The 57,237-nt window shown below is 51.3% G+C and carries 52 protein-coding genes and 4 tRNA genes (2 of these 56 running past the window's edge); 45 read left to right on the forward strand and 11 right to left on the reverse strand.

What is annotated here, in order from left to right; genetic code table 11:
• Positions 1–419, reverse strand: partial view of a methyltransferase gene (locus tag ACFO3I_RS09175; protein ID WP_377333577.1) — the start only. Its footprint begins 718 nt before the window's first position; only the first 419 of its 1,137 coding nucleotides appear in the window; it begins with the start codon at positions 417–419; the stop codon falls past the left edge of the window.
• A gap of 32 nt (positions 420–451) precedes the next feature.
• Between ACFO3I_RS09175 and ACFO3I_RS09180 the strand changes: the two genes are divergently transcribed.
• The 15 genes from ACFO3I_RS09180 to ACFO3I_RS09250 all read left to right on the forward strand — a co-directional run bounded on the left by ACFO3I_RS09180 (position 452) and on the right by ACFO3I_RS09250 (position 16,589).
• Complete coding sequence (locus tag ACFO3I_RS09180) at positions 452–1,075, forward strand: alpha-ketoglutarate-dependent dioxygenase AlkB family protein (protein WP_377333579.1); 624 nt, start codon at positions 452–454, stop codon at positions 1,073–1,075.
• 112 nt (positions 1,076–1,187) lie between these two features.
• Positions 1,188–1,526 carry a BolA family protein gene (locus ACFO3I_RS09185; RefSeq protein WP_377333581.1) on the forward strand — a complete coding sequence of 113 codons (339 nt, stop codon included), beginning with the start codon at positions 1,188–1,190 and terminating at the stop codon, positions 1,524–1,526.
• A gap of 173 nt (positions 1,527–1,699) precedes the next feature.
• A complete protein-coding gene (gene fabV / locus ACFO3I_RS09190; protein WP_377333583.1) occupies positions 1,700–2,890 on the forward strand; it encodes an enoyl-ACP reductase FabV in 1,191 nt (396 codons plus the stop codon).
• A 357-nt stretch (positions 2,891–3,247) separates the two neighbouring features.
• Complete coding sequence (locus tag ACFO3I_RS09195; protein ID WP_377333585.1) at positions 3,248–4,585, forward strand: Na(+)-translocating NADH-quinone reductase subunit A; 1,338 nt, start codon at positions 3,248–3,250, stop codon at positions 4,583–4,585.
• Positions 4,585–5,790: an NADH:ubiquinone reductase (Na(+)-transporting) subunit B gene (locus tag ACFO3I_RS09200; protein WP_377333587.1), complete on the forward strand. Its 1,206-nt coding sequence runs from the start codon at positions 4,585–4,587 to the stop codon at positions 5,788–5,790. The genes ACFO3I_RS09195 and ACFO3I_RS09200 overlap by 1 nt, the downstream gene beginning before the upstream one ends.
• Positions 5,783–6,568, forward strand: a complete 786-nt coding sequence (locus ACFO3I_RS09205) for a Na(+)-translocating NADH-quinone reductase subunit C (protein WP_377333589.1) — start codon at positions 5,783–5,785, stop codon at positions 6,566–6,568. The genes ACFO3I_RS09200 and ACFO3I_RS09205 overlap by 8 nt, the downstream gene beginning before the upstream one ends.
• Positions 6,561–7,187 carry an NADH:ubiquinone reductase (Na(+)-transporting) subunit D gene (locus ACFO3I_RS09210; protein ID WP_377333591.1) on the forward strand — a complete coding sequence of 209 codons (627 nt, stop codon included), beginning with the start codon at positions 6,561–6,563 and terminating at the stop codon, positions 7,185–7,187. The genes ACFO3I_RS09205 and ACFO3I_RS09210 overlap by 8 nt, the downstream gene beginning before the upstream one ends.
• Before the next feature lie 11 nt (positions 7,188–7,198).
• Positions 7,199–7,807 carry an NADH:ubiquinone reductase (Na(+)-transporting) subunit E gene (nqrE, locus tag ACFO3I_RS09215; protein WP_377333592.1) on the forward strand — a complete coding sequence of 203 codons (609 nt, stop codon included), beginning with the start codon at positions 7,199–7,201 and terminating at the stop codon, positions 7,805–7,807.
• 25 nt (positions 7,808–7,832) lie between these two features.
• A complete protein-coding gene (gene nqrF / locus ACFO3I_RS09220) occupies positions 7,833–9,059 on the forward strand; it encodes an NADH:ubiquinone reductase (Na(+)-transporting) subunit F (protein ID WP_377333594.1) in 1,227 nt (408 codons plus the stop codon).
• A 146-nt stretch (positions 9,060–9,205) separates the two neighbouring features.
• On the forward strand, positions 9,206–9,418 hold the full coding sequence (nqrM, locus tag ACFO3I_RS09225; protein ID WP_377333596.1) for a (Na+)-NQR maturation NqrM: 213 nt from the start codon (positions 9,206–9,208) through the stop codon (positions 9,416–9,418).
• Between the two features lie 92 nt (positions 9,419–9,510).
• Positions 9,511–11,055: a M17 family metallopeptidase gene (locus ACFO3I_RS09230; RefSeq protein WP_377333598.1), complete on the forward strand. Its 1,545-nt coding sequence runs from the start codon at positions 9,511–9,513 to the stop codon at positions 11,053–11,055.
• 109 nt (positions 11,056–11,164) lie between these two features.
• Positions 11,165–12,463 (forward strand): NCS2 family permease, encoded by a 1,299-nt coding sequence (locus ACFO3I_RS09235; RefSeq protein ID WP_377333600.1) that lies wholly within the window; start codon positions 11,165–11,167, stop codon positions 12,461–12,463.
• A gap of 167 nt (positions 12,464–12,630) precedes the next feature.
• Positions 12,631–15,297: a hybrid sensor histidine kinase/response regulator gene (locus ACFO3I_RS09240; RefSeq protein WP_377333602.1), complete on the forward strand. Its 2,667-nt coding sequence runs from the start codon at positions 12,631–12,633 to the stop codon at positions 15,295–15,297.
• Positions 15,290–15,715, forward strand: coding sequence for an HIT domain-containing protein (locus ACFO3I_RS09245; protein ID WP_377333604.1), 426 nt, complete (start codon positions 15,290–15,292; stop codon positions 15,713–15,715). Before ACFO3I_RS09240 ends, ACFO3I_RS09245 begins: the two co-directional genes overlap by 8 nt.
• A 34-nt stretch (positions 15,716–15,749) precedes the next feature.
• Positions 15,750–16,589: an HDOD domain-containing protein gene (locus ACFO3I_RS09250; RefSeq protein WP_377333605.1), complete on the forward strand. Its 840-nt coding sequence runs from the start codon at positions 15,750–15,752 to the stop codon at positions 16,587–16,589.
• Between the two features lie 57 nt (positions 16,590–16,646).
• Here the strand turns inward: ACFO3I_RS09250 and ACFO3I_RS09255 are convergent, their stop codons facing one another.
• Positions 16,647–17,540: a recombination-associated protein RdgC gene (locus ACFO3I_RS09255; protein WP_377333607.1), complete on the reverse strand. Its 894-nt coding sequence runs from the start codon at positions 17,538–17,540 to the stop codon at positions 16,647–16,649.
• Positions 17,541–17,651: 111 nt separating this feature from the next.
• Positions 17,652–19,400 (reverse strand): sensor histidine kinase, encoded by a 1,749-nt coding sequence (locus ACFO3I_RS09260; protein ID WP_377333609.1) that lies wholly within the window; start codon positions 19,398–19,400, stop codon positions 17,652–17,654.
• 272 nt (positions 19,401–19,672) lie between these two features.
• On the opposite strand from ACFO3I_RS09260, the gene ACFO3I_RS09265 reads away from it, so the two are divergent.
• From ACFO3I_RS09265 to ung, 7 genes are all read left to right on the forward strand, one after another.
• A complete protein-coding gene (locus ACFO3I_RS09265; protein WP_377333610.1) occupies positions 19,673–20,038 on the forward strand; it encodes a response regulator in 366 nt (121 codons plus the stop codon).
• Between the two features lie 2 nt (positions 20,039–20,040).
• A complete protein-coding gene (locus ACFO3I_RS09270) occupies positions 20,041–20,643 on the forward strand; it encodes a chemotaxis protein (protein WP_377333611.1) in 603 nt (200 codons plus the stop codon).
• The gene (locus tag ACFO3I_RS09275) at positions 20,643–21,596 is read left to right on the forward strand and encodes a sensor domain-containing diguanylate cyclase (RefSeq protein WP_377333613.1); all 954 of its coding nucleotides are present in this window, start codon (positions 20,643–20,645) and stop codon (positions 21,594–21,596) included. Before ACFO3I_RS09270 ends, ACFO3I_RS09275 begins: the two co-directional genes overlap by 1 nt.
• A 199-nt stretch (positions 21,597–21,795) precedes the next feature.
• The gene (gene thrA, locus ACFO3I_RS09280) at positions 21,796–24,255 is read left to right on the forward strand and encodes a bifunctional aspartate kinase/homoserine dehydrogenase I (RefSeq protein WP_377333615.1); all 2,460 of its coding nucleotides are present in this window, start codon (positions 21,796–21,798) and stop codon (positions 24,253–24,255) included.
• A gap of 1 nt (position 24,256) precedes the next feature.
• Entirely contained in the window at positions 24,257–25,222 is a 966-nt protein-coding gene (thrB, locus tag ACFO3I_RS09285; protein WP_377333617.1) for a homoserine kinase, read from the forward strand.
• On the forward strand, positions 25,213–26,502 hold the full coding sequence (gene thrC, locus ACFO3I_RS09290) for a threonine synthase (RefSeq protein ID WP_377333619.1): 1,290 nt from the start codon (positions 25,213–25,215) through the stop codon (positions 26,500–26,502). Before thrB ends, thrC begins: the two co-directional genes overlap by 10 nt.
• Positions 26,503–26,504: 2 nt before the next feature.
• A complete protein-coding gene (gene ung / locus ACFO3I_RS09295; RefSeq protein ID WP_377333621.1) occupies positions 26,505–27,167 on the forward strand; it encodes a uracil-DNA glycosylase in 663 nt (220 codons plus the stop codon).
• Positions 27,168–27,259: 92 nt separating this feature from the next.
• Here the strand turns inward: ung and ACFO3I_RS09300 are convergent, their stop codons facing one another.
• From ACFO3I_RS09300 to tal, 3 genes are all read right to left on the reverse strand, one after another.
• A complete protein-coding gene (locus ACFO3I_RS09300; protein ID WP_337843246.1) occupies positions 27,260–27,436 on the reverse strand; it encodes a DUF3545 family protein in 177 nt (58 codons plus the stop codon).
• Positions 27,437–27,547: 111 nt separating this feature from the next.
• Entirely contained in the window at positions 27,548–29,173 is a 1,626-nt protein-coding gene (pgi, locus tag ACFO3I_RS09305; protein WP_377333623.1) for a glucose-6-phosphate isomerase, read from the reverse strand.
• Between the two features lie 22 nt (positions 29,174–29,195).
• Positions 29,196–30,152, reverse strand: coding sequence for a transaldolase (gene tal, locus ACFO3I_RS09310; RefSeq protein ID WP_377333624.1), 957 nt, complete (start codon positions 30,150–30,152; stop codon positions 29,196–29,198).
• Positions 30,153–30,464: 312 nt separating this feature from the next.
• On the opposite strand from tal, the gene yaaA reads away from it, so the two are divergent.
• The 3 genes from yaaA (at position 30,465) to ACFO3I_RS09325 (ending at position 35,004) form a co-directional block, all read left to right on the forward strand.
• Complete coding sequence (yaaA, locus tag ACFO3I_RS09315; RefSeq protein ID WP_377333626.1) at positions 30,465–31,244, forward strand: peroxide stress protein YaaA; 780 nt, start codon at positions 30,465–30,467, stop codon at positions 31,242–31,244.
• Positions 31,245–31,348: 104 nt separating this feature from the next.
• Positions 31,349–32,647 (forward strand): inosine/guanosine kinase, encoded by a 1,299-nt coding sequence (locus tag ACFO3I_RS09320; protein WP_377333628.1) that lies wholly within the window; start codon positions 31,349–31,351, stop codon positions 32,645–32,647.
• A gap of 104 nt (positions 32,648–32,751) precedes the next feature.
• Positions 32,752–35,004, forward strand: coding sequence for a carbohydrate binding family 9 domain-containing protein (locus tag ACFO3I_RS09325; RefSeq protein WP_377333630.1), 2,253 nt, complete (start codon positions 32,752–32,754; stop codon positions 35,002–35,004).
• 67 nt (positions 35,005–35,071) lie between these two features.
• On the opposite strand, the gene srmB is transcribed toward ACFO3I_RS09325, so the two are convergent.
• On the reverse strand, positions 35,072–36,331 hold the full coding sequence (gene srmB / locus ACFO3I_RS09330) for an ATP-dependent RNA helicase SrmB (protein ID WP_377333632.1): 1,260 nt from the start codon (positions 36,329–36,331) through the stop codon (positions 35,072–35,074).
• A gap of 84 nt (positions 36,332–36,415) precedes the next feature.
• On the opposite strand from srmB, the gene ACFO3I_RS09335 reads away from it, so the two are divergent.
• Entirely contained in the window at positions 36,416–37,153 is a 738-nt protein-coding gene (locus ACFO3I_RS09335) for a tRNA1(Val) (adenine(37)-N6)-methyltransferase (RefSeq protein WP_377333633.1), read from the forward strand.
• The gene (locus ACFO3I_RS09340; protein ID WP_377333634.1) at positions 37,154–38,335 is read left to right on the forward strand and encodes a winged helix-turn-helix domain-containing protein; all 1,182 of its coding nucleotides are present in this window, start codon (positions 37,154–37,156) and stop codon (positions 38,333–38,335) included.
• A 40-nt stretch (positions 38,336–38,375) separates the two neighbouring features.
• On the opposite strand, the gene ACFO3I_RS09345 is transcribed toward ACFO3I_RS09340, so the two are convergent.
• Positions 38,376–38,885, reverse strand: coding sequence for a TIGR00645 family protein (locus ACFO3I_RS09345; protein ID WP_377333636.1), 510 nt, complete (start codon positions 38,883–38,885; stop codon positions 38,376–38,378).
• 159 nt (positions 38,886–39,044) lie between these two features.
• Between ACFO3I_RS09345 and ACFO3I_RS09350 the strand changes: the two genes are divergently transcribed.
• The 9 genes from ACFO3I_RS09350 to ACFO3I_RS09390 all read left to right on the forward strand — a co-directional run bounded on the left by ACFO3I_RS09350 (position 39,045) and on the right by ACFO3I_RS09390 (position 47,177).
• On the forward strand, positions 39,045–41,201 hold the full coding sequence (locus tag ACFO3I_RS09350; RefSeq protein WP_377333637.1) for a S46 family peptidase: 2,157 nt from the start codon (positions 39,045–39,047) through the stop codon (positions 41,199–41,201).
• A 186-nt stretch (positions 41,202–41,387) separates the two neighbouring features.
• On the forward strand, positions 41,388–42,113 hold the full coding sequence (locus tag ACFO3I_RS09355; protein WP_377333639.1) for a DUF2189 domain-containing protein: 726 nt from the start codon (positions 41,388–41,390) through the stop codon (positions 42,111–42,113).
• Positions 42,114–42,575 (forward strand): regulatory protein RecX, encoded by a 462-nt coding sequence (locus ACFO3I_RS09360; protein WP_377333641.1) that lies wholly within the window; start codon positions 42,114–42,116, stop codon positions 42,573–42,575. It abuts the gene before it with no gap.
• 21 nt (positions 42,576–42,596) lie between these two features.
• A complete protein-coding gene (alaS, locus tag ACFO3I_RS09365; protein WP_377333717.1) occupies positions 42,597–45,215 on the forward strand; it encodes an alanine--tRNA ligase in 2,619 nt (872 codons plus the stop codon).
• Between the two features lie 18 nt (positions 45,216–45,233).
• On the forward strand, positions 45,234–46,418 hold the full coding sequence (locus ACFO3I_RS09370; RefSeq protein ID WP_377333643.1) for an aspartate kinase: 1,185 nt from the start codon (positions 45,234–45,236) through the stop codon (positions 46,416–46,418).
• A gap of 99 nt (positions 46,419–46,517) precedes the next feature.
• Complete coding sequence (gene csrA / locus ACFO3I_RS09375; RefSeq protein ID WP_377333645.1) at positions 46,518–46,721, forward strand: carbon storage regulator CsrA; 204 nt, start codon at positions 46,518–46,520, stop codon at positions 46,719–46,721.
• 158 nt (positions 46,722–46,879) lie between these two features.
• Positions 46,880–46,970 (forward strand) — tRNA-Ser (locus ACFO3I_RS09380).
• 14 nt (positions 46,971–46,984) lie between these two features.
• Positions 46,985–47,061: transfer RNA gene (locus tag ACFO3I_RS09385), tRNA-Arg, on the forward strand.
• Positions 47,062–47,100: 39 nt separating this feature from the next.
• Positions 47,101–47,177: transfer RNA gene (locus tag ACFO3I_RS09390), tRNA-Arg, on the forward strand.
• Between the two features lie 482 nt (positions 47,178–47,659).
• Here ACFO3I_RS09390 and ACFO3I_RS09395 read toward each other — a convergent pair.
• Positions 47,660–48,070: a CBS domain-containing protein gene (locus tag ACFO3I_RS09395; protein WP_377333647.1), complete on the reverse strand. Its 411-nt coding sequence runs from the start codon at positions 48,068–48,070 to the stop codon at positions 47,660–47,662.
• A 216-nt stretch (positions 48,071–48,286) separates the two neighbouring features.
• Between ACFO3I_RS09395 and ACFO3I_RS09400 the strand changes: the two genes are divergently transcribed.
• From ACFO3I_RS09400 to ACFO3I_RS09430, 7 genes are all read left to right on the forward strand, one after another.
• A tRNA-Trp gene (locus ACFO3I_RS09400) sits at positions 48,287–48,363 on the forward strand.
• Positions 48,364–48,382: 19 nt separating this feature from the next.
• Complete coding sequence (locus ACFO3I_RS09405; RefSeq protein WP_377333649.1) at positions 48,383–48,775, forward strand: hypothetical protein; 393 nt, start codon at positions 48,383–48,385, stop codon at positions 48,773–48,775.
• Positions 48,747–49,193, forward strand: a complete 447-nt coding sequence (gene rimI / locus ACFO3I_RS09410) for a ribosomal protein S18-alanine N-acetyltransferase (RefSeq protein ID WP_377333651.1) — start codon at positions 48,747–48,749, stop codon at positions 49,191–49,193. Before ACFO3I_RS09405 ends, rimI begins: the two co-directional genes overlap by 29 nt.
• A gap of 138 nt (positions 49,194–49,331) precedes the next feature.
• Positions 49,332–50,918 (forward strand): peptide chain release factor 3, encoded by a 1,587-nt coding sequence (prfC, locus tag ACFO3I_RS09415; protein ID WP_377333652.1) that lies wholly within the window; start codon positions 49,332–49,334, stop codon positions 50,916–50,918.
• Between the two features lie 24 nt (positions 50,919–50,942).
• Entirely contained in the window at positions 50,943–52,682 is a 1,740-nt protein-coding gene (gene argS / locus ACFO3I_RS09420; protein WP_377333654.1) for an arginine--tRNA ligase, read from the forward strand.
• Positions 52,683–52,736: 54 nt separating this feature from the next.
• Positions 52,737–53,375, forward strand: coding sequence for a pyridoxamine 5'-phosphate oxidase (gene pdxH, locus ACFO3I_RS09425; RefSeq protein ID WP_377333656.1), 639 nt, complete (start codon positions 52,737–52,739; stop codon positions 53,373–53,375).
• Positions 53,366–54,196: a TatD family hydrolase gene (locus ACFO3I_RS09430; protein WP_377333658.1), complete on the forward strand. Its 831-nt coding sequence runs from the start codon at positions 53,366–53,368 to the stop codon at positions 54,194–54,196. Before pdxH ends, ACFO3I_RS09430 begins: the two co-directional genes overlap by 10 nt.
• Here ACFO3I_RS09430 and ACFO3I_RS09435 read toward each other — a convergent pair.
• Positions 54,169–54,783 carry a hypothetical protein gene (locus ACFO3I_RS09435; protein WP_377333660.1) on the reverse strand — a complete coding sequence of 205 codons (615 nt, stop codon included), beginning with the start codon at positions 54,781–54,783 and terminating at the stop codon, positions 54,169–54,171. The genes ACFO3I_RS09430 and ACFO3I_RS09435 overlap by 28 nt on opposite strands.
• Before the next feature lie 83 nt (positions 54,784–54,866).
• Here ACFO3I_RS09435 and serB point away from each other — a divergent pair, with 83 nt between their 5' ends.
• Both serB and ACFO3I_RS09445 read left to right on the forward strand, forming a co-directional pair.
• Complete coding sequence (serB, locus tag ACFO3I_RS09440; protein ID WP_377333661.1) at positions 54,867–55,862, forward strand: phosphoserine phosphatase SerB; 996 nt, start codon at positions 54,867–54,869, stop codon at positions 55,860–55,862.
• 3 nt (positions 55,863–55,865) lie between these two features.
• Positions 55,866–56,753 carry an alpha/beta fold hydrolase gene (locus ACFO3I_RS09445; RefSeq protein ID WP_377333663.1) on the forward strand — a complete coding sequence of 296 codons (888 nt, stop codon included), beginning with the start codon at positions 55,866–55,868 and terminating at the stop codon, positions 56,751–56,753.
• Here ACFO3I_RS09445 and ACFO3I_RS09450 read toward each other — a convergent pair.
• A protein-coding gene (locus tag ACFO3I_RS09450) for a PilZ domain-containing protein (protein ID WP_377333665.1) crosses the window boundary here: on the reverse strand, positions 56,724–57,237 show its 3' portion. 2,012 nt of this gene lie beyond the right edge of the window; the window shows 514 of its 2,526 coding nt (coding positions 2,013–2,526); the start codon falls outside the window, past its right edge; the stop codon is at positions 56,724–56,726. The genes ACFO3I_RS09445 and ACFO3I_RS09450 overlap by 30 nt on opposite strands.

The raw sequence follows: 57,237 nt of genomic DNA on the forward strand, positions 1-57,237 counted from the left end.
GTCTGTGGGTGAATCACCTGGCTGAGTTTCTGTAACAAAAATCGCAGATAACTATGTTGCTGAGGGATTTTCAGCAACACCAGATCCGGCTTGTCCGGCCAGGTCAGCATACTGTCTTGCCACCGCGCAACCTGCGCAGAAAGTTGGTTCTGCGCTCTATTGTAAGCCATTGCCTGCTCACTGATGTAAGAGTCGCCAATGCTGATATGAGACCGCTCTCCCAGTGCACAGGACAAAGCACCAAAAGCATCGTTCAGCACCAGCACTGAGCTGTTGGTTTTTTGCTGCAGTACAGACAGGCCCTGTTCAATCAATAGCTCGTCAGCGGCATCCCAGGCCTGTAAACTGCGGTTCTTTTGTTCCAGAGGCCAGCGTTGCAGCTGAAGCTCGATACCGGCGCAGGAAAAATTTATGGTCATGCTGAATCATTCATAACAAAAGGAGCTCTATTTTGACAGAAGGCCCATGTGCCGACAACGGTCAGTCCTGTCAGGAGTTGGCTTTACCTGATGCTCAACTGCAGTATTGGCCCGAATGGCTGAATGCAAAAGACGCCGCATTTTATTTTCAGCAGTTGCTGGATGAACTGGAGTGGCAACAACCCGAATTGCGTCTTTACGGGCGGTCTGTACCCATTCCCCGACGTCAGGTCTGGATGGGTGATGCTCATTGTAGCTATCGCTATTCTGGAGTGTCATTTGAGCCTGTGCCCTGGCATCCGCTGGTGAAGCAACTGACTGAGAAACTTAACCAGCAAACCGGGCACGAATTTAACGCGGTGCTGCTCAACTGGTATGCCAATGGTGAAGACCATATGGGCTGGCATTCGGATGATGAACCAGAGCTCGGGCAATCTCCTCAAATTGCCTCGGTTAGCCTTGGCGAGGCGCGTTGGTTCGAGCTGCGCCATCAACGGCTAGGGATGCAGCTGAAGCTGATGTTACAGCATGGATCCCTACTGCTGATGGCCGGTGACTGCCAGCACTTTTGGCAGCATAGGGTCGGAAAAATGGCCAAAGCGCAGCATGGACGAATTAATCTGACTTTTCGGAAAATGATAAAAATTGCAAAGTAAATATATTTTCTTAGTCGCAGCATAGGCTTAGCAGTATTTACTGCGGAGCAGAGCTGACAACACAGATGCCCTTAACTAGAGTGAAGAAGAGGAGCAATCAAGGAGACGAGCTATGTTGGTTCATACGTTAATAGAACAGAAGTTATTGCACGCTTTTGATCCTGTGTTCCTGGATGTCGTGAATGAAAGCCATATGCACAGTGTCGGGCCCGGCGCAGAATCTCATTTCAAAGTGGTGATTGTCACCCCTGCGTTTGAAGGTCAGCGGCTGTTGCAGCGGCATCGTGCGGTGAACGCCGTGGTGGCAGAAGAGTTGGCTGAAAAAATCCATGCGTTAGCGCTGCATACCTATACACCCAGTGAGTGGTATGAGTACTACGCAGAGAAACCGCCAGCCTCGCCAAAATGCCTTGGTGGCAGTAAAAGAGACAAGTTACCGGTCACAGACTAGGGCGCCAGCAGGCGCCTTTTTTTCTATCAGCAGCCAGGCATTATTTTCTTCAGCATTTAGCCGTTCACTACTTTATTTGAGGGGAAGCTGCAGGTATCTTCTCTGATCAGACCTGTTTTTCAGGTTAACGGCTTAAACTAGCTGGCAATTTTCAACCACGAATAGGTTTAGTTATGGTTATTCAACCTAAGATCCGCGGCTTTATCTGTACCAATGCTCATCCTGTGGGTTGTGCTGAACACGTCAAAGAACAAATCGACTACGTCAAAAAACAAGGTGTTGTCAGCCAAGGTCCAAAAAATGTGCTGGTGATCGGAGCTTCAACAGGTTACGGCCTTGCTTCCCGCATCAGTGCGGCTTTTGGTTCGGGTGCCGCCACTTTGGGCATCTTTTTTGAAAAAGAGCCAACAGAAGGTAAAACAGCCTCTGCGGGCTGGTACAACACAGTTGCGTTTGAGCAAGCCGCTTCAGAAGCTGGGTTATGGAACAAGCATATCAACGGTGACGCCTTTACTGATGAACTGAAATCTCAGGCCATTGATCTGATCCGTCGTGAGATGGGTAAAATTGATTTAGTGGTGTACAGCCTGGCTGCGCCTCGCCGAAAAGACCCGGTATCAGGTGAAGTTTACAGCTCAGTGTTAAAACCTATTGGTCAGTCGTACACGGCGAAAACCCTTAATACCAGCAAACGCGAAATTGAGGACGTGTCGGTAGAGCCTGCCAATGATCTGGAGATTTTTAACACGGTCAAAGTGATGGGTGGCGAAGACTGGGAGCGTTGGCTGGACCAGCTGCAAGCCGCAGGTGTGCTGGCTGAGGGTTGTCAGACGGTTGCATATACCTACATTGGTAAAGAATTAACCTGGCCAATTTATGGTAAAGCCACGATAGGTCGGGCCAAAGAAGATCTGGACAGAGCGGCCGCGGCTATTACCAGCAAGTTGGACGGACTGAAAGGCCATGCTTATGTTGCTTCGCTAAAAGCGTTGGTCACTCAGGCGAGCTCTGCGATTCCTATTATGCCGCTTTATATTTCATTGCTGTATCGGGTGATGAAAGAGCAGGGCAGCCATGAAGGCTGTATCGAGCAGATTTATGGTTTATTCACTCAGTGCCTGTATAACAGCCAGCGTCAACTGGATGAAGCTGGCCGTTTGCGGATGGACGGCAAAGAGCTGGCGGATGATATTCAGACTGCAGTGAAAAATCTCTGGGGTCAGGTAACTACAGAAAGCATTGATAGCCTGACGGATTACAAAGGCTACCATAATGAGTTCTTGCGGCTGTTTGGCTTTGGTTACAGCCATGTTGACTATAACGCGGACGTGGACGCGTTATTGGCATTGAAGAACTTGGTTTGATAAAAGGCCGCAGTAATGCGGCTTTTTTTTGCGTGTCTGACCTGAGATCTGAGCAAAGATGCCGAGATGTTTTTTGAGCAATGCAGGATTAAAACTAAAGTTGAATTGCATCTTTGGTCGCTTCAGAGGCAAAGCCAATAAAGTTGACTACACTAGGTTTCGGTCGGCCGAAATGCCTGAATAATTTGTTGATTAACATAGATAGACCGCGGCAATAGTGCTAGAATCCGCGACTTTGGTACGTGTGTCCTAATGGTGGGATTGTCGCACAGTCATCACTGTTACAGGATGCGCTGCGAAGGCAAGCAGCCGAAAAACCAGGCCCAGTTTCTTTCCGTTAAAGTAGTGCAAGTACGTATGATAAAAATCAAAAAAGGATTGGACATTCCCCTCGCGGGCAGTCCTAAACAAGAAATCCATGATGGTCCGTCCATCAAACATGTCGCTGTACTTGGCGAAGAGTATGTCGGTATGCGTCCCACAATGCTGGTTGAGGTTGGGGATCGCGTGAAAAAAGGTCAGGCGCTTTTCGAAGACAAGAAAAACCCTGGCGTTTTATTTACCGCAGCTGTCGCCGGTACAGTAAAAGAGATCAACCGTGGTGCCAAACGTGTACTGCAATCGGTGGTGATTGAAGCCGACGGCGATGACGCCATTAGCTTTGACCAATACGATGCAGCTCAGCTGGCTAACCTGACTGCAGAACAGGTTCGTAAGAACTTGCAACAGTCTGGTTTGTGGGCAGCTCTGCGCACCCGTCCTTTCAGCGCTGTCCCAGCGGTTGACAGTGAAGCCCGTGCTATTTTCGTCACTGCGATGGATACCAATCCATTGGCTGCTGATCCGGCACTGATCATTGCCCGCCGTACAGAAGACTTCAGTCGTGGTCTGACTGTGCTGTCAAAACTGAGCAGCAAAGTCTATCTGTGTAAAAAAGCCGGTAGCTCAGTCCCGTCAGTGCCTGCTGTTGACGTGGCCGAATTTGACGGTCCGCATCCAGCTGGTTTAGTCGGTACCCATATTCACTTCCTTGATGCTGCCAGTTACACCAAAGTGGTGTGGCACATCGGCTACCAGGATGTTATTGCGATTGGTCACTTGTTTGCCACTGGTCAGCTGGATAGCAGCCGCGTGGTGTCTTTAGGTGGTCCGGTCGTGAAGAACCCGCGTTTAATCAGCACTGTGCTTGGCGCTTCATTAGCTGAACTGACCCAAGGTGAACTGGCTGAAGGTCAGAACCGTGTGATTTCAGGTTCAGTATTGTCTGGGGCCAAAGCGATGGGCGTGCACGGTTACATTGGCCGTTACCACGTTCAGGTGTCTGTGCTGGCTGAAGGGTATGAAAAAGAATTTATCGGCTGGGCTATGCCTGGTTCAGACAAATTCTCTATTACCCGCGCTTATTTAGCTCATTTAAATCCAAAACGGCTGTTCAACATGACAACCACCACCAACGGCTCAGACCGTGCCATGGTACCAATCGGTAACTATGAGCGTGTGATGCCATTGGATATTCTGCCGACGCTGCTGTTACGCGACCTGCTGGTTGGTGATGTGGACGAGGCAGTCGCCTTGGGTTGTTTGGAACTGGATGAAGAAGACCTGGCTCTGTGCAGCTTCGTCTGCCCTGGCAAATACGACTATGCCACAGCACTGCGTAGCTGCCTGACCAGCATCCAGAAGGAAGGCATATAATGAGTCTGAAGCATTTTTTAGAATCTATTGAGCCGCAGTTTGAAAAAGGCGGCAAATACGAGAAGTGGTATGCCCTGTATGAAGCGGTGGCTACTATTCTGTATACCCCGGGTCTGGTAAACAAAACCGGTACTCACGTACGTGACAGTATCGACCTGAAACGGATCATGATTTTCGTTTGGTTAATGTTATTCCCTGCACTGTTCTTCGGTATGTTCAATATCGGTCATCAGTCCGTTCTGGCACTGCAGGCTGGTTTTGGTATGCCGGATACCTGGCAGGTCGGGTTATTCCAGGCATTCGGTGGGGAACTCTCTGCTGATTCTGGCTGGGGCAGCAAAATGTGGTATGGCGCCTGCTGGTTCCTGCCCATTTATGCCACAGTGTTCCTGGTCGGCGGCTTCTGGGAAGTTCTGTTTGCGTCTATCCGCAAGCACGAAGTAAACGAAGGCTTCTTTGTTACTTCTATTCTGTTTGCACTAATCCTGCCTGCTTCTATTCCGCTTTGGCAAGCTGCTTTAGGTATTACCTTTGGTGTGGTTGTCGCGAAGGAAGTGTTTGGTGGCACTGGTCGTAACTTCTTAAACCCAGCTCTGGCTGGCCGTGCTTTCCTGTTCTTTGCTTACCCGGCTCAGATCTCTGGGGACAAAGTATGGACTGTGGCTGATGGTTATGCAGGTGCAACCTGGTTATCCAACGCGGCCAATGGTCAGGTTTCTGATTGGTCACTGAATGCACAGTGGTGGGACGCTTTCTACGGTTTTATCCCAGGTTCTGTCGGTGAAACCTCTTTCCTGGCACTGATGATTGGTGGCCTGGCGCTTATTTACTTCCGTATTGCTTCATGGCGCATTGTTGCTGGTGTGATGATGGGTACTATCGTCTTTGCAACCATGTTTAACCTGATCGGTTCTGCAACTAACCCGATGTTTGCAATGCCTTGGTACTGGCATATCGTGTTAGGTGGATTCGCCATCGGTATGTTCTTTATGGCAACTGACCCAGTTTCCGCGTCTTTTACCGACAAAGGTAAATGGGCATACGGCATTCTGATTGGCTTTATGGTTGTGATGATCCGTGTGGTGAACCCTGCCTATCCTGAGGGCATGATGTTGGCGATTCTGTTCGCTAACCTGTTTGCTCCTTTATTCGATTACATGGTTGCTCAGGCGAACATCAAACGGAGGCTTGCTCGTAATGTCTAGCAATAACGATTCTATCGGCAAAACCTTTTTTGTTGTGATTGCCCTGTGTCTGGTTTGCGCTATTTTTGTAGCGACTGCAGCTGTACAGCTGCGTCCGAAACAAGCCGAAAATAAGGTACTGGATTCGCAGAAAAACATTCTGGTCGCAACAGGCCTGTTGTCTGGCACTAATGTCAAAGAGCTGTACAGCAAACATATTCAGGAACGTTATGTGGACCTGAATACCGGTGAATTTGTGGAAAAGCCAGCTGGTTATGAATACCGCAAAGCGATGAAAGACCCAGCCAGCAGTGTGAAGCTGGATGGTGCTGATGACCTTGCGTCTATTAAGTCGCGCGCCAATATCGCTCCTGTGTACTTTGCTTATAACAACGGTGTTGAATCGGGCGAACTGTCAGCCATTGTTCTGCCTATCCATGGCTATGGCTTATGGTCAACCATGCATGCGTTTCTGGCGTTAGACAAAGACGGCAATACCATTAAGGGTCTTAACTACTACGAACACGGCGAAACTCCGGGGTTAGGTGGTGAAGTTCAGAATCCAAAATGGGTTGCTCAATTTGTCGGTAAGAAACTGTTAGATGATGCAGGCCAGCCTGCGATCAAAGTACTGAAACCAGGTAATGCAAACCCAGCTTCAGCTTCTGAAGTGGATGGTTTATCTGGTGCCACTCTGACCAGTAACGGCGTGCAACATACTTTTGATTTCTGGACTGGTGCCAAGGGCTTTGCCCCATTCCTGGCGAAAGTTCGTGATGGAGCATTAAACAATGGCTAGTGCAAAAGAAATTAAGACCTTAGTCTTTGGTCCGGTTTTTGCGAACAACCCAATTGCCTTACAGGTTCTCGGTATTTGTTCAGCTCTGGCCGTAACCACTAAATTGGATAAAGCCTTAGTTATGGGTATTGCCCTGACTTTGGTAACAGCTTTCTCCAGCATGTTTATCTCTATGATCCGTAATCACATTCCTTCGAGTGTGCGGATTATCGTGCAGATGACCATTATTGCTTCATTGGTCATTGTTGTTGATCAGGTCCTGAAAGCCTTTGCTTACAACGTGGCGAAAGAGCTGTCAGTTTTCGTTGGTCTGATTATCACCAACTGTATCGTGATGGGCCGTGCCGAAGCTTATGCCATGAAGAGTCCTCCACTGATGAGCTTCCTGGACGGTATAGGTAACGGTTTAGGCTACACAGTGTTATTGCTGATCGTTGCCTTTATTCGTGAACTGTTCGGTTCAGGTACTGTGTTCGGTGTAGAGATCCTGCCTTTGATCAGTGCTGGTGGCTGGTATCAGCCAATGGGTCTGTTGTTGATGCCTCCAAGTGCATTCTTCATCATCGGCCTGTTTATCTGGGTTCTGCGGACATTCCGCCCTGAACAGCAAGAGAAGTAAGAGGGGCTGACATGGAACATTATTTAAGTTTATTCGTTCGCGCTGTCTTCATTGACAACCTGGCGTTATCTTTCTTCTTGGGGATGTGTACCTTTATTGCCGTCTCTAAGCAGATTAAAACGGCTTTCAGCTTAGGTATTGCGGTAACCTTCGTACTGGCACTGTCAGTACCAGTCAACCAACTGGTATATCACAATCTGCTGGCACCTGGTGCTTTAACCTGGGCGGGTTTACCAGAAGCCGATTTAAGCTTCCTTGGTTTCATTACTTATATCGGTGTCATCGCTGCATTAGTACAGATTGTTGAGATGTTCCTCGACAAGTACGTGCCAGCGCTTTACAACGCCTTAGGGATTTTCTTACCACTGATCACAGTAAACTGTGCAATTTTCGGTGCTGTGGCCTTTATGGTTGAGCGTGATTATGCCTTCGGTGAAAGTGTGGTGTTTGGTTTAGGTAGCGGTATTGGCTGGACTATGGCTATTACCCTGATGGCAGCTGTCAGTGAAAAACTGAAGTATGCAGATATCCCTGCGGGTCTGCGTGGTTTGGGTTCACGTTTTATCATGGTAGGCCTGATGGGATTGGGTTTTATGTCCTTCTCTGGCGTATCGCTGTAAGTAATTGCTGTAAAAGGAAAGATCAATGCAAGAGATATATCTTGGCGTTGGAATGTTCACCCTGCTGGTTGTTGCCCTGGTTATCATGATCCTGGCAGCCAAAGCCAAACTGGTTTCTGCAGGTGACATTACCATCAACATTAATGGTGATCCGAGTCTGGCGCTCAAAACCAAAGCCGGCGGCAAATTACTTGGCGCTCTGGCCGACAGAGGTATCTTCCTGTCATCAGCCTGTGGTGGTGGCGGTTCATGCGGTCAATGCCGTGTGCACGTCCATGCTGGCGGTGGCGATGTATTACCTGTTGAAATGGGTCACCTGAACAAAGGCGAACGCCGTGAAGGTTGCCGTCTGGCCTGTCAGGTCAGTGTAAAGACCGACATGGACATCGAAGTGGAACCGGAAATATTCGGTATCAAGAAGTGGGCTTGTACTGTTATTTCTAACGATAACAAAGCCACTTTTATTAAAGAACTGAAGCTGGGTATTCCGGATGGTGAATCGGTTCCGTTCCGTGCTGGTGGCTATATTCAGATCGAGGCCCCTGCTCATCATGTGAAGTATGCGGATTACGATATTCCTGAACAATACCGTGGTGACTGGGAACGCTTTAAATTCTTCACTCTGGAATCGAAAGTGGATGAGCCGACTATTCGTGCTTACTCTATGGCCAACTATCCGGAAGAAGAAGGCATTATCATGCTGAACGTGCGTATTGCTACGCCGCCGCCAAACAACCTGACCCTGCCGTGCGGCAAGATGTCTTCGTACATCTGGAGCTTGAAAGCAGGTGATAAAGTGACTATTTCTGGTCCATTTGGTGAATTCTTCGCCAAAGACACTGAAGCTGAAATGGTGTTTATCGGTGGTGGTGCTGGTATGGCGCCAATGCGTTCACATATTTTCGACCAGCTGCGTCGTCTGAAATCAAAACGTAAGATCACCTTCTGGTACGGTGCCCGTTCCAAACGTGAAATGTTCTACGTGGAAGATTTCGACATGTTGCAAGCTGAAAACGAAAACTTCCAGTGGCATGTGGCCTTGTCCGATCCTCAACCTGAAGATAACTGGACTGGTTACACCGGCTTCATTCACAACGTGATTTATGAGAATTACCTGAAGAACCATAAAGCTCCGGAAGATTGTGAGTTCTATATGTGTGGTCCTCCAATGATGAACAAAGCCGTGATCAATATGCTGAAAGATTTAGGCGTAGAAGACGACAACATTTTGTTGGACGACTTCGGCGGTTAAGCCAAAGCAACTTGCAAAAGCCAGCCTCGAGCTGGCTTTTGTTTTATGTGCCAGAGCTATCACTTTCGATACTGGCAATTGCGGCAGATCAGCAGGCTCAACTGTGCTACACTGCCGCCAGTTATTTAATTCCCTTCAGGTGTGGTATGGAAGTTTATATTCTGACTTTTGTGGTGCTGCTGGTCGTTATCCTTGCGATGGCAGTGGGTTATATACTGCAACAAAAAACCATAGCAGGTAGCTGTGGTGGCTTAGGCGCTTTAGGGATAGAAAAAGCCTGTGACTGTGATACGCCGTGTGAGCGCCGCAAAGAACGCTTACGCAAAGAACAGCAGTGGCAGCAGAATAAAATTATCTGACACTGAGCAGGTTTTCTGGTTTGAACAAAGCCTTCGGTGTTGTTTTAAATGGCCTGCCTTTGCAGGTCTTTTTATTCACAGGGTAAATCAATATGGCATTTCCAATTTCAGTGGCGGTTGCCGATCTGACCGCTGCACTTTCTGACCCGCGTTGGGACGCATTGCTGATCGTGGCTGAAGACTTTACTGCATTGCCTTCAGCTTCGTTACAGGCCGCCGTCTCTCAGTTTCAACAAATTGACCAACGTATTGGCAAAGAAGCTGTGCTCTGCCTGACGGAGGTTGCTCCTGGGCAGCGACTGATCCTCAGTGCGACGGGGCCGTTGAACCGTGACTATGACGATGTCCGTGCTTTTGCCGACGCCGCGAAACAAGGGATCAGCCAGGCGAAATCTGCAGGCGCCCGTTCGCCGTTATTGCTGGTGTTGGCTCCGCAGAGCCCTGTATATCAGCAAGCTAAAGCGGTTGCTTACTTAGGTGCATGTCAGGCGCTGTGGCAGCCTCTGGAAGGTCGTGAAGCCTTGGGTGAAACCAAGGTCGAGCCTGTGCAACAAGTAGGTGTGGTCGGCATTAGTGATGCAGATGCAGACTACCTGAATGCTGTCGAAGCTGGTAAACGTCTGGCCCGTGACTTATGTGGAACCGAACCAGAGCGGATGGCGCCCCGTCGTTTTGCTGACTATTGCACAGAGGCTTTTGCTGGCACTCCGGTCTCTGTCAGTGTGGAACGGGATGTGATGAAGCTGAACCAGGACTACCCGTTACTGATGGCGGTCGCCCGTTGTTCACTGCAGGTTGAGCGGCATAAACCGGCCGTTATCCGGCTGGAATACCAGGGTGATGGCCCGGTGGAGCAAACTTTGCTTTTTGCAGGCAAAGGTCTGGTGTATGACACAGGTGGCGCTGACCTGAAAACAGGTGGCGCTATGGCTGGTATGAGCCGCGACAAAGGCGGTGCCGCTGCTGTAGCTGGTTTCTTAAAAACTGTGGCCTTATTGAAGCCAAAAGGCCTGAAAGTGATCGCGGAAATTGGTGCTGTGCGTAACAGCATCGGTGCGGATGCCTTTGTACCGGATGAAATTATCCAAAGCCATGCCGGTGTGCGGGTACGCATTGGCAACACAGACGCTGAAGGCCGTTTGGTACTGGCCGATTTGTTGTCTCATTTACGTGAGGATGCGAAATCAGCAGTCAATCCGGTGCTGTATTCTATTGCCACCTTAACCGGCCATGCGGCCCGGGCGGTTGGTCCTTACAGTGCTTTGGTTGAAAACGGGGTTGCCCGTCAACAGCAGTTATCTGCACAGTTGGCTGAGCTGGGGGATCTGTGGGCGGATCCAAGTGAAATTTCACGCAGTCGCCGCGAAGACTTCAGCTTTATTAAAGGGCGGAGTTGTGCCGATGACATTTTAAGCTGTAACAATGCGCCGTCTTCTGTGACACCTCGAGGTCATCAGTTCCCGATGGCATTTTTGGTGGCGGCCGCAGGTTTAGACCAGCATGCGCTGGCCAGCGAAACGCCTTTACCCTACTGCCATATTGATATCGCTGGCAGCGGTGTGGATGGTGGTGACTGGCAACACAGCAAACCCTCTGCGGCGCCAGTGCAGGCCCTCGCTGCGTTGTACTGCCGCTAAACACAACCTGCAAAAACCCGGAGCTCAGCTTCGGGTTTTGTCTTTCTGTTACAGCAGCTACTCCGCAGGCTGCTATGCTATAGCCCTCTGAAGATATTGAGAAAGTTAAATGCACACTTTGCTGGATACTTGGTTTCGGATCAGTGAACGCCAAAGCTCTGTGAAAAAGGAGCTGGTAGCGGGACTGACTACCTTTATGGCCATGAGTTACATCCTGTTTGTGAACCCAAGCATGTTGGCACAAACCGGTATGGATGCAGGTGCTGTATTTGTGGCTACGTGCCTGGCAGCCGCATTTGGTTCGGTCTTGATGGGGTTATTGGCAAATCTTCCTGTCGCTTTAGCGCCGGGTATGGGGCTAAATGCATTTTTTACGTACGTGATAGTGCTGGAGCAGGGCTACGCCTGGCAGACGGCATTGGCAGCTGTGTTCTGCTCCGGCGTGTTGTTTTTGTTGCTGAGTATTTTCCGGATCCGTGAATGGATTATTCAAAGCATCCCATTTGCACTGAAGATGGGCATTGCCGCAGGTATTGGCATGTTCCTCGCGCTGATCGCGTTAAAGACAGCGGCAGTGATAGTGGCAAGCCCAGCCACTCTGGTGACATTAGGCGACCTGCATGATCCGAAAGTACTGCTGGCTATCTTGGGCTTTTTTCTGATTTTTGCCTTGGCTCACCGCAAACAACATGCCGCGGTCTTTATCAGTATTGTCCTGATCAGTTTGATTGGTCTGGCTCGCGGTGATACCGAGTTTCATGGAATGCTCTCACTACCACCCAGTCTGGCGCCTACATTGCTTCAACTGGATTTTGCTGCAGCCCTGCAGTGGGCAATGATCCCGGTAATTCTTAGTTTGTTGTTTCTGGACTTGTTTGATACCTCTGGCACCTTGGTGGCTGTCAGCCAAAGAGCTGGCCTGATGAAAGCCAATGGCCAAATTTCTCAGCTGGATAAAGCTTTACTGGCCGACAGCTCGGCTACCATCGCCGGCTCTTTGTTGGGCACCTCAACCACGACCAGCTACGTCGAAAGTACCGCCGGTGTTGCTGCAGGTGGTCGGACCGGCCTGACAGCTGTCGTCACAGGCTTGTGTTTTCTGGCGGCGCTTTGGTTATCGCCGTTAGCGGCTATGGTGCCGCCTTATGCGACAGCCGGCGCTCTGTTTTATGTCGCGACATTAATGCTCAGCAGCCTGCAGCATGTGCACTGGGAGGAGATCACAGAAGCCGTGCCTGTGGTGGTGGTTCTGGTGATGATGCCGCTGACCTTTTCCATTGCCGATGGTATTGGCATGGGCTTTATCAGTTACACAGTGCTTTGTGCCTTAACCGGACGTTGGTCACAAACCAGTATCAGCGTCTGGTTGCTGACCGCCGTTTTTGTCGCAAAATTCGTATTTTCCTAAGGCAAGACTCTTGGGCTGGGTCATATGGAACTGCGAGGCAAAAACAGCCAGGGTTTGTCACCTCAGATGACGACTCTGCAAAGGACTTAATTGCTTGTAGTTCGGTGATGCTCTTTGTATGCTGGTGGTCTTAATTCAGGACAACGGTTGAACAGCCCTAGGTATTCATGAGGTTACGCGAAACATTAGTGGTGTATATGCTGCCAGTGATGGTCGTGCCTTTGTTATTACTTGGGTATTTGTCTTACCACTACAGCAGTCATTACTACGAACAGCAACTCTTTGCTCAAAGCCAAAAACAGCTGAACGCCGCCAGGCAACATTGGTCAGTTGGTTTAAAGCATTATCAGGATGCGCTGGTGTTGTTAAGTCAGCAGCCTGTTGTCAGCCAGTACCTGGCCGGCGATACAAAAAGCGAGCCCGCTGTCATTGACATGTTTGAGCTGTTCCGGGCAATGAATCCCGATATTGCTGGTGTGAAGTTTGTCCGCCTGAATGGGGATTATCAGCTTCGCCTGCCGCTTGATCTGCAACTCAAAGATGCCAACAGGTTACGCAATCAATATTTCTCTTCACTGCAATCGATGATAGGTGACCAAAGCTTTTTCCTGTCGACGGATTATGGCTCGGATCAAATTAATCTGTTTGTTGCGCAAAAGTTGTATCAGAGCCGCTACAGCGGTCATGACATCAAAAAGGTTTGGGGTTACCTGGTTTTGGTGGTCAAACCCAATCTGTTTCGTCAGGTGCTGTTACAGCTGAAATCACCTCATCAGGTGCCGCTCTTTATCAGCAATTCCGCCAATATCGCTTTTGCGGAAAACCCGTTATTGATTGGCAGTGTGTTTGGTCCCGCTAATTTTCAGCAGCTGCAGCAAAGCATAGGCCATTCAGAATATGAACAAAGCCTGCTGCTTGGTCAGCATATGTACGTGACGGGTGTTGGTTTGGATGGTCCTTATCAATTGCTGCTGGGCCTGACTCCAGAGCTGGTGCAGGAGCAGGTGGGTTCAAAGCCGCTGTTGCTGGCCATCTTCAGCCTGTTTTTTATCATCGGGTTGCCGCTGTTTTTCTATTACGTACTGGCCCGGTTTATTTTGACTCCGATACAGCAGCTGACCAATGCGAAAACGACGGTGGGCAGAGGCGATTTAACGGTATTGCTGCCGGTGCAAAAGCAGGATGAGATGGGAGACATGTTTGCGGCTTTTAATGTGATGGTCAGACAGCTGCGGGTGTATCGTGAGCGTGAGCGGGCCTACCAACAGCAGCTGGAAGATAAGGTGATTAGCCGGACCCAGGATTTGGCCAAAGCCAATGTTCAGCTGGAGGAAACCAATCATCAGCTGGTACAAGCCAGGGAAGTCGCAGAACAGGCCAGTCAGCTCAAAAGCGCGTTTTTGGCCAATATGAGCCACGAAATCCGTACCCCGTTGACTGCTATTCTCGGTTTCAGTGAGCAGGCATTGCATGAAGCAGATACACAACGCCAGCGTGACTATCTGCAGCGGGTGCGCAGCAGTGGTGATCATCTGTTGGCGCTTATTAATGATGTGCTGGATCTGTCAAAAATTGAGGCAGATAAGCTGGAGTTACTGACCGAATCCTGTGCGTTAGCCCCTTTGCTGGACGATATTTTCCAGCTGGTTAAGCAACAGGCAGAACAAAAAGGTTTGGAAGCGGAGTTGCAGCTGAACTTCCCGCTGCCTGAACGGCTGAATGTGGATACGCTGAGATTTCGTCAGGTATTGCTGAACCTGACCAGTAATGCCATTAAGTTTACCCGGCAAGGCAAGGTTGTGATGAGTGTCAGTTATTTGTTGCCGCAGGAGCAGCTATCTATCCGGGTGCGGGATACTGGAATAGGCATGACTCAGCAGGAAATGAACCGGCTGTTCCAGCCCTTTGTCCAGGCTGACGCTGCTGTGACCAGGCATTTTGGTGGTAGCGGGCTAGGGCTTTGTATTTCCAAAAGTTTAATGCAACAAATGCATGGTGACATTTTGGTCGAAAGCGTGAAAGGTGTCGGCAGTTGTTTTGAAATACGAATGAACTGCGAGCATATGCATCTGAGTCTGGTGTCTGAGTTCTGTCGGGTCATTGCTGAGGTGCCTGAACCTGAAATTCAGATTGACCTTGGTTCCTTGCGGTTGTTGGTTGCTGAGGATAACCCAGACAATCAGCTGTTGATCCAACTGATGCTACAGAAAATGGGGCTGCAGTGTGAAATCGTTGATAACGGTCATAAAGCGGTAGAGCGCATTTTATCTGAGCATTTCGATTTAGTGTTGATGGATATGCAGATGCCGAAAATGGGCGGCGAAGAAGCTACCATTCTGCTGCGCCATGCGGGCTGCACCATACCGGTGATCGCCCTGACCGCCAATGTGATGGCGGAAGATAAAGCCCGTTATCTGAAGGCAGGCTGTCAGGCAGTATTGGCTAAACCTATTGTGCATCATGACTTTGTCCGGTTGATCCAACAGCTGTCGAACACTACAGTAGTGGATGATTTGCAGCAGTTAAAAAATCAGCTGGAACAAGACCCGGTGATCCTGCAACTCAAACAGCAATTCAGAGAGCAGTTGCCTCAACTGGAACAACAGCTTGAACTATTCTGGACTCAAAAGAATTGGGAACGACTGGAGTACGAAGCGCACAGTATCAAAGGTAGTGCCGGCAGTATGGGTTTCCCTGAACTGACTGAAATAACGGCACAGCTTGAACATGTCTTAAAACAAAAGCAGTTTCAGGAAGCACGTCCATTGCTCGACCTATTACATCATCAGATTGCCAGCATACTGGCGACAACAGGAGCTCCTCAGGATGCCTGACGAATTTATTCTTGCTGCAGAATTGAACAGAGACAGCCTGTGGCTGGCAGACTGGCCTTTGTGCCAGCTCCGGGTGCAGAATGATGTCAATTACCCGTGGTTTGTCCTAGTGCCAAGACAACCGGGGTTAGTCGAAACTATTGATTTATCAGCAGCAGATCAGCAGCAACTTTGGTTCGAAAGTGCACATCTTGCGACGTTTTTACGGGAGCAATTTTCGGCGAAAAAGCTTAATATTGCCGCCCTTGGCAATATGGTTCCTCAACTGCATGTTCACCATATAGTCCGTTATGAAGAGGATCTGGCGTGGCCTGCCCCTGTATGGGGGAAACATCAGGCCAGAGCCTACAATGAAATAGAACTGGCCAGGCTGATGCAGAAACTGGATGGCCTGAATGCACCAGAAAAAAAGTACTGAGTAGTCATCTGAGTCAGTACAGAGGAAATGTGATATGTCGGCTGAAAATGCCCTGCTTACTATTCTGATTGAAAAAATCCGCACGGACTTGTTGGTGTTACCGACCTTACCTGAAATTGCTATACAGGTGCGCCGGACTGCCGATGATGCGCACAGTACGCTGCAAACCATGACGGACGTGATTGGCCAGGATCCGGCACTGGCGGCCCGCATGATCAAAATTGCCAATAGCGCTTTTATGGGACGTTCTATTCGGGTGACGTCACTCAATCAGGCGGTCACCCGCATTGGGTTCAGTCAGGTGAAAAACATTGCTACCGCGATGGCGATGGAGCAACTTTTTATTTCCCAGCATGAACAGATTAAAGAGCGGATGGCTCAGGTATGGAGCGACAGCGTCTATGTCACCAGTGTGGCCATCGCTTGCCTGAAGTTCTATATGGAAAACAACCGCTATTGTGGTTTGAATCTGGATGTGATGACACTGGCTGGCCTGATGCACCAGATTGGCGCTTTGCCTATTCTGACCGAAGCAGAGCGGTATCAGACCGTCTTTGGTGATCCCCGCTTTTTAGATCAGGCATTGGACAGCCTGACGGGGCAAATAGGTGCTGCCATTATGCGGGCCTGGGATTTTGCCGAACCCTATCCGGACATTGTGCAGAATTGGAATAACCCCAGTTATCTGTCGGCAGAAGCCGGTTACATTGATTTTGTCCGCATTGGCGTGATTAGCCGCACTGTGGCTGACGACGGCCAGCGTTTCACGCTGCTGCAGCCTTATGTTGAACGTGGCTTGGTGCCGGATCTGCATTTTATGAAGTTACCGGAAATTGGTGGTGTGTCAGAAGAAATCAAAGCTGTACTCAGCTAAGCGGCACTCATAGTTGAAGTGAATAAAAAAGGAGGCGTGGCCTCCTTTTTTCATGGGTTATTGCTCCAGATTTTTCAGCAGGGGCTCTAAAGCCGCCCGCAACAACTGGTGCATCAGTAACAAATCGGCGTCCAGTCGTGCCGCTAAATCATCCCAGCCCATTTCATCATTCTGCTGACAAACCACTTCATGGAATTTCAGCCGTTTAATGCTGCTGTCTTCACAAACCAGCAAACTGAGTTGCTCTGGCAGATCCAGAGCCAGTCGGGTCACCAGCTTATCTTCCAGATGGCTCTGCACTTCATCAGCGCTCAGCAAGTGATTACTGAAGCGTACTTTGGCACCTTCTTCATCCGGCGCTTTCAGCTCTGCTTCGTTACCGAGTTCGAAGCCAGCGGGCAGCTCTTTGCCTTGCAGCCAGAAATGCAGTTGCTGATTGAGTTTGTGATTATCCAGCAGGGGCAGGGCAGGTAGTGAACCCAGTGCTTTTCGCATTAATGCCAGCACTTCTTCTGCCTTTGAGCTACTGCTGGTGTCGACCAGCAACCACTGTTGTTCCCGGTCATACAAGGCGCGGGTCACACTGGAACGGCTGAAGGCGCGAGGCAGCAGGGCCTGGATCAGCTCTTCTTTTAATGCCTGCTTCTCTTTGCGGCTCAGTGGCCGGCCTTTCTCCTGCTCTGCCGCCGCAATTTTCGGCTCCAGTTCTTCCTGGACGACGGCGCCAGGTAAGACTTTTTCCTGGCGTTTCACGGCCACTAACAATAAGTCGGATGTCAGGTGACAAAAAGATTTGAAACTAGGGTGCAATGGGCTGGTGAAGCCAATTTTCATTGCTTCCTGGGCCATGCATGGACTGAATTTGAATTCGGCAAACTGACGTTCCAGTTGCTCCTGATCGCCACTGATGGCTTCGTTGACTTTGTACAGACGTAAATTCTTAAACCACATAACTTCACTCTGACGCTTTGAACAAAGGCCAGAGTATACATGAGCCAGTCAGGCTTTCAGGGGTATTTTTGCCGTAAAATCGGCAGCCTGACGCTGAGGTTGTCCTCAGTTTCAGGCATTGCGTTTCAGATTTTTCGGAAAGCGGATGTGGTAGCTCAAACCATGACCAGGTTCGCTGCTGACCTGAATACTGCCGCCGAGCGTCTGACGCACCAGGTTGTAGGTAATATGGGTGCCCAAGCCACTGCCACCCTGGTCCCGCTTGGTGGTAAAGAATGGATGAAACAGCTTTTCCAGCTGATCCTGTGTCAGGCCCCGGCCATCATCTGAGTAGGTAATGTCGACCATTGAGCCTTCATCCAGCACAGTAATGCGGATATGACCTTCATCCATCTCTTCAAAACCATGGATCAGTGAATTCATCAACAGGTTGGTGAAAATCTGCGAAATCGCACCGGCCGGGCAGCTCAGGATCATATTCTCCGGGCAATTCACATCGATATGATGTCGGGTCTTTTTGAAGTTTGGCTGCAATGACCGGATCACTTCACTCAGATAGTCGGCCAGATTAATGGTGCGTAGTGCATCGCTGGTCTGGTCCACCGCAATTTGTTTAAAGCTGGCAATCAGTTCAGATGCCCGGGTCAGGTTGGACTGCAATAAAGTACTGCTTTGTTTCGCCTCTTCAATAAAATGCTCCAGCATTTTTGGTGTCAGGGTTTTATCCTTGTATTGGCTTTCCAGTGTTGCCAGTTTTTCGGCAAGGAAACTGGTTGCTGTTACCCCAATACCTACAGGAGTATTTACTTCATGTGTGATACCGGCAACAAAGCCGCCCAGTGCCGCCATCTTTTCCGATTGCACCAAGCGGTCCTGAGCTTGCTTTAAATCGTCAACCGACTTTTCCAGCTCCGCTTGTTTTTGCCGCAAGGCTTCTTCACTGTGGCGGCGACGTTCGATTTCTTCACGCAGCGCCTGCTGTTTCACTTCCAGCTCTTGTTTCTGTTGTTGCAGGTCCATCATGGCCTGGCTCAGGCCAGAGGTTTTACGGGCGACCTCCTGTTCCAATAATAAATTGTGCTGATCGAGTTTTTCATTGGACTGCAGCAATTGTTTTTGTGTGCTTTCAAGCTGAGACTTGTAGTCCTGCACCCGGGCAATCAGGCGATTGAAGGCATCGGCCATCACCGAGAGTTCGTTGCTTTCGTTGTGCTGGATTTCGACGCGGGTTCCTTCCAGGTGGTCCAGTTCCAAATCTTCAATTTGTTGAGTCAGCTCATTCAGCGGCAAGGTCAACTGGCTGCGAAACGCAAGCAAAAACAAGATAATCAAAAAGGTGGTTTTTAGCACCGCATTGCCAACCAGGAAATAGATGCCAATTTTGATCCGGTCCAATACCACGGCACGGCTGGAAAATAAGGTCACGTCACCGACTTGGGTAGCGCGGCCGGAGAATTCAAAAATGAGTGGAAAGGTGTAGCCAAAAAGCCCTGAGTTTTGTTCAGTCAGCCGCACACCTTCCTGTACCAGAGAGTTGCCATAACGTTCACTGATATCGACATACCGACCGAGTTGGGTGATCACAGCTCCGCTGTCATCCCGCACAATGATGCCTTCGATCGCTGGAATGGCCAGCAGGCCGTCAGCAATAATCATGGCCTGCTGAGTGTTCAACTCCCAGATGGCACGGGTCAGACTGCCGGCAAAAGTCTGTTGTAAGGTGGCCAGTTCGCCATTGATATGGTCTTTGGTATTGAAATACTCCGCGACAATCTGACCCAAAGTGACGACAAAAGTCAGAATAAAATACACTGACAGCACTTTGGTCAGCAGCTTGCGGGATAAACTTTTTTGCTGCATCCGGTTACCTTGCACGGAAATACGGTTCAGTCCTCAGTGACTAACTTAAACAAGTTTGTCAAAAATGAAAACACCAGCGCTCAGAAATATCTGTGAGACTAGGCAACTGCGGATCCTTTCGCAACAAAAGTACGGCAATTCACTGAAAAAATTAAATTTTCGCAGTGATCCTGTGGGCAAAATAACCGACTTTCAGTTAAGGTAGGACTGAGTTCATAAAAATGAAAAACAAGTCAGAGAAAATGACAAGAACGAGTATGGAGTAATGCAGTATGGCACTGTCAGTGCTGATTTGTGATGATTCACTTTTGGCAAGAAAACAGGTGAGAAAGTCTCTGCCTGATGATTTGGATGCCGAATTCTTTTCTGCAGCAAATGGCCGCGAAGCGCTTGAAGTTCTGCAACAACAAGAAATAGGTCTGGTGTTTCTGGATCTGACTATGCCGGAGCTTGATGGCATTGGAGTGCTGGAGCAAATCCGTCAGCTTCAGCTGGATTGTTTTGTGGTGGTGGTGTCTGCCGATATTCAGCCAGAAATGCAGCGCAGGGTGAACGAATTAGGCGCCTTGGCTTTTGTGCAAAAGCCGGTCAGCGCTGACAAGTTATCAGGCCTGCTCAAACAATATGGGTTGGTCTGACGATGTTCAGTGCAGAACAAAAGGATTGCCTGCAGGAACTGATGAATGTGGCGATGGGGCTGGCCAGTGACAAACTTGCCCGTTTTCTTGGCACCTTTGTGCATTTACAGGTTCCGGCTATTGAATTTATTCAATCCAGCGAGTTGTCTATTCAGTTTTTCCAGGAAGCTGAACACAAAGCGCTGGCGATAATCAGCCAGGGGTTTCTGGGTACCGAAGGGATCCGTGGCGAAGCGATTTTGCTTTTCCAGCAAGAAAGTGCTCATACCCTCGCTCAGTTGTTTGATTACGAACAAGGCACCAGCTCAGACCTGGAAATGCTGATGGACATCAGTACCATCCTCAACAGCACCTTTCTGAATAGCCTGGCCGGGCAAATTCAGCAGCAATTGTCGTATAGTGCACCACGAACAGTGGCCTCTCCTGTCACAGGGATCAGTGAGTCGTTATTTTATTCTTTACAGAACTGTGAGTTGGCCCTGAAGGTCGATATTCGTTATCAACTGACGGACTACGCTTTTGATTGCGATATGTTGTTATTGATCCCAGGGGAGGCTGTAGGGCGCCTGCAGCAAACCCTGGACCGTATTCTGGAACGGTATTAATGAGTGAATCCTGGTTATTTGGCCCCGTGTTAAGTCAGCTGAACAGCGGGATATTGGTGGTTGATACCGCCTTTCGTCTGGTCTACATCAATCATTTTTTGGAACGGCATGCCAAATTGCAGCTGCTGGACGTCAAAAACAAAGTGTTGTTTGACGTATTTACCGATTTACCCGAAAGTTGGTTGCGACGTAAATTCGAGACGGTCGTCAGTCTGCAAACGCCCGCGTTCAGTAGCTGGGAGCAGCGCCAATACATTCTGAAGCTGCCGCATTTACGTCCCGCCACTGGCAGTAGCCATTACATGGCGCAAAACTGCACTATGCTGCCTTTGTCTGATCCGCAAGGTGGAAAGTACGTCTGTCTGCTGATTGAAGACGCCACAGATGCCTTTGTGTACCAGCAGCACTTGCAACAGACCATGGCGCAACTGGAACAAAGCAACAGGCTTGATGGCTTGACTCAATGTTTGAACCGGCGCTATTGGGAACAGCAACTGAAATTGGAAGTTCAGCGCTCTGAGCGTTATCAGACGCCATTGTCGCTGCTGTTGTTTGACTTAGACCGATTTAAACAGCTCAACGACCGTTATGGCCATCAGGGCGGTGACTTTGTGCTGGTGGAACTGGCCGCTCAGGTCAAGCAGTTGCTGCGTGACAGCGACTGGTTTGGCCGCTACGGTGGCGAGGAGTTTGGCATAGTGCTGACCAATACCGACAAAGCCGGCGCCTTTGAAGTGGCGCAGCGCTTATGCCAGCAAATTGCCAATACCAGCTTTCATTACCAGCAACATAAGATCCAGGTCACTTTGAGCATTGGGGTCGCTGTGTTGCAGAATTTTGACGAACGAGCCGCTGAACAATTGATCTCAGCGGCAGACCAGGCGCTGTACCAGGCGAAACGCTCCGGACGCAACAGGGTTTTATGCTTTGATAGCGGCTTGACCAGTATTTAAACAAAAAGGATCTAAACATTTAGATTGACAGACGTCTAAATGTTCACGCATAGTGGACTTATGAAAATAAAAAATCGCAATACCACCACCATTATTACAACCACCAGCCCCACGGGGTAGGAGGTCGGCGGCGTATTGCATTCAGAAAAGGCCCGAGACCTCCCCGTCTCGGGCCTTTTTGCTTATTAAGGAGTGCAACATGAGGGTACTGAAGTTTGGCGGTTCATCACTGGCCTCTGTGGTCAGGTTTGCCGAAGTCGCCGATATCGTGGCAAACCAAATCGGCACTGAGCCGGTAGGCTTGGTGTTATCTGCGCCACAAGGGGTGACCAATACCCTGGTGGAACTGACTGATCTGGCATTTTTGGGTTCAGATTATCTGCCGCTGTTGCAACAATGGCGTCAGCGTCTGGCGCAGTTGATTGACGACGCCGGCTTGCGGGCGAGTAGCGAGCAACTGCAGGCTGTGCGTGAACTGGCGGCGGTTCAGGACGAGCGCTTGACCGAGCGGCTGCAGGGCATTCGTTTGTTAGGCTATTGCCCGGATCATATCAAAGCGCAAATTCTGGGCATGGGCGAGCAATTCAGTGTGGCTTTGATGACGGCGCTACTGAAAGGAAAACAGCTGCAAACGGTTCTGCTTGATTCAGTCGCGCTGGTAAAAAGCCAGGGCGATTATCTGAATGCGGTAGCCGACATCAGTGCCTCTGAGCAGAGCTTTGCTGCGACGTTATCCAAACAACAGGCTCAGGTTTATGTGATGGCTGGGTTTGTTTCCAGTAACGCCCAAGGCGAGCTTTGCCTGTTGGGCCGCAATGGCTCTGATTATTCAGCGGCCATAGTGGCGGCAGCGGTGAAAGCGTCGGTCTGTGAAATCTGGACTGATGTGGATGGCGTCTACAGTGCCGATCCGCGCCAGGTAAAAAATGCCAAACTGATTTCGCATTTGTCGTACGACGAAGCGATGGAACTGTCCTATTTTGGCGCAAAGGTGCTGCATCCAAAAACCATTGGCCCGTTGGCGCGTTTTCAAATTCCTTGTTACATCAAAAATACCTTAAACCCGTCGGCGCCTGGCTCCTGTATCGACCAGCACAGCAGCGGTGACAGCTTGGTGAAAGGCATTTCCAGCCTGGAGCACTTGGCGCTGATCACTGTGTCTGGCCCAGGTCTGAAAGGGGTGGTCGGCATGGCTTCCCGGGTGTTCGCCACCATGGCCAGAGAGCAAGTGTCGGTCAGCCTGATCACTCAGTCCTCGTCTGAGTTTTCTATCAGTTTCTGTGTGACGCAGTCCGATCTGAAAGTGGCCCAGCAGGCGTTAATGGCGGAGTTTGAACTGGAACTGGCGAATAAACTTTTACGGCCTTTGCATATCCAGTCCGATATGGCGATTGTCAGTCTGGTCGGCGACGGCATGCGTCAGCACCGTGGTGTGGCGGCTAAATTCTTTGCCTCTTTGGCCCAAGCTCGGGTCAACGTGGTGGCTATTGCACAGGATAGCAGCGAACGCTCCATCTCCGCAGTGGTGGAGCAAAAAGCCTGTCAGGACGCGGTCAAAGTCTGCCATGAAAACTTCTTCAGCCATGTGCCAAGCATTGACGTCTTTCTGGTGGGCTGTGGTGTGGTCGGTGGCGAGTTATTGGCGCAGTTTCAGCGTCAGCAAGCCTTTTTGCAGCAGCGTAATGTGCGGCTGACGGTGTATGGCATCGCTAACTCCAAGGCGTTGTTATTGGACCCGAAAGGTATTGAATTGGGCCAGTGGCAGCAGCAGATGCAGGGTGCCAAAACGCAGTTTAGCGTGGCGCAGCTGAGCCAGTTTGTCACCGAGCAGCACCTGACCAACCCAGTGTTAATTGACTGTTCCAGTGCTGAGCCTGTGGCTGGTTTGTATGTGGATTTCCTGAAAGCCGGCTTCCATGTGGTGACACCAAACAAAAAGGCCAACACCGGCTCGCTGGACTATTACCGCCAGCTGCGTCAGGTCGCCCAGCAGCACAGACGGCGTTTCCTGTATGAAACCACAGTAGGCGCGGGTTTGCCGGTGATTGATACGTTACAGGGGTTGTTTAACGCAGGGGATGAACTGCTGGCGTTTGAGGGCATCTTGTCAGGTTCACTGTCGTATATTTTTGGTCTGCTGGAGCAGGGTGTCAGTTTGTCTGACGTGACGCAGAAAGCGCGTGATTTAGGCTTTACAGAGCCAGACCCACGCGACGACTTATCGGGGATGGATGTTGCACGCAAGCTGCTTATCATGGCGCGGGAGTCCGGTCTGATGCTGGACCTGGCCGATGTGGACGTGGAAGGTGTACTGCCAGCTGGTTTTGCTGAAGGCACAGCTGTGCCTGATTTTATGGCCCAACTGCCTCAGCTTGACGCGTTGTTTGCCGACAAAGTGGTCGCCGCCAAAGCCAATGGCCAGGTGCTGCGCTACATAGGTGAAATCCGTGATGGGCGCTGTAAGGTAGCGATTAAAGCGCTTGATTTGGACCATCCGCTGGCCAAAGTGAAAGACGGTGAAAATGCGCTGGCGATCCATACCCGCTATTACCAACCGATCCCGTTCGTTTTACGGGGATATGGGGCTGGTGCCGCAGTGACTGCAGCCGGTGTGTTCAGTGATGTAATGCGGACTTTGTCCTGGCAGCAGGAGATGTGAGATGAGTCGATATTTTGCGCCCGCCTCCACCGGCAATCTGTCGGTTGGTTTTGATTTATTGGGAGCGGCTTTTGAGCCAACAGACGGGCAGGCGCTGGGGGACGAATTAGCGATCCTTGGAGAAGGTGATGCGTTGGAGCTGAGTGTATCAGGGCGTTATGTGCATCAGCTGCCAGCAGATTTGAATGACAACCTCGTCGCCAAGTGCTTTTACGCTTTTGAGCAGGCGGTAGGTCGCACTCTGCCACGCTTGCGACTGGAACTGGTTAAACACTTGCCTGTCGGCAGTGGTTTGGGTTCCAGCGCCTGTTCCATTGTGGTGGCTTTATATGCCTTTAACCAGCACTTTGGCCGGCCGCTGTCGGACCAGGTTTTACTGCAATTGATGGCAGAGCTGGAAGGTGGCGTCAGTGGTTCGGTGCACTACGACAATGTCGCACCGTCCTTTTTTGGTGGTCTGCAGCTGATGCTGCAGGACAGCCCACAGATTTGCCGGTCTTTGCCCTGGTTTGATCACTGGCGTGTGGTGTTGTGTTATCCGGGCACCGTACTGTCAACCAAAGCGGCTCGAGCTGTCTTACCCCAGCAGCTGTCGCTGAAACACAGCATCGCCTTTGCCGGTATGCTCAGCCGTTTTGTGTCGGCCTTATACAGCAGAGACGAACAGGATGCGCTGGCCGCATTGCAGGACCTGGTAGCAGAGCCAGCCCGGCGCAGTTTAATGCCTGAACTGGAACCGTTGCGTGCCGCCTTAATGGCCGAAGGGGTGGGGCATGTCGGGATCTCTGGTGCAGGGCCCACTATTTTCGCTGTCTGCCGCAATGAACAACAAGCACAGTTTGCCGCCAGTTATCTGCAAACACAGTATGCAAAGAATCAGGATGCCATGACGGTGGTTTGCCGTCTGGCGCAACAAGGCGCACGGGCGCTACAGGATCAGGACACAGGATTAAGCAGATGCAATTAAGTAATATTAAAGTTCCTTCGCAACAAGTGAGTTTTCTGCAGGCAGTCCGCATTGGGCTGGGTGAACAGCAAGGTTTGTTCTTCCCGACCCAGTGGCCGCAGCTGGACGTACCGCGTTTGTTGGATATGTCGTTTGTGGAACGCAGCAGCCACATTCTGGCCAGCCTGATTGGGGATGAATTAACAGCAGCAGAAGTACAGCAAATGGTCGAAGCCGCTTTTGCTTTTCCAGCTCCTTTGGCCCCAGTGACTGATGACGTGGCTTGCCTGGAATTGTTCCATGGCCCGACGCTGGCCTTTAAAGACTTCGGTGGTCGTTTTATGGCGCAGGCGCTGGTCAAAGCGCAGCAAGCTGAAAATGTCCGCAAAACCACTATTGTGACCGCGACTTCCGGAGATACCGGCGCTGCGGTAGCTCATGCGTTTTATCAGCAACCTGGGGTCGAAGTGGTGATTCTTTTTCCGGAAGGAAAAATCAGCCCATTGCAGGAAAAATTATTTACCACTCTTGGCAAAAATATCCATACCCTGGCAGTGAACGCCGATTTTGACGCCTGCCAGGCGTTGGTCAAAGAAGTGTTTAATGATAAAGCTTTGGTACAACAGCTGAATATCAATTCAGCGAACTCCATCAATATCAGCCGGTTGTTTGCACAAATCTGCTACTACTTTGAAGCTGTGGCTCAGGTACCAGCCAATCAGCGGGAGCAGGTGGTGATTTCGGTTCCAAGCGGGAACTTTGGTAACCTGACGGCAGGTTTAATTGCCAAAGTATTGGGCCTGCCCATTAAGCGGCTGATTGCGGCGACCAATGCCAATGACACTGTGCCGCGGTACTGGAAAGACGGCCTGTGGGCGCCGAATAAAACCGTCGCGACCTTATCCAATGCGATGGATGTCAGTGCGCCGAATAACTGGCCACGTGTTGAAGCACTGCTGGCACAAGGTCTGGTCGGGCGTGACGAACTGGAAGCTGTGATGGTGGACGAAGAAGACACGCAGTTGTCAATGCGTCAGCTCGCCAGCCTGGGTTATGTCAGTGAGCCTCATGCAGCCGTGGCTTACAAAGCACTGAAGCGCAGCCTGCAGCCGGGTGAATACGGTATCTTCCTTGGCACCGCGCATCCTGCCAAGTTTAAAGAGCAGGTGGAGAACATTCTTGGCAGTCCTATTGCGCTGCCTGCTGAGCTGGCCGCTGTGGCCAGTGAGGCAAGTTTGGCTGTGTCGATGAACGCTGATTATGTACAATTGCGCCAGGCATTACTGGCATTGGACAAATAAGCGTGAGTTTAAGCTGGCAAGACGTGATTGGGGCTGAGAAAAATCAGCCCTATTTTATCAACACCATCAATTATCTGAAGCAGCAACGGGCCGCAGGGCAGGTGATTTATCCGCCAGAAGCCATGGTCTTCAATGCCTTTAAATACACCCCCTTTGACCAGTTAAAAGTGGTGATTATCGGCCAGGATCCTTACCACGGACCGAATCAGGCGCATGGTCTGAGCTTTTCTGTGCCTGAAGGTGTGGCGATCCCTCCTTCTTTACGCAACATCTATAAAGAGCTGCAACTGGAGTATGCGGATTTTCAGTACCCCAACCACGGCTGCCTGGAGAGTTGGGCACAGCAGGGAGTTTTATTACTCAATACGGTATTGACTGTGGTGGCGAATGAAGCCAATTCGCATCGTCAGTTAGGCTGGGAGCAGTTTACCGATCAGGTGATCCGCGCTATCAGCGCCCAAGGCGAAGGCATTGTTTTTTTGCTTTGGGGGAGTCACGCCATTAAAAAGGGCCAACTGGTGGATAAGCAGAAACATCATATTCTGACCGCGCCTCATCCATCTCCACTGTCAGCACATCGTGGCTTTTTAGGTTGCGGTCATTTTGTCCAAGCCAATGACTTGCTGACTCAGCAAGGTAAAACGCCAGTGCGTTGGCAGGTCTAGCAGATGACTAAAACAAACCATCGCCTAAGCGATGGTTTGAGGGCCTGAATTGTGGAATTAAAAAAGCCCCGGCCAGAAGGCCGGGGCTTTTTTTAACTAAATTCCAAATCGTTCAACTCAGGTTCGATGGTCCAGTCAATGTCTTCTAATTCGCGCTTCAGACGTTGACGCTCTTTTACTGCTTCGATTTCACGCCACTTACGTTTCACCGCACGGCTCTTCGTTGCAGGACGCTCCAACAGGTTCAGTAAATCTTCGAAGCTTTCCATTTTTGCCCCTCTGAGTTGTTGTTATTTTCAACAAATTAGTACCACAGTCTGCATGAAAATAAAATAACCTTTTGACACAAAAATGAACGAAAAATGAATGTTTTTTGTCGGTTAGCTGTTCCTGAACTGGTTAAATGTTGCGATAAGTGCTTCTGTAGAGGCGTCAAACCGGCTTTCCTTCTGGCCTGACAGCACCTGGTAAATAGGTGTAGACAGTTGCTTGCCCAGCTCTACGCCCCACTGGTCAAAGGAGTTAATATTCCACAATACGCCCTGACAAAAGACTTTGTGTTCATACAGTGCGATCAGCGCCCCCAGGTAATAAGGGGACAGCTCCGGCAGCAGCAGAGTGTTGCTTGGTTTGTTACCAGGTGACACCTTGTGCGGCGCCAGCGCAATAGCTTCTGCTTCCGGCGCACCAGTAGCCAGTACTTCGGCTTTGGCTTCATCAAAGGTCTTGCCTTGCATCAGCGCCTGCGTTTGCGCGAAGCAATGTGCCGCCAGACGGTGATGATGGTCCGTCAGCTCGTGGCTGACCTTGGCTGGCAGAATAAAGTCGGATGGTACCGCTAAAGCGCTTTGGTGCAATAACTGATGGTACGCATGCTGGCCATTGGTACCGGCATCGCCCCAAATCACGGGCGCTGTGTCCAGTCGCAGTGGCTGGCCGTCGACATCGACACTCTTGCCATTACTTTCCATATCCAGCTGTTGCACATAAGACGGCAGCAGACGCAGGTAATGGCTGTACGGCAATAGAGCCTGAGCCTGACAGCCTTTGGCGTTGATGTACCACACACCTAACAGCGCCAGAATGACGGGCAGGTTTTGTTCAAACGGGGCTGCGTAAAAATGCTGATCCATGGCACGGGCACCGGCCAGGAGCTGTTCAAACTGCGCCATGCCAAGCTGCAGCGCCACAGGGAAGCCGATAGCTGACCACAAAGAGTAACGCCCGCCAACCCAATCCCACATTGGCAGAATATGCTCGGCCACAATTCCGAATTCAGCCGCAGCTTTGATATTGGACGAGGTGGCCCAGAAATGCTGGGCAATAGCGGCTTTGTCTGCGCCGTTATCGGTAAACCACTGACGTACAGCCAGCGCATTCTGTTTGGTCTCTTCGGTGCCAAATGACTTGGAGGCGACAAACACCAGCGTGGTGGCCGGGTTTAAGCCTTTGACCACGTCACTGACCACGGCGCCGTCAATGTTGCCGGCAAAATGAATACGCACCGGGCTTTGGTTGTAAGGCAATAAAGCTTCACAGGCCATTTGCGGGCCTAACAAAGAACCGCCGATGCCAATCCAGATCAGGTCTGTAATAGCCTGTCCTTGATATCCCAGGTACTCGCCTTGGTGCAGTTGAGTGATCAGGCTGGCCATCTGGGACCGGCACTGCGCAATTTCCGGTTCTAAATCAACACCATCGAGCAGCAGAGGCTGACCGGCTTCAGCGCGAAGCGCCATATGCCAGACGGCCCGCTGTTCGGTGTTGTTGATTTTATCGCCTTGCTGCATCTGCTGTGCTTTGCGCTGAATGTCACTTTGCGTTGCCAGTTTCAGCAGGCTTTGCCAGATACTGTCTGTGATCAGGTTTTTCGAAAAATCCAGGTGAATCCCGCAGGCAGTTGCCTGGAATTTCGCTGCCCGTTTCGGGTCCTGTGCAAATTCCTGCCGTAATGAAATGGCTGTACTGGCTTGCTGTTTCAGCGAAGCCCACACCGTAGATGACATTCAGTTTCTCCCCTTAATAACCTCAGGCCTGCAGTTGTGCCTGGATCAATGTTTCTAGTTTGCGCTGGTCCACAGCAAATTTACGGATACCTTCAGCCAGTTTTTCAGTGGCCATCGCATCTTCGTTCAGAGCCCAGCGGAATTCGGTTTCGGTCATGGCTTGCTTGGCACTTTCTGTGACGCCCTGGTCTTGTAAATGCACCTGCAGCTGGCCTTGTGCGTCGCTCAGCTCCTGCAATAAACCCGGGCTGATGGTCAGACGGTCACAACCGGCCAACGCCAATACTTCACCTGTGTTGCGGAAGCTGGCACCCATCACCACGGTTTTGTGGCCATGCGCTTTGAAGTAACGGTAGATTTCACGTACAGACACGACGCCAGGGTCTGTTTCTGAGTCGTAGTCCTGCTTGGTGTTGGCTTTGTACCAGTCGAGAATACGGCCAACAAAAGGGGAGATCAGAAACACGCCAGCTTCAGCACAGGCACGGGCCTGCGCCATATGGAATAACAGCGTCAGGTTACATTGAATGCCTTCTTGCTCCAGTTCACGCGCCGCCTGAATACCTTCCCAGGTGGAGGCAATTTTAATCAGAATACGATCGGTGCCCAGGCCATTTTCTTTGTACAGTGCGACCAGCTGCTTGGCTTTGGCGACAGTGGCAGCTTTGTCGAATGACAAACGGGCATCCACTTCGGTCGAAATACGGCCTGGGATCAGCTGGCTGATTTTGGTACCGATGTCGACAGCAAACTTGTCACCGGCAATGCTGATTTGTTCGGCCAGGTCACTGCTTCGTGCTTTGGCATAAGCGGCGGCGGCGGCCAGTAATGGCTTGGCAAACTCCAGTTGGCTGGCGTTTAGAAGTAACGAGGGGTTGGTGGTGGCGTCTACAGGGCGGAATTGTTCAATGGCACCTAAGTCGCCACTGTCGACCACCACAGTGGTCACTTGTTTTAACTGGTCAAGTAAGCTGCTCATATTGTTTTCTTACCGTTATTTTGATCACATCCGGCTTGGAGGGTGATTAATACTAATAAAATGTAGGAAAATTACAACACAAAACCTATTGATGGGGTGACTTTCCTACCCTGGAATTCAGCTGGGTCTGGCGCCGCTAATTAAGGCCTGACCGCAGAATTCCATGGTACCCATTAGGCCGCTCGATTTAAAGCCATAATCCGCCGCAAACCCGCAATCTGTCTGAACTTTTTGCTATAAAACAGAACCAGTCTGCACAGCGGGCTTCAACTTGGTACACTAGGCGCACTTTTGCAGTACAGGATAGTTGTTATGTTAATGGTGATTTCACCAGCTAAAGACCTGGATTATCAAAGCCCGCTGGCCGTGACTGAGTACAGCCAGCCTCAATTATTAGCACAGGCAGAAGCCCTGATGCCGGTTTGCCGCGATTTAACGCCGCAACAGCTGAGCAGCCTGATGGGGATTAGCGACAAGCTGGCCGGGCTGAATGCGGCACGATTTGCCGAGTGGTCTACGCCTTTTACACCGGACAATGCCCGCCAGGCGCTGTTTGCCTTTAATGGTGATGTGTATCAGGGCTTGCAGGCACAAAGCCTGACGCCCGAAGATCTGGCATTTGCCCAGCGGCACTTACGTATCTTAAGTGGTTTGTATGGAGTGTTGCGACCATTGGATTTAATGCAGCCTTATCGCTTAGAAATGGGCACCAGTCTGGCCAATCCGCGTGGCAAAAACCTGTATCAGTTCTGGGGTAGCCGGATCAGCGAAGCTTTGAACCTGCAACTGGAACAGCTACAAACCGACACCTTGCTGAATCTGGCGTCGCAGGAATACTTCAAGGCGGTGGACAAGAAGGTGCTGAAAGCCCGGGTGGTGAATGTTGAGTTCAAAGACTTTAAAAATGGCCAGTTTAAAGTGATCAGCTTCTATGCCAAAAAGGCCCGCGGCCTGATGGCGCGGTTTGTTACAGAGCAGCGGTTGGCTGACGTAGCGGCGATTAAAGATTTTGATCTGGCGGGCTATCAGTTCAGTGCTGAGCAATCCACGCCAGAGCACTATGTGTTTAGCCGACTGACTCCCGTGGCTTAACTGAGCAAGCAGAAAACACCACAGAAAACTGCGCAGATAAAAATGCCTGGGCCTGTGGTGATTTTTTGCTAAAATGCGCGGCTTCGAATCAGAGCGTGTTCACTATGAAATTTCCGGGTCGTCGTAAACTCAAACACTATTTTCCTGTCTCTCAGCCGAAGCTGACCTTACCCAGCTACGAAGTGCGGCCTGAACTGGACACTTATGTAGTTGGTCTGGACCAGACCATAGTAGATGTAATTGCCAATGTCAGCGACGACTTCCTGCAGAAATACGGCATAGGTAAAGGCCTGTCCAACCTGGTGGAGCATGGCAAAGCCGACCTGATTTATCAGGAGCTGGTGGCGTCCAATGCCATTTCGGATCATTTCGCTGGTGGCACCATTGGCAACACCATTCACAATTATTCGGTACTGGCCGACGATAAGTCGGTGTTATTGGGCGTGATGTCGGCCAATATTAAACTCGGCTCACCGGCCTATCATTACCTCTGTCACACCTCCAGCAAAGTGGATATGAACCATCTGCAAGGCGTGCCTGGTGATGTCGGCCGTGGTATCACTTTGGTGACCCCGGATGGAGAGCGCACCTTTGTGATTGACCCCAGTGATATGGACGAGTTGGCACCAAACCATATTCCAACCGACATTATCAGCAAAGCCGCTGCTGTGGTGGCCAGCGCTTATCCGCTGCGTGCCACCGCCAAACCAATTCAGCAGGCGATGCTGAAAATGCTCAATGATGCCAAAGCCGCTGATGTGCCTGTGGTGATGAGCCTCGGCACCAAACATCTGGTGCAGGAACACAAAGCGCTGATCCGTGACACTCTGGCCAGTTATGTGAATATTCTGGCGATGAATGAACAGGAAGCCGAAGCGCTGACTGGCTTTGCTGATCCGCTGCAGGCCGCTGAAGCCGCGTTGGACTACGTTGACATGGTGCTGCTGACCGCAGGCCCAGAAGGCTTGTATCTGTGTGGTTACACCGATGCGCAGGCAAAACGGGAAACCACCAACCCAATCAAGTCAGGCGCTTTGCCTGATTACAATGAATTTGAATTCAGCCGGCCTATGCAGAAAAAAGACTGTGTTGAACCCGTGAAGGTGTATTCGCATATCGACCCGTATTTGGGCGGGCCTGAGCGTATTAAAAACACCAACGGTGCTGGGGACGGTGCTCTGGCAGCCATTCTGCATGACATAGCGGCGAATCACTTCCACCGTCAAACGTTGCCGCTGTCGAGCAAACATGAGTTGCCTTACCTCGCGTATTCGTCCTTTGCGCAGATCTGTAAATACGCCAACAGGGTCAGCTACGAAATTCTGGTGCAAAACGCACCGCGTTTATCCAAAGGCTTGCCGGAAAAAGAAGACAGTCTGGAAGAAAGCTACTGGGAGCGTTAAGTTCAGTTAAGTTCTGTAACAAAAAATGTAGAGAAAAGGCTGGTACTCCCGGCCTTTTTCATTAGGATCAGCGGCAGATTTGTTAGGGAAACTACGAACGGATGATGCGGTTACAGATTTCGGCTTACCTGCTGGCGTTATGTTGCTCCAGTGCGGCCTGGGCGCAATGGGCCATTCCAAAAACAACTGAGCAGGTACAGGTTGATGGCCAGCTGAACGAAGCACTCTGGCAGCAAGCCAGCCAAGTGCAACTGACCATCAACAGCTGGCCGTCTGAAAACACCCCGGCGCCGGTGCAAACCGAAGCGCTGCTGATCGAAAACGGCGAGTATTTCTACCTGGCGTTTCTGGCGAAAGACCCGGATCCCAGCCAAATCCGCGCTTATTTAACCGACAGAGACAAGGTTTGGGATCATGATTTAGTCGGCGTCAAAATAGACACCTACAACGACTCCAAGCTGGCTTATCAGTTTTTCGTCAATCCGCTGGGGGTGCAGGCCGATGCCATCGAAAACGAAATGACCCGCAGTGAAAGCGACAGCTGGGATGCTATCTGGTACAGCGCCGGCCATGCCACGGCGGACGGTTATCAGGTCGAAATCGCCATACCGCTGCGTTTACTGAATTTTAATGAGCAACTGGCGGAACAAAATTGGCGCATTGAGCTGGTGCGTTATTATCCACGCGACCTGAAACACCGGCTATCCAGCAACCGGATTGAACGCTCGAATCCATGCTGGATTTGCCAGATGACGCCGGCGACAGGTTTTGCCGGAGCCAAACAAGGCAATCATCTGGCGTTGGTGCCTTCGGTGGTGACAGGGCGGTCAGAGCAGCGTGACCCAGCCAGCCATTCCGACTGGCAGGGGGAGTCTGATACGGCCGCCAGTCTGGATCTGAAATGGGGTATTACACCGGATATTAACCTCAACGCCACCATCAACCCGGATTTCTCTCAGGTGGAAGCCGATGTGGCTCAGCTGTCCGCCAACGATCCTTTTGCATTGTTTTATGCCGAGAAGCGGGCTTTTTTCCTGGATAACCAGGATTACTTCAGCTCGCCGCTTGATTTGGTTTACACCCGTAATATTGCGTCGCCCGATCTCGGAGCGCGATTGACAGGCCGGGCCGGGCAGCAGTCCTTTGCTTTTTTTGCCACTGACGACAGCCAGACCACCTTTTTTGTGCCGGGTAATTTAGGTTCGGATGTGGCGGTGCTGGCGGAACAAAGCAAAAACGCAGTACTGAGGTACAGGTATGATCTGAGCGCGGATCTCTCACTTGGCTGGATCAGCACGCTACGGCAAAGTGACAGCTACCACAATTACCTGCACGGTGTGGACCTGAAATACCAATTTACGCCGCAGGACAAACTGCAGCTGCAGTATTTGTATGCCGATTCTGCGTACCCCACAGAGCTCAGGGACAGTTATGCCGGTTCGGAAGCTGGGCTACGTTTGGCTGAAGACTTATCCGATCCGGCATTTTTCCTGAACTTTGAGCATGATGACGGTGCCTGGTTCTGGTACACCGAGCTGTTGCAATTGGACCAGGAGTTCCGGGCCGATATGGGCTATATGCCGCAGACTGATTACCGCAAGGCAGTGCAGGGGCTGGGGTACAACTGGTTCTCGTCAGATCATTGGTGGAACCGGGCCAGTCTGGCCGGCGACTGGGATATCAGTCACAACAGCGCAGGCGAGCTGTTGGAAAAAGAATTGGAAATGGCGGCTGAGCTGTGGGGGCCTCAACAAAGTTACTTCGAGTTGTCGCTGATAGACCGCGACAAAGTGGGGCCGCGGCATAATGCCGACTCGCTGGCCATAGACGGCAATACCGACCTGTTTAATGAACAGCTGCTTGGGCTCTGGCTCGAGTTCAGGCCCTGGCCTCAGCTCTTTGGCGCTGTTTGGTTGGAAGCTGGTGATGCCATTGACTATCGCAACAATCGACTGGCTTCTTTCACTGAAATCGCTCCGGAGCTGGGCTGGAATGCCAGTACTCACTTACGTATAGATGTACGTCATACGTACAGGGGAATGACGACCGGCGGTGCTGAAATTTTTACTGCTAACCTGACCGATCTGCGGTTCAGCTACCAGTTTTCGGTGCAAAGCCAGCTGCGGTTAACCTTGATTTACAACGACTTGCAGCAAAACCCAGAGACCAACCCGGGTTTAACTCAGCAGCGGGATCGCAGCCTGGGCTCGCAGCTGCTGTATTCGTACAAGTTGAACCCACAAACCTTGTTATACGCAGGTTACAGCGATAATGCGGTGCAGGACGATCAATTAACCAGTCTGGAACGGGACAGTCGATCGGTATTTATGAAGTTCAGTTATGCGTTTTTGCTGTAACCACAGCAAGAGCAGTACCTAATTAAACAACAACGCAGCCTTCAGGCTGCGTTGCTATAGAGTGAGATCAGGCTTTCGCTTTGGCGGCTTTTTTCAGCGCCTTTTTCTTGGCGGCTGTTTTCGGCTTTTTCTTTTTGGTCGGCGGGCTGGCTTCTTTGTGTTTGGGTCGTAAACCTTCAATCACCCGGCGTTTCAGTGCCTGCTCTGTGTAGCGTTCAATTTTACCGACAGCGCCAATATCGTGCGCTTCGACCAATGAGATGGCGGTGCCTTTTTTGCCGGCCCGGCCAGTACGGCCAATCCGGTGTACATAGACATCCGCTGTTCGTGGCATATCGTAGTTGATGACATGGGTAATATCGTCGATGTCCAGGCCACGGGCCGCTACGTCTGTCGCGACCAGAATACGGACTTTGCCTTCACTGAAGGCTGCAACAGCGGCCTGGCGTTTGTCTTGTGGCATTTCGCCTTGCAGCCAGTTACAACGCAGGTCGGCACTTTGCAGCTGACCAGTTAACGTGGCCAGGCGTTCACGGGTTTTCACAAAAACAATGGCCTTTTTCACATCCTCTTGCTTGAGAAGATGAACCAGTAATGCCAGTTTGTGCGCGGCATCATCGGCCAAATGGATCCACTGGGTGATTTTGCCGCGCTCACGGCGTGGCGGATCGGCTTCCAGTTGCAGCGGTTCTTTCAGGGCCCGCTCGGCAAAACGGCGGATACCTATGCCTTCCAGGGTGGCGGAAAACAACAAGGTCTGGCGACGGCGTTTGGCTTCGTCGATGATGCGGTTCATTTCGCCGACAAAACCCATATCCAGCATGCGGTCGGCTTCGTCGAGGATCAGCACTTCGACTTCATCCGCCATAAAGGTTTCGTTATCCAGGTACTCAATAAGACGCCCAGGCGTCGCCACCAGAATGTCGTTGTTTTTCGTCAGGGTTTCTTTGTGGCTGCCGTAGTTCACGCCGCCGGTGATCACGCCGGCATGTAAGTCGGTGCCGGCAATCAGCTGCTGCGCCTGCTCAAAAACCTGGTAGGCCAGTTCGCGGGTAGGCGTCATGATCAGCACGCGGGCAAAACCCGGGTCGCGACGTGGGAAATCCAACAGGTACTGAATTGCTGGCAGTAAAAAGGCCAGGGTTTTGCCTGTTCCTGTCGGTGCGCTGGCCAGCAGGTCCCGACCTTCCAACGCACCGGGAATAGCCAGTTGCTGAATGCTGGTTGCTTCTTTAAAACCGGCTTTTTGCAGGGCCTGTTCCAGTTCGGGTGCTAAATCAAATACAGAAAAAAGTACTTTTTCCTGTGTTGGAAGTGTCTCAGTCAAACTCTGTTCCTTCTTTGGCAGACTGTCGGCTGACAGTCGTTAGGTATTCTTTTACACTGGCGGTTTTCCGGCGCAGGGCCTGTGATGAACCAGGGATTTCGTTGTAAAGAATTTTTTGTTGCCCATGATCTGTGTGCCATGAAAGTGAGCACGGACTCACTGCTACTGGGCGCCTGGCTCGCCTTACCTGCCAAGCCGGAGCCTGTCACTATGCTCGATATTGGTTGTGGCAGTGGTTTGCTTTCATTGATGTTGGCTCAGCGTTCGGCAAAATCCTGCATGCAGTATCACATTGACGCGGTGGAAATTGACTCCATGGCTGCGATGCAGGCCGGGCAGAATGTGCAGGCCAGCCCCTGGGCACCTCAGATCAAGGTGATTCAGGCGGATATTCTAACCTATGCCAAAGCGGATCACCATGTTGCGGCGTATCAGCTGCTGGTCTGCAACCCGCCTTATTTTGAGAACAGCCTTAAATCAGAAGAGAGCAGGCGGGCACAGGCCCGCCATACCGACACTTTGCCGCTGCATTCTTTACTGCAGGTAAGTGCCCACTTAGCAGCACCGGACGCGAGTTTGGCGCTGGTGCTGCCAGCCGCAGTTGCGGGGGCTTTTCAAACCAACGCCGGGCAGTTTGGCTGGCATTTGCAGCGCTGCTGTCAGATCAGCGAAAACGCTGACAAGCCGGTAAAATTGTCACTGATGCAATTTAGCCGCCTGCCGGTTAGCCCTGAATGCACAAGCTTGTTGATCCGGGATACCGATGGCCAGTACAGTCAGACCTACCGACATTTATTGGCCGACTTTTACCTGAAATTCTGAATGAAAACAGTCTCCAGCCCATTCAGCCCACAAGAGTTACGCCAGTTGGTGTTGCAGCAGCAGGGCTTACTCAAACCTCAACAAGGCAAGGGCGCGGTGGCGCGGGTTGTCAGTCAGCTGGGGTATGTGCAGATCGATTCCATCAATGTGGTGGAACGTGCGCATCACCATGTGTTGTTCAACCGGGTGCGGCGTTACCGTCCTGAGTTACTGAGCCAGGCCTGTGAGCAGCAAGAGCTGTTTGAGTACTGGGCGCATGCGGCGGCATTTTTACCTATGGCCGATTTTCGTTTCAGCCTGCAGCGCAAAATGCCACTGCGCGACGGGGCGACCCACTGGTTTAACCCTGAACAAGAGTTGATGCAGCAGATCCTGCGTACCATAGCGACACAAGGCGCTTTGCCTGGGCGGTTTTTTACCGAAGCCGGAAGCAGTCAGGGCGGCTGGTGGAACTGGCAACCGGCGAAACAAGCATTGGAGCAGCTGTTTATGCAGGGGCATCTGTCGGTGCTGCGCCAGGGCAACTTTCAAAAGCTGTATGAGCTGACAGACCGTTTATATCCGCACAGCCTTGAAATGCAGGCACCATCGGAGCAGGAATTTGCTGAGCACTTAATAGAACGTACGCTGCAAAGCCAGGCGGTGGCCACTGCCGCGCAGATTTGTTATTTACGCAAGAACTGCAAAGCCCAGGTGCAGCAGGTGCTGACCGCTGCGGTGCAAGCAGGGAGGTTGTGCAGTTTTGTTCAGGATGGGCAGAGCTACTATTATTCGCCCCAGTTAGTACTCACTGACAAAGTGCCGGACAAAGTCTGGTTGTTATCGCCTTTTGATAACCTGGTGATCCAGCGTGATCGTTTGCGTCAGTTGTTCAACTTTGATTATCAGATTGAAGTCTATGTCCCGGCAGAGAAACGCAAAGTTGGCTATTACAGCTTGCCTATTTTGTACCGGGACCGCTTTGTTGGTCAGGTCGATGTCAAAGCTGAGCGCAAGTTGGAGGTGCTGACACTGCAGCATCTGGTGATAGAGCCGGGTATCCGACTGACCGAAGGCTTGCGACACGCCTTGGTCAAGGCGCTGCGGAGTTATGCAGACTTTAATCAGTGCACTGAGCTGGCGTTAAAAAAAGCCAGCCCAGAGTTGCGGCAATGGTTAATGCCTGCGTTGGCAGAGCGCTGACAAGGGCAAAGACAAAGGGGAAGCCCCTTTGGTTTTGCCGTCAGAAGTTTTCTTTGCGACCAGATTCTTTGGTAATTTTATCCAGATAACCCATAGCAAAAGCAGATACCACAAAGGTCATATGGATCAGCAGATACCACATGATTTTGTCGTTTTCGATGTTTTGGGTGTCCATGAAAATTTTCAGCAAGTGGATGGAGCTGATGGCCACAATTGAGGCCGCCACTTTGTTTTTCAGTGAGTTGGAATCCAGTTTGCCGAGCCAGCTCAGTTTATCGCCATCGCCGTCCACATCCAGTCTGGAAACGAAATTTTCATAGCCAGAGAACATCACCATCACGATCAGACCGCCGACCAATGAAATATCAATCAGTGACAACACCACCAATATTAAATCCACTTCCTTCATACTGAAAATAATCGGAATAATGTGGAACACTTCCTGAAAAAATTTCAGGCCAAGCGCCAGTAAAGCCAGGCTTAATCCAAGGTAGATAGGGGCCATCAGCCAGCGGGAGGCGTAGATCAATTTTTCCAGTAGTGTTTCCATGCGAGAGTCCTGTGCTTTATTACTTGGGGCATTATGAGGTCAAAGCCCTGAATTTCAAGCAGAGCCTGGGTTTACTTTTGGCAGAAAAACCGCAGAATGGGGCCGTTAACCGCGTGATACGCGTTTTTTGCTTCCGGCTTATGGCCAAGGATTTTAATCATGAAAAAAACTCTTCTGACTCTCGCCCTGTCTCTGGCCTCGCTGGCCCAGGCAGATGAAGGTATGTGGCAACCGCACCAACTCCCGGAGCTGGAAGCGGTGCTCAAAGCCAAAGGATTACAAATTGAGGCTGCAAGTATTGCCCAATTAACGGCGTTTCCAATGAACGCCGTGATTAGTCTGGGCGGTTGTACTGCGTCTTTCGTATCGCCTCAGGGTCTGGTGGTGACCAACCACCATTGCGCTTATGGCAGCATTCAGCACAATAGCACGGCGGACAATAACCTGCTGGCCAATGGCTTCCTGGCGACATCCATGGATAAAGAACTGCCAGCAGCTCCGGGAGCCAAAGTTTTCGTGACTCAGGAAGTGAGTAACGTGACGCCTGCGATTAATCAGGAACTCAGTCCACAACTAAAGGGCAAAGCCCGCTTCGATAAAATTGATGAACTGCGTAAAAGCCTGGTAGCGGACTGTGAAACCCCTGGCTATCGCTGCGATGTCTACAGCTTCCATGGCGGGCTGGAGTATTACCTGATCAAACAAATGGAAATCCGCGATGTGCGGCTGGTGCATGCACCGGCCAGTGGTGTTGGCAAGTTTGGTGGCGATATCGACAACTGGATGTGGCCTCGCCACACAGGTGATTATTCGTTTTACCGTGCTTATGTTGGCAAAGACGGTCAGCCGGCTGATTTCAGTGCGGACAATGTGCCTTTTACACCACCTTCTTATTTGAAAGTATCGGCCAAAGGTGTGGCGGAAAACGATTTTGTGATGGTGATTGGCTACCCTGGCCGCACCAACAGATACAACAGTGCCGCTGATGTGCGCAATCAGTTCACCCAGGTGTTACCTCAGTCCAAAGCCTACCGAGAGCAAGCCATGGCGGTGATTAAACAGCATGCACCTGAAGGGTCGGAAGCACGGATTAAATACGAAAGTATTTTGGCGGGCCTGGCCAACTACGCGAAAAACTTTGAAGGCATGATCCAGAGCTACCAGAGTGGCGGCACTCAGCAGCGTAAAGATGAGTTTGAAAAAGTGTTGAACCGCTGGATTAAATCCAGCCCGGCCCGTCAGGCGAAATATGCCCCGGCGGTGCGCCAGTTGAACCAACTGGTGGCGCAACAAGCGGAAACTCAGCAGCGCGATCTGGTGCTGAACTACTTTGGTTATGCTCAGTTGTTCAGCACGGCTGAAAAGTTGTACCGATTGGCGCAAGAACAACAAAAGCCGGATGCAGAACGTGAAACTGGTTATCAGCAACGGGATCTGGAGCGTTTTTCTGCGTCGATGAAACGGTTAAGTCGCAGTTTTGATGTCACTGTGGAACAAGAGCTGGCGCTGCATTTCCTGAAGCAGTATGCGTCCTTGCCCAAAACCCAGCACCTGGCCGCCTTTGACAGCTACTTTGCGCTGGATGGTGCGTTCGACGAAGCGGCTGTGACTGAGAAGCTGGCTGGCATTTATCAGAACACCAAACTGACCGATGAAGCTGAACGACTGACTTGGATGGGGAAATCTGTCGAGGAATTTAAAGCCAGCACCGACCCGCTGATCCAGTTTGCAGTGGCTCTGTATGACAGCCGGATGACCCTGGAGCAAGAGCAAAAAGAACAGGCAGGTTTAATGGCCGTGGCTCGTCCTTTGGTGATGGAAGCGGTGATCGCTTTTAACAAAAGCCTGGGTAAGCCTGTCTACGCCGATGCCAACAGTACACTGCGGGTGACCTATGGCTCAGTACAGGGGTATTCACCAAAAGACGCTGTGACCTACCAGCCATTTACCACCACGGCCGGTATTTTACAAAAAGCGACAGGCGTGGAGCCATTTGACGCGCCGAAAGCTCAGCTTGAGGCCATTAAAGAAGGCGACTTCGGCATCTATAAAAATGCCGCTGGCCAGTTGCCTGTCAACTTCTTAAGTACAGTGGATACCACAGGGGGCAACTCTGGTTCGCCGACACTAAACGGCAAAGCGGAACTGGTTGGCTTACTGTTTGATGGGGTGATTGAAGGCATTATTGCCAACTGGGATTATGACCCTGCCACCAACCGATCCATTCATGTCGATAGCCGTTATATGCTGTGGCAAATGGAAAATGTGGATGGTGCCAGCAATCTGCTTAAAGAAATGAGCATTGTCACTGAGTAAGTGATGTGCCATCTGCTGATAAAAAAACCGGCAATAGCCGGTTTTTTTATCAGGTCTGTCTGTGGTTTTTTATCATGCTTGCAGGTAAATCTATTCAGGCAGGCTGGCGTTTGCAGTACACTAGGCTCATTTTTATAGTCCGGTCAGAAGCCTTGAAGCGACACCGGGGCTAAAGGTAGTGAAAACGTGGAACCAAAATTACAATTGCAGCTGGTGATTCGAAGAGTCAGTTTGCAATCCGGGATCGGCTGGATCTCGCAGGCTTGGAATTTATTCAAACGCCATTATGCGGTGCTGATTAGCATGGTGATGTTTATGGCTGGTTTAAGTCTGGCAGCCAATATCAGCCCCATTTTGCTCATTGTGCTACTGCTGGCCAATCCGTTTTTAACGGCCGGTTTTTACCGCGCCATAGTGCAGCTGCAAAAAGAGCAGCCGGTACGATTCAGCGACTTATTTATAGTATTTGGCCAGGCTCAGTACCGTCGGGTGTTTCTCCGTCTGGCCTCTGCCAATGTCTTGATTAATATCCCGTTAACCCTGCTTGCGACTGAATTGGTTGAACAGATGAAGGTTGGACAGGTTGACCCGATGCTGATGTTTGGCGCTGTGGCGATGGTGAGCCTGATATTTATGCTGTTCGCTTATGCGGTGGCTATTGCTTATTTCTTAAACGAGCAGCGCATACTGGTGATCTTAAACGCCAGCCTGACCGCTTGCTGGCGCAATGTGGCGGCATTAAGCCTATATGGTTTAATGGCTGTTGCATTGGGTATGCTGGCAGTGATGACCTTCTTTATCGGCTTTGTGGTGGTTCTGCCCGTGCTGCAGGTGGCGTTTTTCCTGTCATTCAGTAGTATTTTTGCGTTGCAGGTTGGGCCCAGTCAGGAGCAAAGCACCCTGGAGGTGTAAATGCAGCCATCGAATACTGCGCTGAGCGAAGCTGAATTAAAAAGTTATTTGCTCGGATTATTGGCCAGACGCGATTACAGTGAGCGTGAACTGGCGCAAAAGTTGCGGCAAAAGCAGGTGGCCCCTGAGGTGTCAGAAACCTTGTTGCTCTGGCTCAAAGGCCGCGGCTACCAAAGTAATAGCCGCTACGCCCGACAGCTGATCCAGGCCAAGGTGCACAAAGGGTACGGCTGGTTTTACATTAACCAGCTTTGTGCTGAGCAAGGGCTGGAAAAGAGCCTGGTGCAGGCCGTGCTGGACGAATTAAATGTAGACTGGCTGAGTGTCGCTTTAGAGGCTTACCAGAAGAAATACGCCGATAAACCCATAGCGGATTATCAGGACAAACTAAAACGTATGAGATACCTGCAAAGCCGTGGTTTTGACGGTCAGGTGATCCAACAGCTATTTAAACAGCTTTAACAGTAGGATGTGGTTATGTACATGACGTCTGCCCAACTTCGCCGGGCTTTTCTGGACTTTTTCGCCAGCAAAGGGCACCAAATTGTGCCAAGCAGCTCACTTATTCCGGGCAATGACCCGACCTTGCTGTTTACCAATGCAGGTATGGTGCAGTTCAAAGATGTATTTTTAGGTCAGGATAAACGTCCTTACAGCCGGGCTGTCACTGCGCAGCGCTGCGTGCGTGCCGGTGGTAAACACAATGACCTGGAAAACGTGGGTTACACCGCCCGTCACCATACCTTCTTCGAAATGCTGGGTAACTTCAGCTTCGGCGACTACTTCAAGCAAGACGCTATTCTGTTTGCCTGGGAGTTTTTGACCGAAGTGGTCAAACTGCCAAAAGAAAAGCTGTGGATCACTGTCTACGCCACAGATGACGAAGCTTTTGATATCTGGACCAAAGAGATTGGTGTACCGGCAGAGCGCGCTATCCGTATTGGCGATAACAAAGGTGCTCCTTACGCGTCAGATAACTTCTGGGCCATGGGCGACACTGGCCCTTGTGGTCCTTGCACCGAAATTTTCTATGACCACGGCGACCATATCTGGGGCGGCCCTCCGGGTTCACCGGAAGAAGACGGTGACCGTTTCATCGAGATCTGGAACAACGTCTTTATGCAGTTCAACCGCCACACCGATGGCCGGATGGACCCGCTGCCAAAACCAAGCGTGGACACGGGGATGGGCCTGGAGCGTATTGCCGCTATTCTGCAAAACGTGCATAGCAACTATGAAATTGACACTTTCGCCGCGCTGATCAAAGCCACTGCGCAAGTGACAGGTGCAACCGACTTAACCGATAAATCGCTGCGTGTCGTGGCCGACCATATCCGTAGTTGTTCCTTCCTGGTGGCTGATGGTGTGATGCCATCGAACGAAGGCCGTGGTTATGTACTACGCCGCATCATTCGTCGCGCCGTGCGCCATGGTAACAAGCTGGGCGCCAAAGGCGTGTTCTTCAGCAAGCTGGTTGGCGCTTTGGCTGAACAGATGGGCGAAGCTTACCCTGAGCTGGTTGAGAAACAAGCAGTGATCGAAAAAGTGCTACGTCTGGAAGAAGAGCAGTTTGGCAAAACGCTGGAACGTGGTCTGGTCATGCTGGAAGACGCGCTGGCCGCTTTAGGTTCAGATACCGTCATTCCAGGTGAAGTGGCTTTCAAACTTTACGACACCTATGGTTTCCCACTGGATTTAACCAACGACGTAGCACGTGAGCGTGGTTTTACCGTAGACCAGTCTGGCTTTGAAGCGGCGATGGAAGCACAGCGGAAACGGGCTCAGCAAGCCTCTAACTTTGGTGCTGACTACAATCAGGCGCTGAGCTCTGTACAGTGCACCGATTTTAAAGGTTATACCGAAGTGAAAGCTCAGGCCAAAGTGGTGGAAATTCTGCTGGCTGGTGAACAGGTGCAGTCGTTAACTGAGGGGGCAGAAGCGTTGGTGGTGCTGGATCAGACACCATTTTATGCTGAGTCTGGCGGTCAGACAGGCGACACCGGTCGTTTAACCTTAGCAAACGGCGCCGTGTTTGAAGTGACAGACACTATTAAAGTGGGCAAAGCCTTTGCGCATAAAGGGACCTTAACAGGTACATTGGCTGTTGGCGATGTAGTGGAAGCGGCCATTGATAATGCCCGCCGTGATGCCATTCGGAAAAACCACTCCGCCACGCACTTATTACATGCGGCCCTACGCACTGTGCTGGGCGACCATGTGACGCAAAAAGGTTCTTTGGTGGGGCCGGACCGGCTGCGCTTTGACTTTTCCCATTTTGAAGCGGTAAAAGCCGACGAAATCCGCCGTATCGAACAACTGGTCAATGAACAAATTCAGCAGAACCATGAAGTGCTGACCCGTTTGATGAAGATTGACGACGCCAAAGCCGCTGGTGCCATGGCGCTGTTTGGTGAGAAGTACGACGACGAAGTGCGCGTGTTGTCGATGGGCAGCTTCAGTATCGAACTCTGTGGCGGTACCCACGTCAGCCGCACCGGTGACATAGGTTTATTCAAAGTGGTTGCTGAAGGCGGTATTGCCGCAGGCGTGCGCCGGATTGAAGCTGTCACGGCGACAGGCGCTTTAGCCTATTTGCATCAGTTAGAGCAGCAGGCGCAAACAGTTGCAGCCATGCTCAAAGGTGATGTGCTGTCGATTGCCGACAAAGTGGCTCAGGCGCTCGACAAGAGTAAAGCGACCGAAAAAGAGTTGGAGCAGGCCAAAGCTAAGCTGGCCAGTGCCGCTGGTGCGTCACTGCTGGACAAAGCCGAACTGGTCAATGGCGTGAAAGTATTGATTGCTGAGCTGCTTGGCGCGGATCCGAAAGGTTTCCGTACCTTAATGGACGAGCTGAAAGTGAAGATTGGTTCTGGTGTACTGCTGCTGGCGACGGTGGCGGATGACAAAGTCAGCCTGATTGCCGGGGTGACGAAGGACTTGACCGACAAAGTGAATGCCGGCCAGCTGATTGGCTGGGCCGCGGCGGAGCTGGGCGGTAAAGGTGGCGGTAAGCCAGACCTGGCGCAAGCTGGCGGTACTGATGTGGCGGCGCTGCCACGGGTACTGGCAGAAGCCAAAGCTCAGATAGTCGCCAAGCTGTAACAGAGCATGGCGCTTTATGTGCAAAAGTTCGGGGGTACCTCAGTTGGTACCCCCGAGCGTATCGAGGCGGTGGCAGAGCAGCTGACCGAGACAGTGCGTGCCGGTCATAAAGTGGTGGTGGTAGTGTCTGCGATGGCAGGTGAAACCAACAGACTGCTGGGGCTGGCGCATCAGATTGACAGCCGGCCTTCCACCCGCGAACTCGATATGCTGGCGGCCAGTGGTGAGCAGGCCAGCATTGCGTTGCTGGCCATTGCGTTAATTAAACGGGGTTACCCTGCCGTCTCTCTGCTGGCCGACCAGGTCGGCATCCTGACCGACAATAAATTCAGCAGGGCCCGTATTTTGTCAGTCGCGACCGAACGGTTGTGGCAGGAGCTGGAGCAAGGCCATATTGTGATAGTCGCCGGTTTTCAGGGGAGGGATATTGAAGGCAATATTACCACCCTTGGCCGCGGTGGCTCGGATACCACAGCTGTGGCGTTAGCCGCTGCTTTAAAAGCAGACGAATGCCAGATTTTTACGGATGTCGACGGCATCTACAGCATAGACCCGCGCATTTGCTCAGGTGCCTTCCGTTTACCATTGGTCGATAGTGACAGCATGCTGGAGCTGGCCAGTCTGGGAGCCAAGGTGCTGCACTCCCGTTCTATTGAATATGCGGCAACCCATCAGGTGCCGCTGCGGGTGTTATCCAGTTTTAAACCGGATCAGGGCAGCCTGATCTGTTATCAGGGAGCAGGTATGAGCTTACCTAAGCTGACTGGCATAGCCTGTCAGAAAGACGAAGTCTGGTTGCAGCTGACTGGCATCTCCAGTGCATTACAAACTCAGCTGTTTAAAGAATTCGCCCGCCAGTCGGTGGAAACGGATTTATTCACCTTGCTTGGACCGCAGCAGATCGGATTCAGTCTGAACCGTTCTGACTTGAGTGTGGTCGAAGACTTGTGTCGTGAATTGGCAGCAAAACAGAGCTTTGACTGGCTGGTCTTCACAGGATTGGCGAAACTGTCCATTGTTGGCGTTGGCGTGAAAGCCAATCCGGCGGTGATGGCGGTGGTTCTGGAACAGTTACAAGCACTGGCTGCCGACCCGGTCACTATGCAGTGCAGTGAAATCAAATTGTCTGTGTTATTGCTGGAACGCCATTTGGCTAGCCTGGCGAATGAACTGCACCGGCTTTTATTAATTGAAGAAATTTAAGTGTAAGATTTTCATAAATTTGTTCTCTGGGTTATCATTTAACCGACAGGTCCGCCCTGGCGGTCATGGGAAGCTGGAATCACAGGAAAGGAGCTTTATATGCTTATTTTAACGCGTCGCGTTGGTGAAACATTAATGATCGGTGATGAAGTCACAGTGACTGTACTGGGGGTTAAAGGAAACCAGGTACGTATTGGTGTGAATGCACCGAAAGAAGTTTCTGTACACAGAGAAGAAATTTATATGCGAATTCAAGCCGAAAAGGGCACTCCTGGCGGCTACAGCGGTAGTGATGCTGAATAACTGAATACCGTGGTTTTGCCGGCTTTTTTGTGATTTTTAACGCGTTTAAGTCAATATTTGTTCGAATTGCTTAAAAGCTCATCAAACAGAAATTCCAGCGCCAAAAATTGTTTGACTTATTTTCCTGAAACATTAATATACGCACCGCAACGTAGCGCGGAGAAGTGGCCGAGAGGCTGAAGGCGCACCCCTGCTAAGGGTGTATACCTCAAAAGGGTATCGAGGGTTCGAATCCCTCCTTCTCCGCCATTTTGTGTCATGCTGGACGCGTAGCTCAGCTGGATAGAGTACTCGGCTACGAACCGAGCGGTCGGAGGTTCGAATCCTCCCGCGTCCGCCATCTGACACAAAATAACGATGCACAACAATCTCGACAAATGGACGCGTAGCTCAGCTGGATAGAGTACTCGGCTACGAACCGAGCGGTCGGAGGTTCGAATCCTCCCGCGTCCGCCATTAAACCTGCTTAGTGCAGGTTTTTTGTTTTTCGCATCCTGCGAAAAATCCCTTCGGGACCAGCCTTCGGCTGTCCAAAAACGTTCCAGACGTTTTTGTGTTTCCTTTTGCTATCAGATGGTTGATCAAGGACGCGGGCGGTTGAGAAGCTTCTACTTCCTCGCAGAGCTCGTCGGGTTCAATCGGCAATACGCCAAACTGTTGGCGTATTGAAATCCCGATTTCACGGTTCGACAAAATCGCTGGGAGCGATTTTGGACGCGCAGCGCGCGGCCCTGAAGGGGCGTTTGCCAGGATGGCAAACGCTTATCTGGCCCTTCGCAGAGCTCAAGGCGTTCCGTCGGCAGCATGCCAAACAGTTGGCATGCTGAGATCCCAACATCACCCTCCCGCGATACTGACTCCTCACAGATCTCGTCGTGTCAAATCAGGATTTCACGATTCGAGCAATTTGCCGGGAGCAAATTACTGTCCAAAAGCGCTCAAGACGCCGCTTTATAACACTGCTGCAATTGCCCAACCAAAGCTTTGACCACCTGGTGGCGATAGAGCATACCGACAACCTGGTTATCGTGATCCAGTACCGGTAGTTGGTGTAGCGCCAGGTTATTAAAAATCATTGCTGCATCAATCAACGAGTCGGTCAATTTGACGCTGATGACCTTTTTCGTCATGACATCCTGAATTTTGTTTTCTGTGCTGCAAAAGTAGCTGGCATGCAGCATGGAACCCAGGCAATCCTGTTCTGATAAAAAACCAACTAATTGCTGTTGATGGAACACGGCGGCACCACTGACGCCGGCTTTTTGCAGTTGCTCAACGGCATGCACTATCGTATCGTCTTGTTGCAGGCGAACCAGTTCAGTTTGATAGATGTCTTTGACTAAGCTCATAAAATGTCTCCCGTTGTGTATAAAGGCAGAGTAAAGTAGTGAGCGTTATTAACTAAAGCGAATTAAAGCGCTTGTATTAATCTAAAATAATGAACAAGTGGCGAGGCGTTTGCAGTGAACAGAGTAAAACGGCGGAATTCTGTGCAGTCAGTGCAAAGCCAGGTTGTTTTTGCTTTACCTTTCATAGCTGTTTTGTATAATGACGGCCTCAACGCTAGGGGCATAGTTCCAATTGGTAGAACAGCGGTCTCCAAAACCGATGGTTGGGGGTTCGAATCCCTCTGCCCCTGCCACTTCTAAATAGACTTCATTATGAAGCTATCATCGCAACAAATTCAGCTTTTACAACATAACGGTATTCAGCCATTAACCCTGCACGCTCATTTTTCGCAGTTGCAGTCGTCTTTTGCTGAACCATCAGAATCTTTTGCAGAAGCGGCCGATCAGATAGCTCCAGAGCCTCAGGCTGAGTTGCAGGTAAGAGAACCTGAAACCGGTCACCCGCTGACGCAGGATATTCAGCATGCCTTGCACTCTTATGCGCCTTCACTGACATGGCGCCTGGCTGACACCGCTATTCAGCTTGCATCTGAGCAGTTACTGACCCCTGAAACACTGGATGCCGGACAGAAACGCCTGATGTGGCAACTTATTACGCAGTATCACGAGGAACACAGTGACAGCAAAGATCCGCAGCGCAACTGAAGCTGATATTCCGGCTATGTTGGCCGTTGAACAGGCCGCTAACGCTTACCCCTGGACCGAAGGCAATTTCAAAACCTGTTTTTCTGAGCGCTACTTTAACGCGGTGCTGGAGCTGCAGGGTGAAGTTCTCGGGTTTTATGTGGGGCAACAAGTTGCGGTTGAAGCCACGCTATTTGATATTGGCGTTGTGCCTGGTGCGCAAGGCAAGGGTTATGGCCGTTTATTATTGCAACACTTTTTAGCCCAAGCCGAGAGCAAAGCCGTGCTGGATGTATGGTTGGAGGTCCGCCAATCCAATACCGCCGCCATTGCACTTTATGAATCTGCAGGCTTTATTCAAACCGGGTTAAGACCCAATTATTACCCGACCAAACAAGGCCGCGAAGATGCCATCCTGATGGCGCTGCCGTTGGGCTAAGTTTGCCACAGCTTCAGATGGCGAAATTCTGGGCCTGTCCTTTGTAAGCTGCTATAATCCCGCACAATTTTTTAACTCTGCAATTTGTCCCGGCCACACCAGGTGAAGGCGGGGTTTTGCTATTGAAGAAAGCCATCTATGAGCACTGAACTGTTTTTGCAGGAAATTAATAAGCGTCGCACCTTTGCGATCATCTCTCACCCGGATGCCGGTAAAACCACCATCACGGAAAAAGTGTTGTTGTTCGGACAACTGATCCAAAAAGCCGGTACTGTCAAAGGTAAAAAATCCGGCCAGTTTGCCACCTCAGACTGGATGGAAATGGAAAAAGAGCGGGGCATCTCGGTCACCACTTCGGTCATGCAATTTCCTTATGCCGATTGCCTGGTCAACCTGCTGGACACCCCGGGCCACGAAGATTTCTCGGAAGATACTTACCGCACGCTGACAGCAGTCGACAGCTGCCTGATGGTGATTGACGGCGCCAAGGGTGTTGAAGAGCGGACGATCAAGCTGATGGAAGTCACGCGTTTACGTGACACACCAATAGTCACCTTTATGAACAAAATGGACCGCGATATCCGCGACCCTATCGACCTGTTAGATGAAGTGGAAAGCGTCCTGAAGATTGCCTGTGCGCCAATCACCTGGCCTATTGGTTCAGGTAAAGAGTTTAAGGGCGTGTACCACATTCTGCGTGACGAAGTGATTTTCTATCAGTCCGGTATGGGCCACACCATTCAGGACATCGATATTATTAAAGGCATCGACAACCCGGAACTGGACAAGCGCATCGGTTATTTTGCCGCTGAGTTGCGTGAGAAAATGGAATTGGTGAAAGGTGCGAGCCATGAGTTCGATCGCGATGCTTTTATCAAAGGCGAGCTGACGCCGGTGTTTTTTGGTACTGCCTTGGGTAACTTCGGTGTCGACCATATGCTGGATGGCCTGACCGATTGGGCTCCGGCCCCTCAGCCGCGCACCACCACTAATCGCATTGTGCAGCCGGACGAAGCCGGCTTTACCGGTTTTGTCTTTAAAATTCAGGCCAATATGGACCCGAAACACCGCGACCGCGTGGCCTTCTTACGTATTTGCTCGGGCAAGTATGAGAAAGGCATGAAGATGCACCATGTGCGTATTGGCAAAGATATTCTGGTGCCACAGGCACTGACCTTCCTGGCCGGTGACCGTGAGCATGTGGAAGAGGCCTACCCGGGTGACATTATCGGTTTGCACAACCATGGCACCATCAAAATTGGTGACACCTTCAGTTCCGGCGAAAAGTTCAGCTTCACCGGCATTCCAAACTTTGCGCCTGAACTGTTCCGCCGTATTCGTCTGCGCGACCCGTTAAAGCAAAAACAATTGCTTAAAGGTTTGGTGCAGCTGTCCGAAGAAGGCGCGGTGCAGGTATTCCGTCCGCTGGACAACAATGACCTGATCGTCGGTGCCGTAGGTGTGTTGCAGTTTGATGTGGTGGTGCACCGGTTAAAATCGGAGTACGGTGTGGACGCGATTTATGAAGCTGTGAACGTCAATACGGCCCGTTGGGTGTATTCAGACGATGCCAAAGCACTGGATGAATTTAAAAACAAAGCCAGTGCCAACCTGGCGCTGGACGGCGGTGACGCGCTGGCCTATATAGCGCCGACCATGGTAAACCTGAATCTGGCGATGGAACGGTATCCGAAAATTAAGTTCCACAAGACGCGTGAACATTAACAGGCGATACAGGCAAAGAATTTTATGAATATCAAAGAATTATTATCGGCAAAAACCCAGGCAGCCATGGTGGCTGTCGGTTTGCCTGCGGATACCAACACCGCGGTGACACAAAGCACCAAACTGGAATTTGGTGATTACCAGATTAACGGTGCTATGGCGGCTGCCAAATTATTGAAAACCAATCCGCGCGCCTTAGCGCAGCAATTGGTGGAACAATTGAACCTGGGCGATATGGCCGACAAGGTTGAAATTGCCGGCCCAGGTTTTATCAATGTGACCTTAAGCAAAAGCTGGCTGGCGCAACAGCTGGCTGGTGCGGCACAAAACCCACGTTTAACGGTAAGCGCTAACCCGGCACCACAACAGGTGGTGGTGGACTACTCGGCGCCAAACCTGGCCAAAGAGATGCACGTAGGTCACCTGCGTTCGACCATTATTGGTGACGCCTTAGTGCGTTGTCTGGAGTTCTGGGGCGACAAGGTGATTCGCCAGAACCATATGGGCGACTGGGGCACCCAGTTCGGTATGCTGATTGCGCACCTGGAAGACAAACTGGCGGCCGGTGTTGACCTTGAGCAGGTGGCGCTGGCCGATTTGGAAGAATTCTACCGCGAAGCGAAAAAACGTTTTGACGATGAAGCAGGCTTTGCTGATAAATCCCGTGACTATGTGGTGAAGCTGCAAAGCGGCGACGCGCACTGCAAAAAGCTGTGGCAGTTGTTTATCGACACCTCGATCAAACACAGCGAAGAAGTGTACCGTAAGCTGAATGTGACGCTGAGCCATGAGCATATCAAGCCGGAAAGTGCTTACAACGATATGCTGCAGCCTATTGTCGACGAGCTTAAAGGCAAGGGGCTGGCGGTGGAAGACCAAGGCGCGCTGGTGGTGTTTTTGCAGGAACTGGCCGACAAAGAAGGCAATCCTTCGCCTTTTATTATTCAGAAAACTGGTGGTGGTTTCCTGTATGCGACTACAGATCTGGCGGCTTGCCAGTACCGCAGCCATGGCCTTGGTGTTGACCGTATTGTGATTTTCACCGACGCCCGCCAGGCGCTGCACTTTAAACAAGTGGAACTGGTGGCGCGTAAAGCTGGTTTACTGCGTAACGAAACCGCCTATGAGCATGCGCCATTCGGCACCATGATGGGTGAAGATGGTAAGCCGTTTAAAACCCGTACCGGTGGCACCGTCAAACTGGCGGAATTGCTGGAAGAAGCGGTCAGTCGCGCAGCCGAAGTGGTCAAGCAGAAGTCGACCGATCTGACCCCTGACGAAATGGCCGAAGTGGCAGCTAAAGTGGGTATTGGCGCGGTGAAGTTTGCCGACTTATCGAAGAACCGCACCAGTGATTACATGTTCAGCTGGGATGCGATGCTGAGCTTTGAAGGCGCGACAGCGCCTTACCTGCAATATGCCTACACCCGGGTCAGCAGTATTTTGCGCAAAGCGGGCGTCGATTTAGGTTTTTCTGCGCCTTTGGTGCTGGTGGAAGAGCAGGAAAAACAACTGGCTGTGAAGCTGCTGCGTTTTGAAGAAACGCTGCAGGCCGTGATGAAAGACGCGGTGCCAAACTTGCTGTGTAACTACCTGTACGAGCTGGCCAGCCAGTTTATGAGTTTCTATGAGGCGTGCCCAATCCTGAAAGAAGGCGTCGAGCCAGAGTTGAAGCAAAGTCGTTTGATGCTCAGTATTCTGGTCGCCCTGACCTTAAAACAGGGGCTGGAGTTGCTCGGCATCGATGTGATGGAAAAAATGTAAGTTAAAAGGGCAGGTGTGAACCTGCCCTTGTTGTTAATGGAGTCAGAAAAGTCTATGAAGATTGATGATATCCGCCGCAGTTACACCTTAAACAAACTGGACGGCGACCAACTGAACCCGGATCCTATTGCTCAATTTGAGCTGTGGCTTAAAGACGCGATCGCAGCCGAATTACCGGACCCGACGGCTATGTGTGTCGCGACCGTCAGTCCGGAAGGTCAACCGTCACAACGTATTGTGCTGCTAAAAGATGTCGGGCCAGAAGGTTTTGTGTTCTATACCAACCTGGGCAGTCGTAAAGCCAGCGAATTGGCACAGAACCCGAAAGTCTGTCTGCATTTTCCCTGGCACTCGCTGGAGCGTCAGGTCATTGTGTATGGCTGCGCTGAGCAGGTGCCGACGTCTCAGGTAATGAAATACTTTTTATCCCGCCCCAAAGAAAGCCAACTGGCGGCTTGGGCGTCCGAGCAGAGCCGTCCCGTGTCGACCCGAGCGGCGTTAATGCAAAAGTTTGCCGAGATCAAACACAAGTTTGAACAAGGCGAAGTACCGTTACCGTCGTTCTGGGGGGGCTTTTTAGTGCGCCCACAGCAGATAGAGTTCTGGCAAGGCGGGGAGCACCGGTTGCATGACCGCTTTATGTACAGCAAAACTGATGACCAGCACTGGAGCATCAACAGGTTATGTCCATAAAGAGCTCCGCAGAGGCAGGCACATCCCTGCCTTTGTTGTTTGACACTCATTGCCACCTGGATTTGCCAGAACTACTGCCGCAGATAGAACATCATCTGCAGCAGGCCAGAGCCCTTGGCGTGCAGACTATTCTGGTGCCTGCTGTGGAGCAAAAAAACTGGTTGCCTTTGCTTAGGTTGCAACAGGCGCATCAATTTGCCGTGGCCTTGGGAATTCATCCCTGGTGGGCGGCGGGTGCGCAGCGGGAGGCGTTGGTGCTGTTGCAGCAGTTGGGCGCCAAACCAGAGGTGTGCGCCATTGGTGAAATTGGACTGGATTATGCCCTTGACGAGCAGACCTTTAGTGCGCAGGAGTTGCTGTTCAGCCAACAACTGGCCATTGCCAAAGCGCTGAAAAAACCTGTGGTGCTGCATCACCGAAAATCCATGGTGCAGTTGTTGGCAGAGCTGAAGCGGCAGCAATTTACTGAAGGCGGCATTTTGCACGCTTTTTCCGGTAGCTACCAGCAGGGTCAGGCTTTTATCGATTTGGGTTTTAAGCTGGGCATTGGCGGCACCATCAGCTATGAGCGGGCAGAAAAGACCAAAAAGGCGGTGCAGAGATTGCCATTAGAAGCTCTGGTGCTGGAAACGGATGCTCCAGCTATGCCTTTGGCTGGTTTTCAGGGGCAAGTGAACACCCCCTCCCAGCTGGCTTTGGTGTTTCAGGCTTTGGTTGAGTTACGGCCCGAACCCGCGGCAGAGTTGGCTGCTCAGCTTTGGCAGAACAGCTGCCAGGTGCTTCGGTTAGACCTTCAGAGCAGATTGCTGGGTTCGGCCTGACGCTTTTTCCAGAGACGCTGTGCAGTATGTAACAATCGACTCCAAAGCCCGCGGATCACAAAGGCCACCAGCCCGGCGACCAGCAACATCCAGAGCACTTGCTGCATCAGCTGTTGCCAGGCCTGCGTGACTGGCAACAAGCTGGCGTCCAGCTTCATGCTGATCTTGATATAGCCAATGACCCGGCCTTCCTGTTCAATTTCCTGCACCAGGGCCAGCAGTTCAGGTTGAAACTGCGGCGCGTACATCACCACAGCAGGTGATGCTGACTTAGAGGCGGACAGCTTGGCGCCGTTGGCGTCATACACCACCACGTCTTGCAAATAAGGCGTGTCGGCAATATGGGTGGTCAGCTGATTCAGACTTTCCAGCTGGTCGTTCACAATCAAATAAGCGGCCGTATGTGACAGTGCGACCAGTGTAGAGCGCATCAGCTCTTCACTTTGCTGCTGAAACAGTTGTTCGCCTTGCTTATGGCTGGTCCACCACCACTGAGTCAGCACCAGAATGCCGCTAGCCGCAAGCACCACCTGAAACAGGCGGTACAAACGGGATTTTCTTTCCTGGTTACCAAACTGAAATTGCATAGGCAAGCTTAAGTTTTGCGCTGACATCTGCTGAAAAATGTCGGTAGAATGCCATGGCAACAGATTGAAGTACAGGTGGCAGTTTGAGCTTTTCAGAACCAAAACAATTAAGTGCAGTGTCTATCAATGAGTTAGAGCAGTTGCTTTCGCACAAAATGCTGCAGATCCGTGCGGGCCAACTTAGCATGCCATCCGAGGCCAATTCACAGGTTGCGCTGCGGTTACGGCTGTTTGGCCGGCCGCTTAGCATCACGGATTTGAGCACGTTTGCTCAGTTATTAGCCCCAAGAACGGCATTGTTGAGCCTGTTGCAACCACATACGGATTTGTCAGCGGGTTATCAGTTCAGCCTGGCCGAATCACTGGAACCTGAGCTTATGCACCAACTGGCTGACTGGACGAAATCAGCGGGCCTTGAACTGGTGTGCCAGAGCAGTGCCCCGAGCTTAGCTAAGCCTGGCCTGTTGGTGATGGATATGGACTCCACGGCCATTCAGATTGAATGCATTGATGAAATAGCAAAGCTTGCGGGCACTGGGGAGCAAGTGGCCGCAGTGACAGCCCGTGCGATGAATGGCGAGCTGGATTTTGCCCAAAGCCTGCGTGAGCGGGTGGCGACCTTAGCCGGTGCTCCGGTGACTATTTTGCAGCAGGTGCTGGACGGCGTGCCGTTAATGCCGGGTCTGGAAGCGCTGGTGGCCAGGTTGCAACAGCAGCAGTGGCGGGTGGTGATTGCGTCCGGTGGTTTTACCTTTTTTACCGAAGCGCTGAAAGAGCGGCTCCAGCTAACCGCTACCTTTGCCAATGAATTGGAAATTGTCGACGGCAAACTTACCGGCCAGGTGCTGGGCACTACTGTCGATGCAGCTTACAAAGCCCGGGTGGTAGAGCAAATCCGTCAGCAATACGGGATTGAACCGACACAAACTGTGGCGATTGGCGATGGCGCCAACGATTTACCAATGCTGGCTGAAGCGGCGCTTGGTGTGGCTTTTCATGCCAAACCTAAAGTGCAGGCCCAGGCCAAAGCGGCTATCCGGCAAGGTTCCTTGCTGCAGCTGCTGTATCTGCTGGATTAAGCCATGCAACACCAGCAAAGTTCTGACTGGCTGCAGGTGGCTGATTACCGGTTACATCTGCGGCAGCTGCAGCCTGTTGAGCCCAATGGCCAACGGGTGCTTATGCTGCATGGTGCTATCGAAAACAGCCGGATTTTCTACAACGAAAAAGGCCGCGGGCTTGGCTGCTTTCTGGCCGATCAGGGCTTTACAGTTTATTGTGCGGATTTTGCCGGGCGAGGGCAGTCCATCCCGGCGGTAAGTCGCAGCTTCAATCACAGTCAACAGCAACTGATTGCCGACGATATTCCTGCCTTAATTCGACATTTGGCCTTAGCAGGGCCTGTTCATCTGGTGGTGCATTCCTGGGCCGGTGTGGTGGTCGCAGCGGCACTGGCGCGACAACCTGAGCTGGTGCCACTGGTACGTTCGCTGGTGACATTTGGCTCGAAACGTTGCATCAGCGTACAAAGCTGGCAGCGCTGGCTTCATATTGATTTGGTCTGGAACCGACTGGCCCCGCTACTGTGTAAGGCGTACGGCTATTTGCCTGCCCGCCAATGGCGATTTGGTGCCGACAATGAGCCGGCCCAGTATTTACTCGACACCATTGGTTGGATCCGCGGTGAGCCTTTCGCCGACCCGACAGATGGTTTTGATTATCGGAGCGCTTGTCAGCCAGTCCGCTGGCCACCCAGCTGGCATTTTGCTGCGGTCAATGATCAACTATTGGGGCACCCGCAGGATGTGCAAGCCTTTCTGGCGGAAACCGGCCTCAGCAGTGGTCGCTACAGTTTATTGGCGAAAAGTGCAGGCCAGCTGCTGGATTACGACCATATTTCTATGTTGACCGCGCCAGAAGCGCGGCAGGACCATTTCCCTTTACTCGCGGACTGGCTTCGTGTGCAGTAACTGCTGGCGCTTCTGACGTTGCTGTTCTGCAAGGCTTGGCGCCACATTATAGCGAGTCAGCACTTCGTCACTGATATCCTGCACTTCCCCAATACCGACCACGCTCCACAGCTCCTCTTCCAGTACTTTGGCTTTGTGAATGGCATAGGTGCTGACATAGCCCAGCTCTTTGGCAATATGCTCAGTGTCGGGCCGGCCTGTGCGTGACAGGAAAATCCGGTACGCAAATAACAGCCCTTGTTGCAGGCTTTCGTCGACAAAATTCTTGCGCTGATTTGCTGTTGGCAGGTCAAAATCAAATTCAACTTGCAGGCTTTGCTCTGTTTTGTCGTGTTCCGGAATGTAGCGTAAATATACTTCGTAGCGGAACGGCAGCTCTTGCCGCTTCATTTTCTTCAGCTGGTTAGCAAATTGCAGATTGGTCGCGTTATTTTTTAGCAGCGGCTGCAGATTCAGCTCGCCGTCGACCAGGCTGAAGCGTTGT

Source organism: Rheinheimera marina, assembly GCF_042654345.1.
Taxonomy (GTDB): Bacteria; Pseudomonadota; Gammaproteobacteria; order Enterobacterales; family Alteromonadaceae; genus Pararheinheimera; species Pararheinheimera marina.

What these genes read in the sequence shown, in the direction of transcription:
- ACFO3I_RS09205 (WP_377333589.1), top strand. Translation starts at nt 5,783, where the DNA reads ATGTCTAGCAATAACGATTCTATCGGCAAAACCTTTTTTGTTGTGATT.
- pgi (WP_377333623.1), bottom strand. Translation starts at nt 29,173, where the DNA reads ATGTCATCTACGGTGTGGGCTTCGCTGAAACAGCAAGCCAGTACAGCC.
- nqrE (WP_377333592.1), top strand. Translation starts at nt 7,199, where the DNA reads ATGGAACATTATTTAAGTTTATTCGTTCGCGCTGTCTTCATTGACAAC.
- yaaA (WP_377333626.1), top strand. Translation starts at nt 30,465, where the DNA reads ATGTTAATGGTGATTTCACCAGCTAAAGACCTGGATTATCAAAGCCCG.
- ACFO3I_RS09300 (WP_337843246.1), bottom strand. Translation starts at nt 27,436, where the DNA reads ATGGAAAGCTTCGAAGATTTACTGAACCTGTTGGAGCGTCCTGCAACG.
- ACFO3I_RS09360 (WP_377333641.1), top strand. Translation starts at nt 42,114, where the DNA reads ATGCAGCCATCGAATACTGCGCTGAGCGAAGCTGAATTAAAAAGTTAT.
- ACFO3I_RS09185 (WP_377333581.1), top strand. Translation starts at nt 1,188, where the DNA reads ATGTTGGTTCATACGTTAATAGAACAGAAGTTATTGCACGCTTTTGAT.
- ACFO3I_RS09445 (WP_377333663.1), top strand. Translation starts at nt 55,866, where the DNA reads ATGCAACACCAGCAAAGTTCTGACTGGCTGCAGGTGGCTGATTACCGG.
- ACFO3I_RS09405 (WP_377333649.1), top strand. Translation starts at nt 48,383, where the DNA reads ATGAAGCTATCATCGCAACAAATTCAGCTTTTACAACATAACGGTATT.
- ACFO3I_RS09345 (WP_377333636.1), bottom strand. Translation starts at nt 38,885, where the DNA reads ATGGAAACACTACTGGAAAAATTGATCTACGCCTCCCGCTGGCTGATG.
- ACFO3I_RS09270 (WP_377333611.1), top strand. Translation starts at nt 20,041, where the DNA reads ATGTTCAGTGCAGAACAAAAGGATTGCCTGCAGGAACTGATGAATGTG.
- pdxH (WP_377333656.1), top strand. Translation starts at nt 52,737, where the DNA reads ATGAAGATTGATGATATCCGCCGCAGTTACACCTTAAACAAACTGGAC.
- argS (WP_377333654.1), top strand. Translation starts at nt 50,943, where the DNA reads ATGAATATCAAAGAATTATTATCGGCAAAAACCCAGGCAGCCATGGTG.
- csrA (WP_377333645.1), top strand. Translation starts at nt 46,518, where the DNA reads ATGCTTATTTTAACGCGTCGCGTTGGTGAAACATTAATGATCGGTGAT.
- nqrF (WP_377333594.1), top strand. Translation starts at nt 7,833, where the DNA reads ATGCAAGAGATATATCTTGGCGTTGGAATGTTCACCCTGCTGGTTGTT.
- ACFO3I_RS09320 (WP_377333628.1), top strand. Translation starts at nt 31,349, where the DNA reads ATGAAATTTCCGGGTCGTCGTAAACTCAAACACTATTTTCCTGTCTCT.
- ACFO3I_RS09260 (WP_377333609.1), bottom strand. Translation starts at nt 19,400, where the DNA reads ATGCAGCAAAAAAGTTTATCCCGCAAGCTGCTGACCAAAGTGCTGTCA.
- ACFO3I_RS09275 (WP_377333613.1), top strand. Translation starts at nt 20,643, where the DNA reads ATGAGTGAATCCTGGTTATTTGGCCCCGTGTTAAGTCAGCTGAACAGC.
- nqrM (WP_377333596.1), top strand. Translation starts at nt 9,206, where the DNA reads ATGGAAGTTTATATTCTGACTTTTGTGGTGCTGCTGGTCGTTATCCTT.
- ACFO3I_RS09435 (WP_377333660.1), bottom strand. Translation starts at nt 54,783, where the DNA reads ATGCAATTTCAGTTTGGTAACCAGGAAAGAAAATCCCGTTTGTACCGC.
- ACFO3I_RS09430 (WP_377333658.1), top strand. Translation starts at nt 53,366, where the DNA reads ATGTCCATAAAGAGCTCCGCAGAGGCAGGCACATCCCTGCCTTTGTTG.
- ACFO3I_RS09195 (WP_377333585.1), top strand. Translation starts at nt 3,248, where the DNA reads ATGATAAAAATCAAAAAAGGATTGGACATTCCCCTCGCGGGCAGTCCT.
- ACFO3I_RS09335 (WP_377333633.1), top strand. Translation starts at nt 36,416, where the DNA reads ATGAACCAGGGATTTCGTTGTAAAGAATTTTTTGTTGCCCATGATCTG.
- ACFO3I_RS09200 (WP_377333587.1), top strand. Translation starts at nt 4,585, where the DNA reads ATGAGTCTGAAGCATTTTTTAGAATCTATTGAGCCGCAGTTTGAAAAA.
- ACFO3I_RS09240 (WP_377333602.1), top strand. Translation starts at nt 12,631, where the DNA reads ATGAGGTTACGCGAAACATTAGTGGTGTATATGCTGCCAGTGATGGTC.
- ACFO3I_RS09340 (WP_377333634.1), top strand. Translation starts at nt 37,154, where the DNA reads ATGAAAACAGTCTCCAGCCCATTCAGCCCACAAGAGTTACGCCAGTTG.
- ACFO3I_RS09250 (WP_377333605.1), top strand. Translation starts at nt 15,750, where the DNA reads ATGTCGGCTGAAAATGCCCTGCTTACTATTCTGATTGAAAAAATCCGC.
- ACFO3I_RS09395 (WP_377333647.1), bottom strand. Translation starts at nt 48,070, where the DNA reads ATGAGCTTAGTCAAAGACATCTATCAAACTGAACTGGTTCGCCTGCAA.
- ACFO3I_RS09265 (WP_377333610.1), top strand. Translation starts at nt 19,673, where the DNA reads ATGGCACTGTCAGTGCTGATTTGTGATGATTCACTTTTGGCAAGAAAA.
- ACFO3I_RS09210 (WP_377333591.1), top strand. Translation starts at nt 6,561, where the DNA reads ATGGCTAGTGCAAAAGAAATTAAGACCTTAGTCTTTGGTCCGGTTTTT.
- ACFO3I_RS09230 (WP_377333598.1), top strand. Translation starts at nt 9,511, where the DNA reads ATGGCATTTCCAATTTCAGTGGCGGTTGCCGATCTGACCGCTGCACTT.
- tal (WP_377333624.1), bottom strand. Translation starts at nt 30,152, where the DNA reads ATGAGCAGCTTACTTGACCAGTTAAAACAAGTGACCACTGTGGTGGTC.
- ACFO3I_RS09325 (WP_377333630.1), top strand. Translation starts at nt 32,752, where the DNA reads ATGCGGTTACAGATTTCGGCTTACCTGCTGGCGTTATGTTGCTCCAGT.
- thrC (WP_377333619.1), top strand. Translation starts at nt 25,213, where the DNA reads ATGCAATTAAGTAATATTAAAGTTCCTTCGCAACAAGTGAGTTTTCTG.
- prfC (WP_377333652.1), top strand. Translation starts at nt 49,332, where the DNA reads ATGAGCACTGAACTGTTTTTGCAGGAAATTAATAAGCGTCGCACCTTT.
- ACFO3I_RS09350 (WP_377333637.1), top strand. Translation starts at nt 39,045, where the DNA reads ATGAAAAAAACTCTTCTGACTCTCGCCCTGTCTCTGGCCTCGCTGGCC.
- ACFO3I_RS09235 (WP_377333600.1), top strand. Translation starts at nt 11,165, where the DNA reads ATGCACACTTTGCTGGATACTTGGTTTCGGATCAGTGAACGCCAAAGC.
- thrB (WP_377333617.1), top strand. Translation starts at nt 24,257, where the DNA reads ATGAGTCGATATTTTGCGCCCGCCTCCACCGGCAATCTGTCGGTTGGT.
- ACFO3I_RS09245 (WP_377333604.1), top strand. Translation starts at nt 15,290, where the DNA reads ATGCCTGACGAATTTATTCTTGCTGCAGAATTGAACAGAGACAGCCTG.
- alaS (WP_377333717.1), top strand. Translation starts at nt 42,597, where the DNA reads ATGACGTCTGCCCAACTTCGCCGGGCTTTTCTGGACTTTTTCGCCAGC.
- fabV (WP_377333583.1), top strand. Translation starts at nt 1,700, where the DNA reads ATGGTTATTCAACCTAAGATCCGCGGCTTTATCTGTACCAATGCTCAT.
- ACFO3I_RS09255 (WP_377333607.1), bottom strand. Translation starts at nt 17,540, where the DNA reads ATGTGGTTTAAGAATTTACGTCTGTACAAAGTCAACGAAGCCATCAGT.
- thrA (WP_377333615.1), top strand. Translation starts at nt 21,796, where the DNA reads ATGAGGGTACTGAAGTTTGGCGGTTCATCACTGGCCTCTGTGGTCAGG.